Source organism: Loktanella sp. SALINAS62, from assembly GCF_018263905.1.
Taxonomy (GTDB): Bacteria; Pseudomonadota; Alphaproteobacteria; order Rhodobacterales; family Rhodobacteraceae; genus Loktanella.
Genome location: NZ_JAAFZU010000008.1, coordinates 130189 through 187167, shown reverse-complemented (window position 1 = coordinate 187167; position 56979 = coordinate 130189). Strand labels below are relative to the sequence as shown.

General features: G+C 61.1%; 56 protein-coding genes and 2 tRNA genes (1 of these 58 only partly in view). 25 read left to right on the top strand and 33 right to left on the bottom strand.

What is annotated here, in order from left to right:
- Positions 1–107: 107 nt before the first annotated feature.
- Complete coding sequence (locus tag GZH79_RS05000) at positions 108–491, top strand: hypothetical protein (RefSeq protein ID WP_211642505.1); 384 nt, start codon at positions 108–110, stop codon at positions 489–491.
- Positions 488–850, top strand: a complete 363-nt coding sequence (locus tag GZH79_RS04995; protein ID WP_211642503.1) for a hypothetical protein — start codon at positions 488–490, stop codon at positions 848–850. Before GZH79_RS05000 ends, GZH79_RS04995 begins: the two co-directional genes overlap by 4 nt.
- Positions 851–895: 45 nt before the next feature.
- Here GZH79_RS04995 and GZH79_RS04990 read toward each other — a convergent pair whose 3' ends face one another.
- The 3 genes from GZH79_RS04990 to GZH79_RS04980 are packed head-to-tail and all read right to left on the bottom strand — an operon-like array spanning position 896 to position 1643.
- Positions 896–1054, bottom strand: coding sequence for a hypothetical protein (locus GZH79_RS04990; protein WP_211642501.1), 159 nt, complete (start codon positions 1052–1054; stop codon positions 896–898).
- 44 nt (positions 1055–1098) lie between these two features.
- Entirely contained in the window at positions 1099–1350 is a 252-nt protein-coding gene (locus GZH79_RS04985) for a hypothetical protein (RefSeq protein WP_211642499.1), read from the bottom strand.
- Positions 1347–1643 (bottom strand): hypothetical protein, encoded by a 297-nt coding sequence (locus tag GZH79_RS04980; RefSeq protein WP_211642497.1) that lies wholly within the window; start codon positions 1641–1643, stop codon positions 1347–1349. Before GZH79_RS04980 ends, GZH79_RS04985 begins: the two co-directional genes overlap by 4 nt.
- A 213-nt stretch (positions 1644–1856) precedes the next feature.
- On the opposite strand from GZH79_RS04980, the gene GZH79_RS04975 reads away from it, so the two are divergent.
- Positions 1857–2003 carry a hypothetical protein gene (locus tag GZH79_RS04975; RefSeq protein ID WP_211642495.1) on the top strand — a complete coding sequence of 49 codons (147 nt, stop codon included), beginning with the start codon at positions 1857–1859 and terminating at the stop codon, positions 2001–2003.
- Between the two features lie 25 nt (positions 2004–2028).
- Positions 2029–2559, top strand: coding sequence for a hypothetical protein (locus GZH79_RS04970; protein ID WP_211642493.1), 531 nt, complete (start codon positions 2029–2031; stop codon positions 2557–2559).
- Positions 2560–2601: 42 nt separating this feature from the next.
- On the opposite strand, the gene GZH79_RS04965 is transcribed toward GZH79_RS04970, so the two are convergent.
- A complete protein-coding gene (locus GZH79_RS04965; protein ID WP_211642490.1) occupies positions 2602–3756 on the bottom strand; it encodes a DNA cytosine methyltransferase in 1155 nt (384 codons plus the stop codon).
- Here GZH79_RS04965 and GZH79_RS04960 point away from each other — a divergent pair.
- The gene (locus GZH79_RS04960; protein ID WP_349291161.1) at positions 3737–4855 is read left to right on the top strand and encodes a restriction endonuclease, SacI family; all 1119 of its coding nucleotides are present in this window, start codon (positions 3737–3739) and stop codon (positions 4853–4855) included. The two genes, GZH79_RS04965 and GZH79_RS04960, sit on opposite strands and share 20 nt — an antisense overlap.
- A gap of 139 nt (positions 4856–4994) precedes the next feature.
- Here GZH79_RS04960 and GZH79_RS04955 read toward each other — a convergent pair.
- Positions 4995–5070, bottom strand: a tRNA-Thr gene (locus GZH79_RS04955).
- A 98-nt stretch (positions 5071–5168) separates the two neighbouring features.
- Entirely contained in the window at positions 5169–6824 is a 1656-nt protein-coding gene (locus GZH79_RS04950; protein WP_211642486.1) for an iron ABC transporter permease, read from the bottom strand.
- 87 nt (positions 6825–6911) lie between these two features.
- Between GZH79_RS04950 and GZH79_RS04945 the strand changes: the two genes are divergently transcribed.
- On the top strand, positions 6912–7787 hold the full coding sequence (locus GZH79_RS04945; RefSeq protein ID WP_211642484.1) for a hypothetical protein: 876 nt from the start codon (positions 6912–6914) through the stop codon (positions 7785–7787).
- Positions 7788–7913: 126 nt separating this feature from the next.
- Positions 7914–9350 (top strand): alpha/beta fold hydrolase, encoded by a 1437-nt coding sequence (locus GZH79_RS04940; RefSeq protein WP_211642482.1) that lies wholly within the window; start codon positions 7914–7916, stop codon positions 9348–9350.
- Between the two features lie 85 nt (positions 9351–9435).
- Here the strand turns inward: GZH79_RS04940 and GZH79_RS04935 are convergent, their stop codons facing one another.
- The 9 genes from GZH79_RS04935 to GZH79_RS04895 form a co-directional block, all read right to left on the bottom strand.
- Positions 9436–11007, bottom strand: coding sequence for a flotillin domain-containing protein (locus GZH79_RS04935; RefSeq protein ID WP_211642480.1), 1572 nt, complete (start codon positions 11005–11007; stop codon positions 9436–9438).
- 13 nt (positions 11008–11020) lie between these two features.
- Complete coding sequence (locus GZH79_RS04930) at positions 11021–11827, bottom strand: coniferyl-alcohol dehydrogenase (protein ID WP_211642478.1); 807 nt, start codon at positions 11825–11827, stop codon at positions 11021–11023.
- A 1-nt stretch (position 11828) separates the two neighbouring features.
- On the bottom strand, positions 11829–13295 hold the full coding sequence (locus GZH79_RS04925; RefSeq protein WP_211642476.1) for an aldehyde dehydrogenase family protein: 1467 nt from the start codon (positions 13293–13295) through the stop codon (positions 11829–11831).
- Between the two features lies 1 nt (position 13296).
- The gene (locus GZH79_RS04920; protein WP_211642468.1) at positions 13297–14436 is read right to left on the bottom strand and encodes an ABC transporter ATP-binding protein; all 1140 of its coding nucleotides are present in this window, start codon (positions 14434–14436) and stop codon (positions 13297–13299) included.
- Complete coding sequence (locus GZH79_RS04915; protein WP_211642466.1) at positions 14429–15160, bottom strand: ABC transporter ATP-binding protein; 732 nt, start codon at positions 15158–15160, stop codon at positions 14429–14431. The genes GZH79_RS04920 and GZH79_RS04915 overlap by 8 nt, the downstream gene beginning before the upstream one ends.
- Before the next feature lies 1 nt (position 15161).
- Positions 15162–16097, bottom strand: a complete 936-nt coding sequence (locus GZH79_RS04910; protein ID WP_211642464.1) for a branched-chain amino acid ABC transporter permease — start codon at positions 16095–16097, stop codon at positions 15162–15164.
- Positions 16094–16960, bottom strand: a complete 867-nt coding sequence (locus GZH79_RS04905) for a branched-chain amino acid ABC transporter permease (protein ID WP_211642462.1) — start codon at positions 16958–16960, stop codon at positions 16094–16096. The genes GZH79_RS04910 and GZH79_RS04905 overlap by 4 nt, the downstream gene beginning before the upstream one ends.
- Before the next feature lie 64 nt (positions 16961–17024).
- Positions 17025–18224 (bottom strand): amino acid ABC transporter substrate-binding protein, encoded by a 1200-nt coding sequence (locus GZH79_RS04900; protein WP_211642460.1) that lies wholly within the window; start codon positions 18222–18224, stop codon positions 17025–17027.
- Positions 18221–19600: an aldehyde dehydrogenase family protein gene (locus GZH79_RS04895; RefSeq protein ID WP_349291160.1), complete on the bottom strand. Its 1380-nt coding sequence runs from the start codon at positions 19598–19600 to the stop codon at positions 18221–18223. Before GZH79_RS04895 ends, GZH79_RS04900 begins: the two co-directional genes overlap by 4 nt.
- Before the next feature lie 180 nt (positions 19601–19780).
- Here GZH79_RS04895 and GZH79_RS04890 point away from each other — a divergent pair, with 180 nt between their 5' ends.
- Complete coding sequence (locus tag GZH79_RS04890) at positions 19781–20701, top strand: AraC family transcriptional regulator (protein ID WP_211642458.1); 921 nt, start codon at positions 19781–19783, stop codon at positions 20699–20701.
- 145 nt (positions 20702–20846) lie between these two features.
- Here GZH79_RS04890 and GZH79_RS04885 read toward each other — a convergent pair whose 3' ends face one another.
- The 6 genes from GZH79_RS04885 to pdxH form a co-directional block, all read right to left on the bottom strand.
- A complete protein-coding gene (locus GZH79_RS04885) occupies positions 20847–22004 on the bottom strand; it encodes an acyltransferase family protein (RefSeq protein WP_211642456.1) in 1158 nt (385 codons plus the stop codon).
- Between the two features lie 495 nt (positions 22005–22499).
- A complete protein-coding gene (locus GZH79_RS04880) occupies positions 22500–26150 on the bottom strand; it encodes a vitamin B12-dependent ribonucleotide reductase (RefSeq protein WP_211642448.1) in 3651 nt (1216 codons plus the stop codon).
- A gap of 517 nt (positions 26151–26667) precedes the next feature.
- Positions 26668–26744 (bottom strand) — tRNA-Pro (locus GZH79_RS04875).
- A 49-nt stretch (positions 26745–26793) separates the two neighbouring features.
- Positions 26794–27267: a DUF192 domain-containing protein gene (locus GZH79_RS04870; protein ID WP_211642446.1), complete on the bottom strand. Its 474-nt coding sequence runs from the start codon at positions 27265–27267 to the stop codon at positions 26794–26796.
- A complete protein-coding gene (locus GZH79_RS04865; protein ID WP_211642444.1) occupies positions 27267–27791 on the bottom strand; it encodes a cold shock domain-containing protein in 525 nt (174 codons plus the stop codon). The genes GZH79_RS04870 and GZH79_RS04865 overlap by 1 nt, the downstream gene beginning before the upstream one ends.
- Before the next feature lie 32 nt (positions 27792–27823).
- Positions 27824–28429, bottom strand: a complete 606-nt coding sequence (pdxH, locus tag GZH79_RS04860; RefSeq protein WP_211642442.1) for a pyridoxamine 5'-phosphate oxidase — start codon at positions 28427–28429, stop codon at positions 27824–27826.
- A gap of 141 nt (positions 28430–28570) precedes the next feature.
- On the opposite strand from pdxH, the gene fabI reads away from it, so the two are divergent.
- From fabI to trpE, 6 genes are all read left to right on the top strand, one after another.
- Complete coding sequence (gene fabI / locus GZH79_RS04855; protein ID WP_211642440.1) at positions 28571–29377, top strand: enoyl-ACP reductase FabI; 807 nt, start codon at positions 28571–28573, stop codon at positions 29375–29377.
- The gene (locus tag GZH79_RS04850; RefSeq protein WP_211642437.1) at positions 29374–29988 is read left to right on the top strand and encodes a LysE family translocator; all 615 of its coding nucleotides are present in this window, start codon (positions 29374–29376) and stop codon (positions 29986–29988) included. Before fabI ends, GZH79_RS04850 begins: the two co-directional genes overlap by 4 nt.
- Positions 29989–29999: 11 nt before the next feature.
- Positions 30000–30521, top strand: coding sequence for a xanthine phosphoribosyltransferase (gene gpt / locus GZH79_RS04845; protein WP_211642435.1), 522 nt, complete (start codon positions 30000–30002; stop codon positions 30519–30521).
- A gap of 142 nt (positions 30522–30663) precedes the next feature.
- Positions 30664–31836, top strand: a complete 1173-nt coding sequence (locus GZH79_RS04840; RefSeq protein ID WP_211642433.1) for an aminotransferase — start codon at positions 30664–30666, stop codon at positions 31834–31836.
- 64 nt (positions 31837–31900) lie between these two features.
- On the top strand, positions 31901–33742 hold the full coding sequence (locus GZH79_RS04835; RefSeq protein WP_211642431.1) for a peptidyl-prolyl cis-trans isomerase: 1842 nt from the start codon (positions 31901–31903) through the stop codon (positions 33740–33742).
- Between the two features lie 2 nt (positions 33743–33744).
- On the top strand, positions 33745–35253 hold the full coding sequence (trpE, locus tag GZH79_RS04830) for an anthranilate synthase component I (RefSeq protein WP_211642429.1): 1509 nt from the start codon (positions 33745–33747) through the stop codon (positions 35251–35253).
- Here trpE and GZH79_RS04825 read toward each other — a convergent pair.
- Positions 35250–36992: a divergent polysaccharide deacetylase family protein gene (locus GZH79_RS04825; protein ID WP_211642427.1), complete on the bottom strand. Its 1743-nt coding sequence runs from the start codon at positions 36990–36992 to the stop codon at positions 35250–35252. The two genes, trpE and GZH79_RS04825, sit on opposite strands and share 4 nt — an antisense overlap.
- A 135-nt stretch (positions 36993–37127) precedes the next feature.
- Between GZH79_RS04825 and GZH79_RS04820 the strand changes: the two genes are divergently transcribed.
- From GZH79_RS04820 to lexA, 8 genes are all read left to right on the top strand, one after another.
- Entirely contained in the window at positions 37128–37721 is a 594-nt protein-coding gene (locus tag GZH79_RS04820; RefSeq protein WP_211642425.1) for an aminodeoxychorismate/anthranilate synthase component II, read from the top strand.
- Complete coding sequence (trpD, locus tag GZH79_RS04815) at positions 37718–38734, top strand: anthranilate phosphoribosyltransferase (protein ID WP_211642423.1); 1017 nt, start codon at positions 37718–37720, stop codon at positions 38732–38734. The genes GZH79_RS04820 and trpD overlap by 4 nt, the downstream gene beginning before the upstream one ends.
- A gap of 52 nt (positions 38735–38786) precedes the next feature.
- Positions 38787–39371, top strand: a complete 585-nt coding sequence (locus tag GZH79_RS04810; RefSeq protein ID WP_211642575.1) for a uracil-DNA glycosylase — start codon at positions 38787–38789, stop codon at positions 39369–39371.
- Entirely contained in the window at positions 39368–40180 is an 813-nt protein-coding gene (trpC, locus tag GZH79_RS04805) for an indole-3-glycerol phosphate synthase TrpC (RefSeq protein WP_211642421.1), read from the top strand. The genes GZH79_RS04810 and trpC overlap by 4 nt, the downstream gene beginning before the upstream one ends.
- A gap of 1 nt (position 40181) precedes the next feature.
- Positions 40182–40652, top strand: a complete 471-nt coding sequence (moaC, locus tag GZH79_RS04800) for a cyclic pyranopterin monophosphate synthase MoaC (RefSeq protein ID WP_211642419.1) — start codon at positions 40182–40184, stop codon at positions 40650–40652.
- Positions 40652–41548 carry a GIY-YIG nuclease family protein gene (locus tag GZH79_RS04795; RefSeq protein ID WP_211642417.1) on the top strand — a complete coding sequence of 299 codons (897 nt, stop codon included), beginning with the start codon at positions 40652–40654 and terminating at the stop codon, positions 41546–41548. The genes moaC and GZH79_RS04795 overlap by 1 nt, the downstream gene beginning before the upstream one ends.
- On the top strand, positions 41545–42717 hold the full coding sequence (gene glp / locus GZH79_RS04790; protein WP_211642415.1) for a gephyrin-like molybdotransferase Glp: 1173 nt from the start codon (positions 41545–41547) through the stop codon (positions 42715–42717). The genes GZH79_RS04795 and glp overlap by 4 nt, the downstream gene beginning before the upstream one ends.
- Positions 42718–42790: 73 nt before the next feature.
- Positions 42791–43477, top strand: coding sequence for a transcriptional repressor LexA (gene lexA, locus GZH79_RS04785; protein ID WP_211642413.1), 687 nt, complete (start codon positions 42791–42793; stop codon positions 43475–43477).
- On the opposite strand, the gene GZH79_RS04780 is transcribed toward lexA, so the two are convergent.
- Positions 43471–45501, bottom strand: a complete 2031-nt coding sequence (locus GZH79_RS04780; protein WP_249218982.1) for a ComEC/Rec2 family competence protein — start codon at positions 45499–45501, stop codon at positions 43471–43473. The two genes, lexA and GZH79_RS04780, sit on opposite strands and share 7 nt — an antisense overlap.
- Before the next feature lie 117 nt (positions 45502–45618).
- Between GZH79_RS04780 and gltX the strand changes: the two genes are divergently transcribed.
- The 3 genes from gltX (at position 45619) to GZH79_RS04765 (ending at position 48880) form a co-directional block, all read left to right on the top strand.
- On the top strand, positions 45619–47022 hold the full coding sequence (gene gltX, locus GZH79_RS04775; protein ID WP_211642403.1) for a glutamate--tRNA ligase: 1404 nt from the start codon (positions 45619–45621) through the stop codon (positions 47020–47022).
- Positions 47023–47088: 66 nt separating this feature from the next.
- Complete coding sequence (gene gltA, locus GZH79_RS04770) at positions 47089–48378, top strand: citrate synthase (protein ID WP_211642401.1); 1290 nt, start codon at positions 47089–47091, stop codon at positions 48376–48378.
- A complete protein-coding gene (locus tag GZH79_RS04765; RefSeq protein WP_249218981.1) occupies positions 48356–48880 on the top strand; it encodes a GNAT family N-acetyltransferase in 525 nt (174 codons plus the stop codon). Before gltA ends, GZH79_RS04765 begins: the two co-directional genes overlap by 23 nt.
- Positions 48881–48917: 37 nt before the next feature.
- Here GZH79_RS04765 and GZH79_RS04760 read toward each other — a convergent pair whose 3' ends face one another.
- From GZH79_RS04760 to murI, 10 genes are all read right to left on the bottom strand, one after another.
- The gene (locus GZH79_RS04760) at positions 48918–50021 is read right to left on the bottom strand and encodes an alkene reductase (RefSeq protein ID WP_211642399.1); all 1104 of its coding nucleotides are present in this window, start codon (positions 50019–50021) and stop codon (positions 48918–48920) included.
- A 62-nt stretch (positions 50022–50083) separates the two neighbouring features.
- On the bottom strand, positions 50084–50857 hold the full coding sequence (locus tag GZH79_RS04755; RefSeq protein ID WP_211642397.1) for an enoyl-CoA hydratase-related protein: 774 nt from the start codon (positions 50855–50857) through the stop codon (positions 50084–50086).
- A gap of 69 nt (positions 50858–50926) precedes the next feature.
- Positions 50927–51370, bottom strand: a complete 444-nt coding sequence (locus GZH79_RS04750) for a cytochrome c-type biogenesis protein (RefSeq protein WP_211642395.1) — start codon at positions 51368–51370, stop codon at positions 50927–50929.
- Positions 51367–53334 (bottom strand): heme lyase CcmF/NrfE family subunit, encoded by a 1968-nt coding sequence (locus GZH79_RS04745; protein WP_211642393.1) that lies wholly within the window; start codon positions 53332–53334, stop codon positions 51367–51369. The genes GZH79_RS04750 and GZH79_RS04745 overlap by 4 nt, the downstream gene beginning before the upstream one ends.
- Before the next feature lie 75 nt (positions 53335–53409).
- Positions 53410–53598: a hemolysin XhlA family protein gene (locus tag GZH79_RS04740; protein ID WP_211642390.1), complete on the bottom strand. Its 189-nt coding sequence runs from the start codon at positions 53596–53598 to the stop codon at positions 53410–53412.
- 4 nt (positions 53599–53602) lie between these two features.
- Positions 53603–54133: a holin family protein gene (locus tag GZH79_RS04735; protein WP_211642382.1), complete on the bottom strand. Its 531-nt coding sequence runs from the start codon at positions 54131–54133 to the stop codon at positions 53603–53605.
- Positions 54124–54735 (bottom strand): holin-associated N-acetylmuramidase, encoded by a 612-nt coding sequence (locus GZH79_RS04730; RefSeq protein WP_211642380.1) that lies wholly within the window; start codon positions 54733–54735, stop codon positions 54124–54126. Before GZH79_RS04730 ends, GZH79_RS04735 begins: the two co-directional genes overlap by 10 nt.
- Positions 54736–54779: 44 nt before the next feature.
- A complete protein-coding gene (ccmE, locus tag GZH79_RS04725; protein WP_211642378.1) occupies positions 54780–55238 on the bottom strand; it encodes a cytochrome c maturation protein CcmE in 459 nt (152 codons plus the stop codon).
- On the bottom strand, positions 55235–56263 hold the full coding sequence (argC, locus tag GZH79_RS04720; RefSeq protein ID WP_211642376.1) for an N-acetyl-gamma-glutamyl-phosphate reductase: 1029 nt from the start codon (positions 56261–56263) through the stop codon (positions 55235–55237). The genes ccmE and argC overlap by 4 nt, the downstream gene beginning before the upstream one ends.
- Before the next feature lie 51 nt (positions 56264–56314).
- A protein-coding gene (murI, locus tag GZH79_RS04715) for a glutamate racemase (RefSeq protein ID WP_211642374.1) crosses the window boundary here: on the bottom strand, positions 56315–56979 show its 3' portion. 148 nt of this gene lie beyond the right edge of the window; only the last 665 of its 813 coding nucleotides appear in the window; the start codon falls outside the window, past its right edge — the gene reads right to left on this strand; the stop codon is at positions 56315–56317.

The window sequence follows — 56979 nt, the reverse complement described above, 5'->3', positions numbered from 1 at the left end:
TTTGGACCCCTCGACCCTAATAGGAGCTCCCCGCACCATAGGCATTGTGAGACTTTCTCCCCTGTAGGAACCCCGTGCCGGGGAACCACACATAGTTGGAGAGACCAATGACCATTCAAGTAGAAAAACTCGTCGACCTGCCGGGCTTTGAGCGCGTCCACTTCACCCTCAGCCTGCTGCGGAATGACATGGACGAGGCTCTGATGGAGGAGCTGCGGGAAAGCGGCCTCGATGACAACAGCTCCGCCATCGCCGCGGCGCTGCCTGCCCTCATCAGCGCCATCGGATACACCCACCACTTTCATGGGAAATCACTGTTCCCCTCGCTTCTCGACAGCATCCTCGAAGAGGAAATGGCGTTCGGCGCAAAGGGCATCGACTGGGACAAGGCCGTTGAACTCCGGGCCACGTTCGAGCAGGAGCTCCTTGCCCGCTGCACGCCGAACCCGCGTCTCGAAGGTCAGAGCCAGCAGGCGGGAGCAGCGCGATGAGCATCGAAGTCACTGAGATGGCCGACCTCGAGGGCTTCAACAACGTCCGCTTCGCGTTCACCCTGCCGAAGGACGATCTGGACCTGGACCCCGACCACGTGGACGGGATCATGCTGCGAGAACAGGGCAAGGTCGAGGAGCTGTACCTCGTCGGCCTGCTACAGTACCTCGTGCGCCATTACGGCCACCGGATGGAGACGGCGATATTCGAGCCGCTGCTGGAGAGCGTGGTCGAACGGGCGGAGGAGTTCGGGAACCCTGTCATGGACTACGACATGGCAAAGCGCATCCGTGACGCGCTTGAGGAGGCCATCCTGAGCAGATACCTCAAGGCGAACGGTCTACGGCCCTACCAATAGGACCATGGCGGCCCGCCCGACGACCATCGGGCGGGCCCATCCGCACTAGACGTCCGTCAGCGTCCATGACGCATCAAGGCTGACGGGCGACTGATGGCCCGCGAACGGCGGCGGATTGGTCGTCAGCGTCTCGAGCCCGTCGCGGTCTGACGGCGACAGCGTGACGATGGCGAACGCGGAGCCGACGACGTACGCGAGACCCAAGGCCACGAGTGCCGAGCGACGTAGCGCCCGTCTCGTCCGCCGTCTCAACTGACCTTACCCCGCATGCGGATCATCACGGGACCGCCGCGAGCCTCGCCACCGACCCGCATCGACCGTACGGGACCAGTGAGCCCGTCCAGATGGTCGTCGAGGACCCTGCGAAGAAGATCCAGCTCGTGGGCGTCGAGGAGTGCCGCGACTGCCAGCGCGGTCGGCCCGTCGCACGCGACCTCGGCGGCCACGGCGCTCAGGTTGCCGTTCCTGATTTGGTCCGCGAGTTCCTGCGCGCTGCTCATGCCGCCACCCGCGTCTTGACTGGCATCGCCTTCTTTGCCGATGCAGGAACCCACGAGACGAAGGCCACCTTGTTCTCGATCCGCCCGACGGCGGAGCCGACCCAGAAGGCGGGCGTCACGTCGCGCCCGAGGTCGTCGCGGACGGAGTGACCCATCTTGTGGACGGTGACGCGGACGGGTTGGCCGACGGCCCTGGTCAATTCCCTCGCATGGTCCAGGGCGTCGCTCTGGGCGCCCGCCAGTTCGTCGTGGGTGTAGTAGATCGTGTCGGCGATGGTGATCCTGAAGTGCATGTCTGTCTCCTGTTCGGAGGCGTCCACCGTGGACGCCCCGTAGAGACAGGTTGTCGTGGAGGTGGGGCGGCGTACGCGGCTAACCCACCGCGATCCCACGACTAATCGCTTCGGTCCCGTAGCAATTCGTCAACGAAGAATTGCGCTTTACCCATTCGCGGGGACGCCCACCCGCGACATCCTATTCCTATCAACACTGACTGGAGACGAGACATGACCATACACCTCTACGCCCTTTCGAACGACCGTGCCCGCCTCTGCCACAAGCAGGCCACCGTGTCCTGCGCCGAGACTGCCGACATGATTGAGGCTGCGTGGAGGGCCGCTGGCTTCATCGTCAACCGCCGCAGTGAAGACTGAACCCACTAACCCAAGGAGAAGACCAATGACCAAGACAACCTACATCGTCACCGCGCCCGACGGGACCGAGCTGACCCGCAAGACCGACCGCACCTACAGCCACGCCGTCCTGTTGGAAGGAGAGCAAGGGTGGGAGGTCTCGGGCTTCTGTGGCCGCCTCGACCTAGCACACAAGAAGCAGACGGAGCATCCCGGCAGCATCGTGGTCGAGGTACAGGTCCTCGGTGCGACTATGGCTGATACGCACGAGCCTGAGGCCACCGAAGACGTCAAACCGCCCGAGCACGAAGCGGTTGAGGCACCCAAGAACGAGCCGAGCGTCGACGACAATATCAGGAACGCGAAGGTGACGGGTCCCGACCGTTTGGGCACCATCGGTGAACTGGTGCACGAGCTGCTGATGGACGTAGATCATACGTACGTCGAGATTGTCGCATTGGTGAAAAGGCGGTTCCCCGACGCCAAGACGTCTGCCCGTTCGGTCGCCTCGACCGCCGCCGTCCTGAGACGCAAGGGCGCAGACATTCCCACACGCCGTAAGGTTGCAGAAGGCTAAGTGGGAGACTTGGCGCGGCCCCCTTAGGGCCGCGTCCCCTCGCTATACGGCTATCTTGCGGGAGAAATCGAGGTTCATCTGCGGGCTGCTAATCTCGGGAAGTTCGGAGGCGTGCAGCACGTCGACCGCCGTCATTGCAACTGCCTCGGCAAGGCCGCACGGGACAGCATTGCCAATCTGTCTGTAGATCGCCGACTTCCCGCCTGCAAAGTCGTAGTCCAGCGGAAACGAGTGCAGAATGCGGGCCTCCTCCAGGGTCAGACGGCGGACGAAGTCCGGCGTGTCGTGCATCCCGTAGGGTTCGCCACCGTCCATCAGGTGCGCGTGGTAGTCCTCAACCCAGCTCTGGCCGTTTCCGAAGAACTGTCGTTCGTCGATGATCGGCGTCTTGTTCCCGCCCATTGATGCGGGGAGTGTCGCGCAGGGAGCCGCCGGGTTCAGTGGGCGCCCGAGGCCGTTGAACATCATTCCGGCGTAGGGGCTTCTCCGCAAGACGGGTCTTTCCGCAATCGTGACGACCGCGTTGCAGGTCTTTGGGTTCTTATCCGTTCCCTGTGGACCCAGATGCCTGATTGCCTCAAGTGACGATACCTCTGGACGGAAATACCGCTTCACGCGCACGTCAAAGTCAATTCGGTCGCTGGCCAAAAAGCCCACAAAGAACACGCGGTCCCTTGACTGCGGAACGCCGAAGTTTCTGGAATTGAACATTAGCAACTCGGTCTGATAGCCGAGCTGGTCCGCGTAGGATCGCAATTCGTCCCGAACCTGCTTGAACTTGGACAGTGTGCCGAGGGCCTTCACGTTCTCCATAACGAAGCAACGCGGGCAAACCACCTCGACAGCCTGCATGAACGACTTGACCAACTGACTGCGTGGGTCGTCCAGCGCCATCTTGCCTGCCACGGAAAAGCCTTGGCAGGGCGGGCCTCCGAATAGACAGTCAACTCCTTTGAACTTGGCCAGCCCTTCGATGTACTCGTTAACGTCGCCCAGGGTTATGTGGTCCCCGATGTTGCGGCGATAGGTTTCCACCGCAGCCTTGTCGAAGTCATTAGCCCACTCGATCCTGAAGCCAGCCTTTCGAAACCCGACGTCCATTCCACCAGCACCCGAAAACAGCGAGATTGCGGAAAGGCTCTCTTGTGAATGGCCCTTCCGACCCTTAGCGTCTTCGATGTTGGTAATTGTCTTCATTTCAGGGCTTTCGATGAACGTTAATGTGGATAGTGGGCGAGCGTCCCAGATATTGAAGGATGCGACCCTTGCGGCGCAAGATAGAGCATATCGCGTACCACGAGATATGGAAACAAAGATTGAACAGATTATCGGGCACACGCACCTCACCTATAAGTACGTGCTCCTGACTGGCATGTTAGCCAAGGCGACCAACCCTCGGGCCAATCCCCTCGTGCTCCAGGCGGGCGCGCCACTCCAAGGCGCTTTCGACGCCCGATCGCTGTGCCACGGCGTCGTCGTGCCTTTCGAGCAGACGGTGCTTGAGAAGCGGCTTGGCGGGTCTAACGAACCGTTTCTCAACAAGCCCGCCCGTTACACGCACCTCAGCATGGACAACGCCGTGCGCCGTGGGAAGGACCGCGCGACCCTCCAGAGGCTCATCGAGGTCTTCGAGATGGTCAACGAACAGGAGAACGGCGACCAGGCGCTCGTAGCGGTCCTCTCACACGTCCTGGCGATGAAAAGCCGCGTCGTGGTATTCGATACGGACCGTTTCGGGACCTTCGTCAGTAAGGCCAAGCTGCTGGCACTGGTCGAGGCGCTGCTGGCTAAATCCTGTGAGGGCGAGACGCTCGCCCTGAGCGTCGCCTTACTCTTCGAGCTGATGGCGAAGGGCCACGGCAACGACCTCATCGTGAGTTCGCACCCCGCCAACCAGAGCGGTGCGTCGTCCAACGAGGTGGCAGACATCGACGTGTTCGAGGCGGACGGGCAGACGTTGCGTCACTGCGTCGAGGCGAAGGACAAGCCCTTCACTCGGGCAGACGTGGACCACGCAGGTGGAAAGGTCGCAGAGGCCGGTCACTCTGCAATGATCTTCGTCTACGGTCCCAATGCCAAGACGGAGCTGGTCCTGCCGGCGGTCGTCGCTGAGTACGAGGCCAAGGGCTTTGACCTAACGTTTGTCGCGGTGTCGGCCTTCGCTGACGGCATCGTGTCACTCGCACCGAGCGTCACGTGGGCGGAAGTTGTCGACCTTATCAACAAGCACCTCGCACTGATGCGGGCGAAGGAGACGACAATCCAGCACTGTACGGCTGTGCTGGAATCGTTCTGACCGCTCGGGCATCTGCATGGAAGACGGTGCTTAAACCGTTCTCGGCACAAATTCGGTACTTATACTGTGTTTGACCGAAGCGAGAACTGCCAGTGCGACCCCGAAATTGCCGTAAGTAATTGTTTTTATTGTGTAATTTTGGTGCCCCCACACGGACTCGAACCGCGGACCTACTGATTACAAATCAGTTGCTCTACCAGCTGAGCTATAGGGGCCGGGCGGGCCTTGGGCCTGCCGTTGTGGGTGCTATAAAAACGACCACAGGAAAACGCAAGCCCGGCTGTGCGCCTGAAACGCGAAAACTTGCGATCGCTTAGCGGTTGGCGCGGGCCAGCAGCAGAACGGCGCACAGACCCACGCCGCAGATGATCAGGGCGGCAGGTGCAGCGCCGCCGATATCTTCGAGAGACGCCTTGGCATAGACCCGCGTGGACAGGGTGTCGTGCCGGTACAGCATCAACGTGGCGGGCAATTCCTTGACCGCATCGACAAAAGTCAGCAACAGGGCCGATCCGATGCTGGCGCGGATCATCGGCACATGCACGCGGGCCAGCGTCTGGCCCGCCGTCTTGCCCAGTGACCGCGCGGCCATCGGCAGGCTGACAGGAATGCGCCCCAATGCGGCATCGGCGCTGCCTTCGGAAATCGCAAAGAACCGCACCACATAGGCCAGCACCACAACCCCCGCGCTTCCCGTCAGCATCAGGCCGGGATCGGTGCCCGTCACCGCCAGCACCAGATCGGCAAGGCTGTTGTCAAAGGCCGCCAGCGGCACAAGAATCCCCAAGGCCAGCACGGCGCCCGGTGCGGCATAGCCAAGTGCCGTCACCGGCAGCAGAAGCTGCGGCAGGCGGCGGCCCGACAGGCGCGTGCCATAGACCATGAACACGCCGCCCAGCACCGCCACCACGGCAGCGATGCCACAGATGGCCAGCGTCCGGATCATCGCCTGTGCCAGACCCGGTGCCAGCCATTCCGATGCATTCAGTGCGTGGGACGCGATGACCGACACCGGCAGCACGAAACCCACCAGTACGGGCAACAGACAAATCAGCATGGCGACCCAGCCGCGCCATCCCGTCAGGCGCGTGGGCACCACCGGGCGCACGTTGCGCGCGCCTGCGGCAAACCGTGCCCGCCTGCGGCTTTTCTTTTCCAGTGTGACAAGCACCACGATCACGGTCAGGATCACGCAGGCGATCTGCGCGGCGCCGCCCAGATTGCCGCCCTGTCGCCAGACCGAAAAGATACCGGTCGTCAGCGTTTGCACCGCGAAATAATCCACCGTCCCGAAGTCGTTGACGGTTTCCATCATCACCACGGCGACACCTGCCGCGATGGCGGGCCGGGCCAGCGGCAGGCCGACACGGCCAAACCGCCCCCACGGCCCCACGCCAAGGGCGCGCGCGACTTCGTATCCCGCGCCCGATTGTTCGCGGAACGCGGCGCGGGTCAGCAGGTAGACATACGGATACAGCGATGCCGCGATGACCACGGTTGCGGCTTCGCGGGTGCGGATTTTCGGAAACCAGTAATCGCGCGACGTGGCCCAGCCGAACGTGTCGCGCAGCGCGGTTTGCACGGGTCCGGCATATTCCAGAAAATCGACCAGCGCATAGGCACCCACGTAGGCCGGCACCGCCAGCGGCATCAGCAGCGCCCATTGCAGCCAGCCGTGCCCCGGAAAGCGATACATCACGACCAGCCACGCGCAGCAGGTGCCGACCACTCCCGTCAACAGACCGGTGCCCGCCATCAGTATTGCGGTATTGGCCAGATAACGTGGCAAGGTCGTCGACAACAGGTGTGGCCAGATGTTCTGGGTCGGGTTGAACGCGAACCAGACCACGGCCACCAGCGGTGCCAGCACCACGATAGCGATCAGCAGCGCGCCAAGGGACCAGGGATCGACCGCCCATGCGCGGCGGCCTTTCGGGCGGTCCAATATCTGAGCAGTTTGGTCGGACATGAAACTGCGCTATCCGATACCGGTTTCGCTGTCCAGATTTCCCGTTATATTGCGACATATTGCCAAAGACAAAAAACAGGTCATTTGATGGAAATCGCTTTACACCTTGGTGCCAACTGCACTGACGAAGATCGGCTGGTCCGCACGATCCTCAAGAACGGGGCGATTTTGGGTGAACACGGGATCGCGGCCCCCGGTCCGGGCAAATACCGCCGGATCCTGCGCGAAACGATCCAGAACCTGAACGGCCAGCCCCCTGCCCCCGACACGCGTCAGATCATCCTTGATGCGATCGTGCCGGACGAATCCCCGGACCGGCTGGTGCTGAGCAATTCGAACTTTATCTGTATTCCCAACCGCATTTTCGAAAACGGCATCCTGTATGCCCAGGCTGAATTCAAGCTGCAGGGCATGTTGCAATTGTTCCCGCAGGACGATCTGGACCTGTTCCTTGCGATCCGCGATCCGGCGGCATTTCTGCCCGATGCCTTTGCCAGATCAAACATGGATACGTTTGACGCGTTCATGCAGGGCAAAGACCCGCACGAGGTACGCTGGTCGGATCTGGTCAGCCGCATTTTGCAGGTGGCACCGCACATCACCCTGACGGTCTGGTGCAACGAGGACACCCCGATGATATGGGATGAACTGGTGATCGCCCTGACGGGTCTGCCACAGGGCACAAAAATCAACGGCCCGCATGATCTGCTGGCCACGATCATGTCAAGCGAGGGCATGAACCGTTATATCAATTACCTGAACGCACATCCGCCCAAAACGATTTCGCAAAAGCGTCGGGTGATCGCGGCGTTTCTGGACAAATACGCCATCGCCGAAGAAATCGAAGAAGTCGTGGACCTGCCCGGTATGACCGCAGAGGACATTACGGAATTGTCCGACCTGTACGAAGAAGACGTGGCCCGCATCGCCCAGATGGAAGGCGTGCGTTTCATCGGCTTGTGATGGGCCGCGCACTGTGTCGCCCAAAAGCGCGCCAGTGGAGCGTCTAATATCGCGCTTACCCTCGGCTGATACGGCGCTATGTTTGGACAGATGCGGATAAAGCGGACGACAACCTGGGTCTTTGCGATGGCGGCAGTGCTTGTCGCCGTGCTGTCTGTTGTCATGCTGGAACGTCAGCGCATCGGCGTTTCGTCCGAGCGCCTGATCCTCGCCTCGACGCCGGTTACGATCTGGCGGTCCTATGAGATCGCAGATGGCCCGCTTGTGATTGTCGCGCATGGCTACGCCGGGTCGCGCCAGATGATGCAGCCGATCTCGATCACCTTGGCGCGCGCGGGTTTTGTCGTTGCGGCGTTTGATTTCCGCGGTCATGGGCGCAACACGGATCCGATGACGGGCGACGTGACATCGGTCGCGGGCGCGACCGCCCGACTGGTAGAGCAGACTGTCGCCGTCGCACAGGCGGCACGCGGCCTGCCGGGCGTCACGGGGCCAGTGTCGCTGGTCGGCCATTCGATGGCGACGGACGTGGTGATCCGTGCGGCAGACCGGATCGATGATGTCGCGGCGGTCGTTGCAATCTCGATGTATTCCGACGCTGTCACGCCGGACTCTCCCCCGCGGCTGCTGATCGTATCCGGTGCACAAGAGGACCGGCTGCGCGAGGTCGCAGTTGACCGCCTGCGACAGCTCGAACCCGACGCAAAAGAAGGGGTGACGGTCACGGACGGCCCGGTCGAACGCCGCGCGGTGGCGGCCCCTTGGGTTGGTCATGTCGGCGTGCTTTACAGTGCGTTCACGTTGACCGAAGTGCGTGAATGGATCGCGGCGGCAACGGATCACGCATCGGCCGGTCCGCTTCCGCGTATCGCACCCTGGCTTGTGGCGTTGTTGGTCGCACTGGTGGCAGTGATGTGGCCGCTGAGCAAAGTTGTGGGTCCACCCATGGCACAACCGGCGCCAATCGGGCGCAGGGTCATCCTGATCCTTGCAGCACCGGTCGCGCCCGCACTATTGGCCGCAGTCGTGATCCCGCCCGGCGCTGGCGGTCTATTCGCATTTGGTGCTTTGGCAGTCTTCTTTGGCGCGTGGGGCGCGATCCAGCTGGCACTTTTGTGGCGCATCGGTGTGCGCTCATCTCGCATTCACCTCTTGCCGCTTGCCATTTTCCTGTTCTGGGGTCTTTGCATCTTTGCCTTGGCGCTGGACCGCTACGGGGCGGCATTCGTCCCTGTCGGGACGCGGCTGTGGATCATGTTGGTGCTGATGATCGGAACCGTCCCCTATTGCGTGGCGGACGCATTGGTCATTGCGCGGTCTGGTTGGATCGCATCGACAGTCCAGCGGATATTGCCCCTGCTGACACTCCTTTGCGCGATGCTGATCGCACCGACACTGGGAATCGCATTCACAGTGCTTCCTGTGATGCTTTTGTTTTGGCTGGTTTACGGGGTCGCAGGTGGCTGGGTCCGCAGACGCAGTGACCCGGTTTCGGTGGGTCTGTGTCTTGGCATCATCCTTGCCTGGTCCATCGCTGCCAGCACGCCGCTGGTGGCGTCGTAAGGCTGAAGCCCCCCGGGCTTTCGCCTGCACCTTTGCCAAAAAAACGTGGTTAGGGCTGTGTGGATCACCGGGGCAACCTGCGGCGTCACTGATCGTCCGGGATCGGTTTTTGTTTTGGGCCCGGAACCACGACATCCATGTTGACACCGATTGAGTCACCGAGCTTTTTCATGGCGGGCAACGAAACCGCCATATCAAGGATCGCATCCACAGTTTGCGTCACCGGCGATGTCGCACTGCCGGCGTCTTGGCCGGTGCGGCCAAGTCCGGACACGTGGTTGATCGAGATGCCCTTGATCTTTTCCGCAGGCTTGACCATCTCGGCGATGATCTGCGGCATGGCCTTTAGCCGGGCAAGTTCCAGTTCCATCGCGACCTGTGCCGCGGACCGCGCATTTTCGGCGTTGATCTGGGCAAGGTTCGCCTCAGTCTCGGCCAGCCGCATGGCTTTGAGCGCTTCGGCTTCTTCGCGCTTTGCAGCCGCCTTGTCGGCAGCCGTCGCCTTGTCCGATGCTGCGGTGATCCGGGCGCGGGCGGCGGTGGCTTCGGCTTGTTCATGCGCCGCCAAAAGGGCCAGTGCCTTGCGCCGCTCTGCCTCTGCCATCTGGCGGGCGGTCTGCACAGCTTCGGCGGCTTGAACGGCGTCGATCCGTGCGACATCGGCCTCGGCGTGCGCTTTGCTTTCCTCTTGCGACTTTGCCGCGAATGCGATGGCGCGGTTCTGCTCGGCCATTTCAAGCGCCAGCGCCTGTGCGATTTCTGCTTCGCGCAGTGTCTGCTCTTTGGCGATATCGGCGGCGGCGATATCCTGCTCCATCTGGATGCGGGACTTTGCGGCGGATCGTTCGCTATCGGCCTTCCGCGCGGCGATTTCGGACAATTGCGCCGCGATCAGGGTTTCCACCTCTTGCGTTTGCGCAATTTCGGCGCGGCGCTGTTCCAGGTTGATCTCAAGCTTGCGGCGTTCGGATTCCATCGCCGTGCGTGCGACGCTGACCTGACTGTCGCCTTCGATCTCTGCCCGCTCCTTTTTGGATTTGGCGATGATTTCGGCCAGCTTGCGCATCCCGACCGCGTTGAACGCGTTGTTTTCGTCAAGCGAGGCAAAGGGCGTCTGGTCCAATGCGGTCAGCGACACGGAATCAAGCTGCAGACCATAGGTCGCAAGCGTATCGGTCAGACTCTCGCGCACCTCCTTGACGAAACTCGCGCGGTTTTCGTGCAATTCATCCATCGTCATCCGCGCCGCGACCGAACGCAGCGCGTCGATCATCATGCCGTCGATCAGGCTTTTCAACTGGTCCGGCTGGAACACGCGTTTACCAAGCGTCTGCGCTGCACGCGTGACCGCATCGTCGTTGGGTGTCACGCTGGCGTAGAATTCCGCACCCACATCGACCCGCAGCCGATCCTTGGTAATGAGTGACGATTCACCAGATCGCGCCACGTCCATGCGCAGGGTCTGCATGTTGACCCTGTTGATTTCGTGAAAATAGGGGACAGCGATGGTGCCCCCGTCGACCACGACGCGCCGCCCGCCAAGGCCGGTGCGGACCAAGGCAACTTCGTTGCTTGCCCTTTGATAGAATGACGCAGCCAATGCGATGATGATCGCCACGACGACCAGAAGAATGATGATCCAAGCAAGTGCAGCCATGATGTGGCCTCCCTTAAGATGACAGCCCGTGCATGTCGCACAGGATATTTGATGACATGCCGCCGTCGGCCGGAATGTTGGTGCCCCTGATCCAGCGCGTCATGTCAGACAGCAGGAAGGCCACGATCGGGGCCAGATCGGCGGGTGTTCCGGGCCGATCCATGGTGCGCATGTCCTCTTCGGCCCGCGCGCCAAGCGTTTCGATGAAATCACCAAGGATCGGCGTGTCCACCGGACCGGGGCTGACGCTGTTCATGCGGATGTCGCGGTCACGCCAGGTCCAGCGGTTCTGCATCGTCCAGGCAATCAGCGCCTCTTTGGAAAAGAAATAGCTGCGCCCGCCTTCGCTGGTGATCTGGTGATCGGCGGCAAACCGGGCCGCGTCGTCCACATGGACCCCTTCGCTGGCACGGATGGCGGCAATCGCATCCGGCCAGCCGAAACCAGCAAGCGACGCAAGGTTCACGATGCTGGCGCCATCGTTCAGCTTTGGGATCAGGCCAAGTGTCAGATGTTTGAGCCCGAACAGGTTCACGGCAAGTACCTTTTGCGCCGGTGCGGTGGGCGGCAGGCCCGCGATATTCGCGATACCGTCGATCCCATTGGGCAGCACGTCGATCAAGGCATCAATCGTGGCCCCGTCGGACAGATCGGCGCGATAGAATTCTTCGACATGGTCGAACTTTTTGGTCACGTCCACGCCAAGGACCTTTGCCCCCATGGCGGTGCAGACGCGTGCCGTTTCCTGACCGATGCCCGACGCAGAGCCGGTAACGACGATGGTTTTGCCCTTTAGCAACGGTGCCCTTTCCCAGCCCATCTTAAAACACCGGCGGGAAAGGACGCCCGCCACGATCCAGTGTGATCCAGCGGGTTTCGGTAAAGGTCTCCATCGACCATTTGCCGCCATGCTTGCCGACACCAGACGCCTTGCTGCCACCAAAAGGCACGTGCGGTTCATCGTTTACAGACGAGCAGTTGACGTGACACATGCCGGTTTGCAGCTTGCGCGACATGTCCAGCGCGCGATGTTCGTCAGCGCTGATGATCCCAGAGCTTAGTCCGTATTCCGTATCATTGTTCAATGCGATGGCTTCGGCATCGGTCTTGAACGGCACAACGACGGCCACAGGGCCGAACGTCTCGTCCTGCCAGACAGCCATGTCGGGGGTCACGTTCGTCAGGATCGTCGGTTCGACGAAACGGTCCCAGACACGCCCACCCAAGACGGCCTTCGCCCCCTTGGCCAGCGCATCCTCGATCTGGAATTTTACCCGCGCGACCTGCCGGTCGTTGATCAGCGGCCCGATGACGTTGTCCTTGTCAGCGGTATCACCGGTTTTCAGCTTGGCCGCCCGCGCCACGAACTGACGCAGGAAATCAGGATAGATGCTTTCTTGCACAAGCACCTTTTCCACTGACATGCAGATTTGCCCCTGATGCATAAAGGCGCCGAAACTGGCCGCTGACGTGGCACGTTCCATGTCGGCATCTTCCAGAACGATCAGGCTGTCCTTGCCGCCCAATTCCACACAAGCCTTTTTCAGGTGGGCACCCGCCTTGGCCGCGATCTGTCGTCCGACGGGCGTCGATCCGGTAAAGGAAATCCCCTTGACCAGCGGGTTTTCGACCAATTCGTCGCCCATTTCGCTGACCCGTTCGCGTGAACAGGTGATGACGTTGAAAACACCCTTTGGCACGCCCGCCTCTTCCAGCACTTCGGCAAAGAACAGGCCACCTGCATAGGGTGTGTCTTCGGAAGGTTTCAGGACGATCGTGTTGCCCGCCGCAAGCGGAAAGGCAAAGCCGCGCGATGTCAGAATTCCCGGCATGTTCCACGGGCTGATGACACCGACGACACCCATCGGCACCCGTTCCACCATCGACACCTTGCCGTGCTGAGAGGGGAGCATTTCGCCGACCGCATTATAACACATGGCGGCTGCCGCGCGGAAAACTTCGGGCACATAGCCTGCTTCGAACATGCCTTTTCCGAACCATCCGCCGCCTTCCGCCTGCGCTGCGGCCACGAATTCCATCTTGCGCCGTTCCCACACGTCGGCGGCTTTCAGCAGGAACCGCGCACGGTCCTGAAAATGCAGTGCAGCCCAAGCCGGAAAGGCAGCCTGAGCCGCTGCGATGGCGTCGCGGGTTTCGCTGCGTCCACCGTCGGGCACCTGCGCCCAGACGGCGCCGGTCGAGGGGTTCATGTCATCGAAGGTGCGCGGGCTTTGGACCCATTCACCGCCGATATACATACCTTTGATCTGCGAACGATTGTCGAGCATTTCAGGACCTTTCAAATTCACTGCCACCGGGTTGGCGGCGATACACTTCGACCCGCGGCGCGCGGTAGACTTCGATGACGGGGGGCGGTTTGGCAGCAGCGGTCGGCTGATCGGCCACGGGCCCCGGCGCGCCGCGCTTGGGGGCGGTCATTCTGGGGCGATTGCGGGCAGCCTGCGCGGCGCGTTCGATTTCACCCATCACCGCGGCCAGCCGGTCAGTCGGAACCCGCGCAGTGGTTGCAGCACCCGGACGCTGGCGTGCGGTGACGTCGATGCTTTGCTGGCTGGCCGCTGACACCAGATCGGCCACGGACCGGCCAAGGACCGCATCGGCCGAAAGCGTCTGTTGGCTACGCGGCTTGATCGCAAAGGACGCAGGTTCGGGCGTGGGCAGGACGGCAGGTGCTGTCTGCGTCGCCGGTGGCGCGCTGCTGCCTGCCCCCAGATAGGCCGCCTGCACCGCAGGGTCCTGCATCATGTTTGCGGCGGTATCTTCGTGCACCACGCTGGCATTTTCGATCAGGTAGCAACGGTCCGCGATGGCCAGCGATTGTTTGGCGTTCTGTTCGACCATCAGCACACCGATCCCCAGATCGCGCACCTTTGCGAGGTTCTGAAACAACTCTTTTGACAAAAGCGGTGACAGGCCAAGTGACGGCTCGTCCAGTGTCAAAATGGTCGGGTTCGACATCATGGCGCGACCGATCGCAACCATCTGCTGCTCACCCCCGGACATGGTCCGCACTGTCTGTTTTTCACGCTCGCGCAGCTTTGGGAAAAGCGTATAGACGCGGTCCAGCGTCAGGGCCTCGTCATCGCGCGCGCGCCGGGAATAGGCCCCAAGCGTCAGGTTCTCGCGCACCGTCAGGTCTGGAAACACACCCCGTCCTTCTGGCACAAGGGCCAGACCGGCATCGACAATCCTGTTGGGCGACAACGTTGTCAGATCCGTGCCATCAAGCTGGATACGTCCCTGAACAATACCCTCACAGATCCCGCTCGCGGCTTTCAAAAGCGTGGATTTACCCGCACCATTCGCACCAAGGATGACCACGATTTCGCCCTTGTCCACCCGGACCGACGCATGATCCAGCGCCCTGTGCTGGCCGTAGCGGACGCTGACATCGGATAGTTCAAGCATCGTCGTCTCCCAGATAGGCGCGGATGACCTCTTTGTCGGACAGGACTTCGGTGGGTGAGCCTTCGGCAATCTTGGCCCCAGCAGCCATGACAACGCAGCGGTCGCACAGGGACCGGATTGCATCCATGACGTGTTCGACCAGAATGACGGTGCGGCCCTCGTCGCGCAGCGACCGGATCAGCCCGATTCCGATCTGCAGCTCTGTCGGGTTCAGGCCCGCCAGCCATTCATCAAGCAAAAGCACCTTGGGATCGCTGGCAAGCGTGCGGGCCAGTTCAACCCGCTTGGTGTCGATATAGGTCAGTTGCCCGACGGCCATATCGCCCTTGCCGCCCAGTCCGACCTGTTCAAGTAGGCGATCGGCATGGTCCCGCGCCTCTGCCCCCCAGCGCCTGCGATGCCCGAAAACGGCACCCGCCACGACGTTTTCACGGACGTTCATGGACGGCAGCAAACGCACCAGTTGAAACGTCCGGCTGACCCCTTTGCGGGTGATGGTCTGTGCGGGCAAGCCCGAAATCCGGTCGCCCCAAAGCGACACCTGCCCCGCAGTCAGTGGCAACGCACCGGAAATCAGGTTCAGTGTCGTGGACTTGCCCGACCCGTTCGGCCCAAGAAGCCCCACCACCTCATGCTCTGCCACATCGAAATTCATTGCGTTGACGGCCGTCAGCCCGCCGAAACGCTTCGTCACACCGTTCAGGGAAAGAACCGGTCTTGCCATGTTATGCGTCCCCCCTGCGGCCCGCGCGGGACGTCAGCCTGTCCAGAAGACCGACAAAACCCTTGGGCAGGAAATAGACGATGATCAGGAACGCGATACCGATCACCAGCGTCGATTGATTTGGAAAATTGGCCGATACCGCTTCCAGCAGGAACGTGAACGGGATCACCCCCACAAGCGGCCCCCACAGGCGCGATGCCCCGCCCAGAAGCGCCATGATCACCACCTGGAACGACAGGATCGGTGCGAAGGCCAGCGAGGGTTCGATATAGACATAGCGCGGTGCAAGAATGGCGCCCGTCATGGCCGCGACAGCGCCCGGCACCATGAACAGCAACACTTTTGCCAACGCGGTGTTGATGCCGGAATGGGCCGCGACCGTTTCGTCATCACCGATGATCCGCAGCGCAAAACCAAGCCGCGACCGCCCGATCAGCCATCCTGTCAGGAACACAGCCGCCACCAGCCCCAGAAGCCACCAGTAGATGCCCGCCTCGTCCAGATCAGTCAGGACATAAAGCCCCTTTTGACCGCTGTTGTTCTGGACCCATGTGATGACCTGCCGGACCAGTTCTGCCAGTCCCAACGTGAAGATCACAAAATACACGCCCGACAACCGCAGCGTGGCCAGCCCGACAAGGGCCGCCAGAACAGAACCGATCACACCGGCAACGCCGATCAGCGCCCAGAACGGCAGGCTGTCGATCCCCAGCCCGGTGACATAGCTGCCCACACCAAAGAATGCCGCCGTCGCAAGGCTGATGTAGTGGGTCGGCCCGGAAAACAGCGCCCAGGATGTCGCCAGTGCGGTGAACATGGCAATTGTCACGCCCAGACCCAGCCAATAGCCGCTGTCTGACAACGGAAGCAGCGCGCAAATGCCCAACGCAAGCGCGGCCAGAAACAAGGTCCGCAGATCAGCTCCGGTCAGGCTCATGTGGTGGACTTTCCGAACAGGCCCTGTGGGCGGAACAGAAGTATTCCAAGAAACAGGATATAGGCTGCAGCAAGGGTCAGGCCGGGGTCGATCAGGCTGGCGACCGCTGTTTCAACGACACCCAGCAAGAGCGCCGCAACGATGGTGCCGCGCACGTCACCGACGCCGCCCATGATGACGATGATCAGCGCCTTCAGTGTAAAGACCACGCCGGTGGATGCATCCAGCGTCAGATAGGTAGAAATCAACGCGCCCCCGACGGCCGTGACCGCCCCGCCAAGGGCAAATGCCAATGCCGACAGGCGTTTCACGTCGATACCCACCAGCCGGGCCGACGCAGGTGCCGTTGCGATGGCACGGATCGACAGCCCCGCGCGGGACTGGTTCAACCAAAGATAAAGCGCACCGCAGATCACGACGGCCATGCAGAATGCGATGACGCGGTTGGCGCCATAGGTGCTGCCCAGCAGCTCTACCGGGACGGCCATGAAGCTGTAGGAAAAATAGTCGCCCCCGAAAAAGCTGAGCATCAGCCCCACACCGATGAACGATAGTCCAAAGGTCGCAAGGATACTGTCCGTTTCCAGTTGGCCACGCGTTCTGGCGCGGTTCACGAGCGGTTGCAGCATGATGCGGTAGATCAACCAATTCAGCGCAAAGGCCAACGGCGCCACGAGGAACATCGTCACCAGCGGCGAGAGCTGTAGCGAGGCATAGGCGATAAAGGCGAAATAGCCCCCCGCCACCAGAATCTCGCCATTGGCCAGATTCATGATCCGCGCGACACCGTATTGCAGGTTCAGGCCCATCGCGATCAACGCGTAGGTGCCGCCCAGCAGTATGCCTGTGATCAGAATATCCAAGGGTGCAGGTCCTTTGCGGAAATGGGTGCGGGGCGACGCCGAACGTGCCACCCCGCATTGGGGTTTAGTCCCAGCCGTCTTTCAGGATGACCGGTGCGGTGCCGTCGCGCCCGCGCGACGCCACGCCGACGAACACGCCGTCCTGCCACTGGCCCACGGTCCAGAAGTCCGGGTTGGAATTGTTTTCATCAAAGGCAATCGGCCCAAGGATCGTCTCAAAGCTCGCCTCGCGCAGGTGGTCGGACACTGCCTCGCGATCCAGTCCGACGGCCTCGATCGATTGCGCCAGAATTTCGAGCGAAGCATAGGTCGTGGCCGACGCCCAATAATCTGGCGCGGCCCCTGTCACCGCCATGTGCGCTTCGGCGTATTCTTGGAATGCGGGGCTGTTGGGATTGACCCCGCCCGCGCCCAGAACGCCTTCGGCTGCGGCACCGAACCGTGCGCCATAGCCCGGAAAGGGTGTGGCGACCGCTGTATAGAACGCCTGCACGTCAAGGATTTCGATCATCGCCTGTTCGGTCAGACCGAATGTGTCGGGCGGATAGGACCATGCGACGAACGCGTCAGGCTCTGCCGCTGCGGCACCCTTGATCACCGGAGAAAGATCCTGTGTGCCCAAGGGGTAAGAGGTCTCGTAGACCAGCTCGAACCCGGCTTCGAGGAACAGGGGCTTGGCTGCCGTCGCAAGTTCGATTCCAAACGCATCGGCCACGTTGACCATCGCCACGCGGTTGCCCAGCTGGCCGGCTTCACGCATGTCCGTCAACACGCCGACAAGATCAGCCGCCAGCGCTGTCGTGGTTCCCAAAGTGAAAAACATATTCGGAAACTGGTCGGACAGTTCGGGCTGCTGGTCAGTGATCGCAGACACTGCAATTTGCGGATATCCGTAGCGGTCGAACAGCGGTGCTGCCGCAAGGTTCAGACCAGTGCCATAAGGTGCGATGATAAAGTGCGCTTCGTCCTGCGTAGCCAGACGCTGCACGGCCTTGATCGTCTCACCGGGGTTGGTCTGATCGTCGTATTCGATCAGTTCGATCATCATCTGTTCACCGTCGACGTTCAGACCGCCCGCGGCATTGACCTGATCGACCCACAGATAAATGGTCGGCCACTGGGTAACGGTCGCACCGCCGGCCAGCCCGCCGGTTTTCGGTGCCACGGCACCGATGCGGATGGTTTCGGCGCTGGCGGCGGTGGCCGAAATGGCGCTTGCGATTGCCAAGGCACTGACAAGTTTCAGGAAAGGTCTGCGGTTCATTGATGTTCCTCCGGTTGCAATGGTCGTTTCTTCAGCGCCTGCGGGGCCACGCCTTGATGCGTGGCGATCCAGCGGGTTTCGGTAAATTCATCGATCACGCTCTTGCCGCCAAAACGGCCATGCCCGCTTTGCTTCATGCCACCGAACGGCATGCCGGGATCGTCATGCACAGAGGGACCATTGATCTGCACGACACCATATTCCAGCACATCCGCGACCGCCTGCCCTGCCGCGATATCGCGGCTGAAGACAGCGGCGTTGAGACCAAATTCCGATGCGTTCGCGATCGAAATCGCCTCTTCCGCGTCATAGACACGGATGATGCTTGCCAGCGGGCCAAATGCTTCTTCGTGAAACACCCGCATGTTCGACGAAATGCCGTCCAGCAAGGTCGGCTGAAGCACCCCGTCATCTAGACGTCCACCTACGACAAGACGCGCCCCCTTTGACACGGCGTCTTCGATCAATCCGTGCACTCGTTCGGCGGCATCGGGTGAAACCATGGGGCCGAAAAATTCAGGGTTCGTATCTGCATCCATTCGTGCAAGGCGCGCCATGAACTTGGCCACGAACGCATCTGCGACGGACTGGACCACGATGATCCATTCGGTCGACATGCAGATCTGGCCCTGATTGAAGAACGCCCCGAAACAGGCCGCGTCAACCGCAGCATCCAGATCGGCATCGCCCAGAACGATCAGCGGCGCCTTGCCCGACAGTTCCAAAAGAACAGGTTTCAAATGACGGGCAGCTTCCATCGCCACGTCACGCCCGACGCGGGTCGATCCGGTAAAGTTTATCCGGCGAATACAGGGATGTGCGATCAGGCGGACCATTGTGTCGTGGGCATCGGCGGGTGTGTTGATGACACAGTTCAGGACGCCATCGGGCAGCCCGGCTGCATTCAGGGCCGTGACCAGGCGCTGGTGCGTCCGGGGACAAAGCTCTGACCCTTTCATCACCACAGTATTGCCGCAGATCAGCGGCCCCGCGACAGCCCGGACCCCCAAAGTGATCGGGGCATTCCAAGGCACCATGCCCAGACAAACCCCTGCAGCCTGCCGGCGCACGATCGAAACCTTGCCCGTCTTGTGGTTCTTGATGTGCTGGTCAGCAAGTTCGACCGCCAAACCCGCCGCGAAATCCAACATCTGCTTTGCAAGATCGACATTGAAGTCGATCCAAGACCGTGACGCGCCAACTTCGTCTGCGGCGAGGTCCACCAGATCATCACGCGCAAGATCCAGTTCGTGAGACATCTGCCTGATCACCCGCGCCCGGTCCGCAGGCGTCCAGCGCGACCACGATGCAAAGGCTGACGCCGCCGTGTTCGCGGCGGTATCGGCATCCAGCAAAGGCGCCTGCCGCGCTTGCACGCACACAGCCTTTGCGTGGCCCACAGGTGGCCTCGCTGCGTTCACGTTATTCCTCCCCTTCGCTGTGCGGCAGTCTTGCTTGCCATCACAGCGGCTATCTCCCGTAGCCGCCGATCACCCTATGCCCAGAATATACGAAAGAAATATGGATATCTGGGTATTTCATGTATTCTTCTGGTTATGTCTGCCGAATCTTTGACGTTTCAGTTTGGGTCCCCGACGCACGCAAGCGTTCATGCAGAGGTGTTTCAAAGTGCGCTTTATGACCGGATCCTGAGCCGCACAGTCGAATTCAACAGCCGCACCTGGACCTGCATCTTTCTTTCATCAGGAAGGCTGACACGGATCACGCCCACCGACGAACGCATCATCGTTGCACCCGCTTTCCTGTGGGAACCAAAGAACGATGGCGTGCGTATCCGCGCCCACGCAGGCAGCAATGGCACCATCATGACACTGGGTGAAACGACGCTTGCCAACGCGATCGGCCACAGACCGGAAGCCGCCGCATTGCGGATGATGACGACCCGCGATTTCGTTCTGAGCTTTGAGACCAAAGAGGATATCCGCGACAGTGCAAGGGACTGCTTTGCCGCCATTCTACAGGAATTAGAGGCAAACCAGACCGGCAAGGAAACCATCATCGAGGCGCAAATCAGGATCTTGCTTGTGCTGTTGTGGCGGGCCGGGATCAGTGACGTCATCCAGACGGGCGGCTACTCTAATTCGACCCTGACGCTGGAACGCTTTCGACTGCTGGTAGAGGCCCATTTGCGCGACCGCTGGACCGTCGCCCGTTTTGCGCAGGAACTGGGTATCTCTTCTGACAGGCTGCACGACATCTGCACGCGGACGCTGGCTAAGCCACCACAACGGCTGATACAGGACCGCACAGTGTTCGAGGCGCAGGCTTTGCTGGAAAGATCACATCAGACCATCGACCAGATCGCCGACTATTTGGGGTTTCGCAACACGTCCCACTTCAGCGCATTTTTCAAAACGCAAACCGGTTTTCCGCCCGGCGCCTTTCGCAAAGCCATCGGTCGCAAGGATCAGGCGGCGAAACTCGCCCAGTCGCGCAGCCACTCGGACTGGCCCTGACGCACCGAGACGAATCCATTCCTTAACAAATTGCGAATGACGTCCACGTTGGTGTGAAAACGCGCTGGCCAGACATCAGCCAAGTTTCCACTTCGTGCAAAGCGCCGATCTGGGCCTGTAGCCTACCGGGTCGTCAAAATAATCGTCAAGGAAATTTGGGGCCTGCTACCGCCGGCTTTCCACCGACAAGGTAGGATGCGGACCCGAGCCTGTCAGCGATACGCCACAAAATCCACGTCATTCCATATACAAAGATCAGCAGGCCAAAAAACTCAATCGCCCAAGGCAAAGATACTTGCGCCACAAGTGCAAGTCCCACAAGCGTCACGGGGAAATGCAAGACATAGACCGGAAATACGGCCCGGTTAAGCTCGGACAGCAGACTGCTCGGTTTATTTAAAAAACGGACGGCCAGACCCAACGCAGTCAAACACCAGGCCCATGCTGTTGCGGCTTCGATGACTGAAAATAGCGTGGCGTTTTCTGGGTTAAGACCCAACGGGACCCAGCCACCTGCGGCCAGTGCTTCACCGGTGGCAACGTCCGCTTCAAGCGCTATTGCAAGCAGTAACACCTTTGCGCCGAAAAGCACGCACGCGGTCGATAGGAGTATCCAGACCCGACGTCCAACCCACCCGAGGATCATCGCGCAATTGCTTCCAATCAGAAAGCCGCCGAGGAAAAACACGAGGTAATATGGAAACTGATAGTTGTCTCCGGCAATGGCAGCAGCATAGGGCTTAAAGAGCACAACCGCTAACACCGAAACGACGAGCAGAAACAGCATAAGACGCGCGGGCAGTAATGCCCCCAGCGCGATCCGGTCGCGATACGCGAACACTGGCCAGCACAGCACCGAGTAGATTGCCAGATTAAACAAGAACCAGAGGTGCTGAACCTGTCGTGGTTCGAAATCACTGAGCCATTGCCACCAAAAGGGAAAAAATCCATGTTGCGCACCGGTCATGTATGCAATCGCATAACCGCCGAAAACATTGATAAATGCGGCGGCGAATAACGCTGGAACAAGCAGACGTAAAAGTCTGCCACCCATAAAACGGATACCAGTGCCGCGACCAGTCAGAAACCAGGTGCCAACCCCAGCGATCATGAACAATGACGGCAACCGCCAGCTATGGCTCCAATAGATGAACAGATTCATCATGTCCCCCGCCAAATCATTGTTCACGAAACCGTAAATGTCTGCGCCCCAGTCAACAAATCCAACTGCGACGTGATGCGGCACCAAAAGCGCAAAAAGAAGAACACGAAGCCAGTCAAGTTCATAGTGACGCTGCAACATGAACGTTCTCCCGCATGTATCTGTAAAAACACCTACCCCGATCTGTAGGACATCGGCGCAGAAATAAAATTTCCGGTATGCTAAATCACACGTTTGAAACCGAACACTGTTTTGCTTGCAACACCCGGCGTCGGGACGAAATGACGCGACCCGATCCCCCAAACTGATGCGCGCGCCTTTTGAAACGCTCTTCGTGACGAAAAAAGGGGCCCCCGAAGGGACCCCGTGAGTTTCGCTTATCGGGCTCGTGATTTTACCGCTCGAAGTTTTTTGCCTGTGGCCCGATCCGCGCCGGAAGCAAGCGCACTCACTCCGGATTCAAACTCCGTCATCGCTCTGGTGGCACCCCAATCGTAAAACGCGTGCCAATCACTCAACTCGTAACGCAGAACCGCTGGGTCCTGCTGGGCAAACCGACCATTTCTGGCCGCTTTGCCCGTTTTAACCGGTGGCTGGGAGGAACTATGCCCGCCGCACCAACGGTTCCTTTTCGACTTAGCTACACCCGCTTGTTCCGCCGCAGGTGTTGCATTTCATGCAAGTGCCGTTGCGCACCAGCGTGTAGTTGCCGCATTCGCCGCAGGGATCGCCTTCGTAGCCCTGCATCTTGGCCTTGTCGCGCATCGTCAGGCTGCCGCTGGATTGCATCGTGCCCGATGACATCGCGGTGGCGACCTGACGGCTGACTTCGGGCACCAGTGTCTGCAGTGCGGCGACTGTGTCCGCGACCATGGACTGACCGCCCTGCAACACGACCAGTTCCTGCGGCATCCGCTTGCGCAGATATCCGGTCGAGCTGATCTGCTTGAGCACTTCAAGGCTACGGCTGGCCGCGTCCTCTGTCGGGGTCTTGACGTTGCTGACGCCTTCTTCTTCGCCACGGCCAATGTCGTCAAAGGACGCGCCTTCGGGTTTGACATGGGCCAGATCGGTGCGGTCCAGATAGCTGACCGCCAGTTCGCGGAAGATATAATCCAGGATCGACGTCGCGTTCTTGATGCTGTCGTTGCCCTGCACCATGCCCGCCGGTTCGAATTTAGTGAACGTAAAGGCGTCCACGAATTCTTCGAGTGGCACACCGTATTGCAGGCCCACGGATACGGCGATGGCAAAGTTGTTCATCATCGCGCGGAAACCGGCACCTTCCTTGTGCATGTCGATGAAGATTTCGCCCAGCTTGCCGTTCTGGTATTCCCCTGTCCGCAGGTAAACCTTGTGACCGCCGACGATGGCCTTTTGGGTGTAGCCCTTGCGCCTTTCCGGCAACTTGTCGCGCTGCGATTTCACGACCTCGCGGATGATGATCTTTTCCACGATCTTTTCAGCCAGCACGGCGGCCTTTTCGTGGTGCGATCCGCTTTCCAGAATCTCGGCGGCTTCCTCGTCATCCTCGACCAGCGAGGCCGCAAGCGGCTGCGACAGTTTCGATCCGTCACGATACAGCGCGTTGGCCTTGATCCCCAGTGACCACGACAGTTCGTATGCCTTTTGGCAGTCCTCGATCGTGGCATCGTTGGGCATGTTGATCGTCTTGGAAATCGCGCCAGAGATGAACGACTGCGCCGCGGCCATCATGTAGATGTGGCTGTCGACGGACAGATAGCGTTTGCCGATCTTGCCGCAGGGGTTGGCGCAGTCGAAGACGCTGTAGTGTTCTTCTTTCAGGTGCGGCGCACCTTCTAGCGTCATGGTGCCGCAGACATGGGCGTTGGCCGCGTCGATATCGGCTTTTGTGAACCCAAGGTGACGCAGCAGATCAAAGGTCGGATCGTTCAGCTTGGCCGCAGGAATGCCCAGCGTGCCGGTGCAGAAATCTTCGCCCAGCGTCCACTGGTTGAACACGAAACGGATATCGAACGCGGCTTTCAGCGCGCCTTCGACCTTGTCGATCTCTGCCTGACCGAAGCCATGACCGACCAGTGAGGTGTGGTTGATCCCCGGTGCCTGACCGATGGACCCGTGACCGACCGCGTAGGCAATGATTTCTTCGATCTGGGACGTGCGATATCCCAGTTTTTCAAGCGCTGCGGGCACTGACTGGTTGATGATCTTGAAATAACCGCCACCGGCCAGTTTCTTGAATTTCACCAGTGCAAAATCAGGCTCGATCCCGGTGGTGTCGCAATCCATGACCAGACCGATGGTGCCGGTCGGTGCGATGACGCTGACCTGCGCGTTGCGGTAGCCGTGCGCCTCGCCCAGTTTCAGGGCGTTGTCCCATGCATCGACTGCCATTTGCGGCAGGCGTTGGTCGGGGCAGGATTTGCGGTCCAGCGGAACCGGCGTGATGTCCAACCCTTCGTAACCGACCAGTTTGCCCTTGGCCGCGTTGCGGTGGTTGCGGATCACGCGCAGCATGTGCTGTTCGTTCTTGGCATAACCGGGGAACGCGCCCAGCTCACCCGCCATTTCGGCGGATGTCGCATAGGACACGCCAGTCAGGATCGCGGTCAGGGCACCGGCCATCGCGCGGCCTTCGGCACTGTCATAGCCCAGACCCATGTTCATCAGCAGACCGCCGATGTTGGCATAGCCCAGTCCCAGCGTGCGGAAGTCATAGGACCGCTGCGCGATTTCCTTGGACGGGAATTGTGCCATCAGCACGCTGATTTCCAGCGTCACGGTCCACAGGCGCGTGGCGTGGATGTAATCGTCGGCCTGAAATTCGCCGTTTTCGTAGAATGTCAGCAGGTTCATCGACGCCAGATTGCAGGCAGTATCGTCAAGGAACATGTATTCCGAACAGGGGTTCGATCCGCGGATCGCGCCGTCTTCGGGGCAGGTGTGCCATGCGTTGACCGTGTCGTGATACTGAATGCCCGGATCGGCGCAGGCCCATGCGGCGTGGCCGACCTGTTCCCACAGGTCGCGGGCCTTGATGATCTTGGCGACTTCGCCGTTGCGGCGGTTGATCAGTTTCCAATCGCCGTCGTTCTGCACGGCCTTCAGGAAATCATCCGTCACCCGGATCGAGTTGTTCGAATTCTGGCCAGAGACAGAGCTGTAGGCTTCGGAATCCCAGTCGGTGTCGTAGGTCGGGAATTCGATGCTGGTGTGGCCCTGCTTTGCGTAATCCAGCACACGCTTTACATATGTCTCGGGGATCGCCACTTTTTTCGCAGCTTTCACAGCGGCTTGCAGGGCGGGATTGACCTTGGGGTCATAGGCGTCTTCGGCAGTGCCGTCCCATGCCTTGATCGCGGCAAAGATCGCGTTCAGCTTTTCTTCGTGCATCTTGGACCCGGCCACGATGCTGGCGACCTTTTGTTCTTCCAGCACCTTCCAGTTGATGAACTGTTCGATATCGGGGTGGTCGGCGTCGACGATGACCATTTTGGCCGCGCGGCGCGTGGTGCCGCCGGATTTGATCGCGCCCGCTGCGCGGTCACCGATTTTCAAAAAACCCATCAGGCCCGATGATTTACCGCCGCCGGACAGCGCCTCGCCCTCGCCGCGCAGGCTGGAAAAGTTGGTGCCGGTGCCAGAGCCGTATTTGAACAGGCGCGCTTCACGCACCCACAGGTCCATGATGCCGCCCTCGTTGACCAGATCGTCACCGACGGACTGGATGAAACAGGCGTGCGGCTGCGGATGTTCGTAGCTGGACGTGGATTTGGTCAGCTCTTTCGTTTCGAAATCGACATAGTAATGGCCCTGTGCCGGTCCGTCGATGCCGTACGCCCAATGCAGGCCGGTGTTGAACCACTGCGGGCTGTTGGGGGCCGCGCGCTGGGTCGCCAGCATGTGGCGCATTTCGTCGAAATACGCGCGGGCGTCGGATTCGGTGGTGAAATAACCACCCTTCCAACCCCAATAGGCCCAAGCCCCGGCCAGACGGTCAAACACTTGCTTTGCACTGGTTTCGCCGCCGAATTCTGCATCGTCAGCGGGAACAGAGCGCCACAGGAAGGCGGGGACGCCCTTTTCCTTGACCTTGTTCACCTTGCTGGGGACGCCTGCCTTGCGGAAATATTTCTGGGCGATGACATCGGATGCCACCTGCGACCAGCTTTTGGGGATCTCGCAGCCTTCAAGCTTGAACACCACCGTCCCGTCGGGATTGCGGATTTCCGACGTCGCGCTTTTGAAAGCCACGTCGTTATAGGCGTCCTGCCCTTCGGTCGTGAAGCTGCGTGCGATTTTCATGTTCGATCCCTTTACCCTGCCGCCGTGCGGCCCTGTTTTATGGTATGCCTCGGTTCAGGCACTGCTCTGATGTGTGACGATGAAATGCCGGGGTCGCCTGGCGCCACGCCCGGTGTTTCAGCTTACCCAATGCACTAGGTCCCACACACGTCGACCACTACATGTGGTGCAGCTTTTGCCGACCTGCACAACCTGACGTATCAGTGGCGGGGGGGTCAACGGCTTTATTGTCGGAAAATCGGTTTTATCAGGTTGACGATCCGCGCCAGATCAGACCGCCCAATTGCCCACCGATTCATCCGCCTGTTGTCCACAATTTCATCCACCGACGCGCCGGAAAGTCCGCCAAGGATTCAAGCGACTTACAATCAATTGTTAAGATTTGGCTGCAATCGGGTTGGCAAAATTCGGTCGCGGCACCACCACGACGGGGGTGTGCAACCAAGCCACACACAACATGATGTGGTTCGCCCAAGGATTAGGCGAATCGTGTCATATGCATGTGAAGTGGATGTGCTGGTCGGGGCGATAGGATTCGAACCTACGACCCTCTGTTCCCAAAACAGATGCGCTACCAGGCTGCGCTACGCCCCGAACCGTCGCCACCCATAAGGTGTGAAATCGGAATTGAAAAGCACGAAAATCAGCTTTCGCAAGGTGCAGCCGCTTCCGGGCCGATTGCCGGGTGCTGCAGGACATCGCCGGGGGCGATCCCCAGACGTGCCGCAAGACCGCCGTTGATTTCCAGAACATATTGAATGTCGTCCCCGCCAAAAATCGGGGTTTCATCCAGCGGCACGGCTTGCGGATGGATGCGGGCAATGGTGCCGTCCGCCCCGGCAAATAGCATATCAAGTGGGATCAGCGTGTTGCGCATCCAGAAACTGGCGACACGGGGTTCGTCGTAGATAAAGATCATGCCGGTCATGGTTGGCATGTCCGGCACGTTCATCAGACCCTGGGCACGTTCGGTATCGTCATCGGCCACATCAACCGCAAATCGCGCGCGGCCAAAATCACCCAGCACCGTCACCACATCGGGATCACAGCCAGCGGCCTGCACGTCTGTCGCCAGCATAGCCGTGACCGCGACGGCCAAGATCGTCAGTCGTTTCATTAGTGTCCCTCGCCCAGATCCCAGGATTTGATTTCGACCGCCATGCGTCCGCGCTCGCCCTGTATCACCCGCATGGCAATCGCTTCTCCGGCGGTCAATTCGGCCAGACCGCAACGGCGAACCACTTCAACATGTACAAAGATGTCATCAGATGCGCCAAACACGTTTGCGAAACCAAAGCCTTTGGACTTGTCGAACCATTTGACCCGCGCGGGCAGCAATGGCATTTGCGCCCTGTCGGCATCTGTCAGGTGTTCCAGATCATCCAGCGGCACTGCATCGCTGGTTCCCGGCGGCGTGATCGCCAGAATGCGTTCGGCCTGCACCCCACGCGGGGTGCTGATGACTGTCATGCTGACAGCACTGCCTTCGGAAATCGATCCCTGACCGAAATTGCGCAGCACGTTCGAATGCAGCAAAACATCGGGGCCGCCGTTGTCGCGGACGACAAACCCGAAACCCTTTGTCGAATCAAACCACTTTACCGTGCCATTCACCGCCTCTTCGGTGGGGTCAGCGTCCATTGTCCAGCCTCCTTCATGTTCCAATCCCGGTCCTACGGGGACAGGCGTGTGATATCCCATGCTGCTGCAGGATCAGCCCTGCGCCAGCGGAAACGGTCGTGTAAGCGATGTTCGCCATCGGCCCAGAATTCGATTTCCAGCGGACGCATGCGGTAGCCCCCCCAGAACGGCGGGCGATCCGGATCATCGCCTTGCGCCAGGCGCGCCGCCGCGACACGGTCCATCAAGACGTCCCGCGATCCAATCGGCGTCGATTGCGCAGAGGCCCAAGCCCCGATCCGGCTATCCAGACCGCGGCTGCGGTAATAGGCGTCGGCCTGCGGTCCGTCTTCGCGGGTGATCAGCCCCCGCGCCCGCACCTGCCGCCGCAGGCTTTTCCAATGCATGACAAATGCCGCACGCCCGCTGGACTCCAGCTCTTGCCCTTTGGCGCTGTCATAATTCGTATAGAAAACGAAAGCGTCTGCTTCGACCTGTTTGAGCAGCACGATGCGGACATTGGGCATGCCATCGGGATCGACCGTCGACAGCGCAATGGCGTTGGCATCGTTCGGTTCCGTCACTTCGGCCTCTGACAGCCAGCGGCGCGTCAGTTCAAACGGATCGTCCCCGGCAAAGATACCGCCCCGGTCGTTCATGGCCTGTCTCCAGTATTGATAGATCAGGTTTAGAGGACGGAACCTTTTGTCACAAGAGCGGGCGGACGCACGATACCTTGTCCCTCGCGGGGGGATCGCCTAAACGTGACGATAGTGAATATTTACGCAAGGGTGCCCAAAATGACCTCTACTTTGATGGCCGGAAAACGCGGTCTGATCATGGGCCTGGCCAATGACAAATCCATTGCCTGGGGCATCGCAAAAACATTGGCGGACGCGGGCGCGGAACTGGCGTTTTCCTATCAGGGCGACGCGGTGAAGAAACGCGTGCAGCCACTGGCCGCGCAAGTGGGGTCGGACATCGTCCTGCCGTGCGACGTGGGCGACATGGACAGCGTTGATGCGATGTTCGGCCAGCTGCAGGAAAAATGGGACAAGATGGATTTCATCGTCCACGCCATCGGCTTTTCCGACAAGAACGAATTGCGCGGGCGTTATGTGGACACCAGCCGCCAGAACTTTCTGACGTCAATGGATATTTCGGTCTATTCCTTTACCGCTGTCGTGCAGCGTGCGGAAAAGATGATGACCGACGGCGGGTCCGCCCTGACGCTGACCTACTACGGCGCGGAAAAGGTGATGCCCCATTACAACGTCATGGGCGTGGCCAAGGCCGCACTGGAAGCATCGGTGCGTTATCTGGCCGAGGATCTGGGCAAGGACAACATCCGCGTCAACGCCATCAGTGCCGGCACGATCAAGACGCTGGCGGCATCCGGCATCGGTGATTTCCGCCTGATCATGAAATGGAACGAATACAACTCTCCGCTGCGGCGCACCGTCACGCAGGAAGAAGTGGGCAAATCCGCACTTTACCTGCTGTCCGACCTTGGCAGCGCGGTCACGGGCGAAGTGCTGCACGTCGATGCGGGCTATCACGTGGTCGGCATGAAAGCCGTCGACGCGCCCGACATTACCAAGGAATGACACTGGCTGCCTTTCTGACGGTGGTGCTGATCCATCTGGCGGCGGCGATCTCTCCGGGGCCGTCGTTCGTGGTGGCGCTGCGCGTGGCCGCTGCAGATGGTTTTCGCGTTGCCGCCGCGCTGGCGCTTGGCTTTGGTCTGGGTGCGCTGCTGTGGGCCGGGGCCGCGATGGCAGGGCTTGCCCTGCTGTTCGAGGTGATGCCGATGCTGTTCACGACGTTGAAACTGGCGGGTGCTGCGTTCCTGCTGTTCATCGCGGCCATGATGTGGCGCCATGCCCGCGATCCGCTGCCTGTGGTTGACGCATCCGCCCGGCCACGCAGCGCCATTTCGGCCATTCGGTTCGGATTTCTGACCTTTGCCAGCAACCCCAAACCAGCGGTCTTCTTCGGCGCGGTCTTTGTCGGTCTGGTGCCCGGCGACACCCCCCTGATCTGGAAAGCAGCCATATTGGCGGCTGTCTTTGTGAACGAAACGCTGTGGTATATCGCGGTGGCGCGGGTCTTTTCACTGCCGGCGCCGCGCGCGGCCTATGCACGCGCGAAAACGTGGATCGACCGCGCATTCGGCGGTTTTCTGGCAGCCCTTGGCCTCAAAATCGCATTGACCTGAAAGGAAACGACATGGCCGACCGCCTGCCCCACGAAAAAGGCTTTCACATCAGCTGGGACCAGATCCACCGCGACAGCCGCGCGCTGGCATGGCGGCTGGACGGACTGGGCCCCGACGGCCAGGCAGGCGAAAAAGGCGGCGGCTGGAAAGCGATCGTGGCCATCACCCGCGGCGGCATGGCCCCTGCGATGATCGTCGCGCGCGAACTGGACATCCGGACTGTTGATACCATCAGCGTGAAATCCTATGACCACCAGAACCAGTCGGATGCCTCCGTGCTGAAAACGCCGGATGCCGACATGATGGGCGACGGGACAGGCATTCTGATTGTCGACGACCTGGTGGATTCGGGCCGCACACTGGAACTGGTCCGCGAGATGTTTCCAAAGGCGCATTTCGCCACCGTCTATGCCAAACCCAAGGGTCGCCCGCAGGTCGACACCTTTATTACCGAAGTCAGTCAGGACACATGGATCTTTTTCCCGTGGGACATGGCTCTGCAATACGTCGAACCCTACCGCGGGCGGGATTGAGACCGCAGATGCCTCCGGCGGGAGTATTTTCAGCAAGATGATAGCAGCCGCATCATCTTGCCCCAAATACTCAAAAACCGCCGTGGCCGAAGGCCAAAGGCAAATATCGTATGCGGCGCAGCCGCCCCGTTTGGAATAGCCTATGTCACAACCGCGCACCTCGCAGACGTTTTCGCCCCCGGTCATGGAAGCGCGGCGCTGGCTGGACGGTGTGACGCACCCAGATGACCGCCCGCTTTTGAACGTCAGCCAAGCCGCACCGGTCGCGGCACCGCCGCTTGTGCTGCGCGCCGAAATGGCCCGCATCGTGATGGAAGAGGCAGAGGCGCATCTGTACGGCCCCGTGCTGGGTTTGCCCGCCCTACGCGCAGAGGTCGCGGCGCAATGGACCAAGGCCTATGGTGGCGACGTCAGTCCTGATCAGGTCGCGATCACGTCGGGCTGCAATCAGGCCTTTGCCGCCGCCATCGCCACGCTTTGCGCCGACGGGGACGAGGTGATCCTGCCCGTACCCTATTATTTCAATCACGCCATGTGGCTTGATATGTCGGGCGTGGTCACGGTGCCGTTGCAGACCGGGCCGGACCTGATCCCCGATCCTGAACACGCAGCGGCACTGATCACTCCGCGCACGCGCGCCATTGTCCTGGTCAGCCCCAACAATCCCGGCGGGGTCGAATATTCCGCCCAGACCTTGGCTGCCTTTCGGGATTTATGCCGCACGCGCGGGCTGACGCTGATCGTCGACGAAACCTACCGCGATTTCGATGCCCGCAGCGGCGCGCCGCACGATCTGTTTGCGGGGGCATGGGACGATACGCTGATCCAGCTTTATTCGTTTTCAAAGGCATATCGCCTGACCGGACACCGGGTCGGGGCCATCGTTGCGTCACCCGCGCGGCTGGCAGAGGTGGAAAAGTTTCTTGATACCGTCACGATCTGTCCCAATCAATTGGGCCAGCGGGCGGCATTGTGGGGGATGCGGCATCTGGGCGACTGGCTGGCGGACGAACGGCTGGAAATCCTGGATCGGCGGGCTGCGATCCGCGACCATTTTCCTGTGCTGGCCGCCAAGGGTTGGGATCTGATGGGATGCGGCGCCTATTTTGCCTATTTGCGGCATCCCTATGCCATGTCCTCTGCCGATCTGGCGCCTTGGCTGGTGGAAAACGCGGGCATCCTGTGCCTGCCGGGGACCATGTTCCGCCCATCGGATGATCCAGCCGGGGCGGGCGAATTGCGCATCGCCTTTGCCAATGTCGAACGTGCCGCCATCGCGGAATTGTTCGACCGGCTGGCCCGGATCGCACCCTGAGGCTTGCACGCACCGGCACAGGCCCATATTGAAGCGCGGAGCACGTATCGGGGGATCAGACCAGATGGCAAAGCAGAAAAAATCGCGGTTCGGCGTATGGGTCATCATGATATTGCTGTTCGTGGGCTTGCTGGGCTTTGGCACCGGCGGGTTTACCGGGTCGATCCAGCGACTGGGCATGGCCGGTGACACCGAAATTCCGGTTTCCAACTATACCACCGCGCTGAACAACCAGCTGCGCAGTCTCGAGGCGCAGGTGGGCAATCGCGTTACATTCGCACAGGCGCAGGCCAGCGGTCTGGATAGACAAGTGCTGAATCAGGTCGTCACGACCGCCACGCTGGACAACGAAACAAGCCGTCTGGGCCTGTCCATCGGTGACGAACGGGTCCGCGACGAGGTGCTGGGCACGCAGGCGTTCCAATCGCTGTCGGGCGCTTTTGACCGTGAAGTCTATCGCCGTGCTTTGACCAATGCGGGCCTGTCGGAAACCGAATACGAGGCATCGCTGCGCGCCGATGTGGCCCGCACCTTGTTGCAGGGTGCGGTGGTCAGCGGTGTGGACATGCCGCCGGTCTATGCCGACACGTTGCTGACTTTCATGGGTGAAACCCGCGATGTCGTTTATGCACCGGTCACACTTGACGATCTGCAAGAACCCGTGTCCGGCCCGACCGCGCGCGAACTGCAAACCTTTTACGACGAAAACCCCGATATGTTCACAGCGCCCGAGCGGCGCGAAATTACCTATGCGCTGCTGACGCCGGACATGCTGGCCGATCAGATCACCGTCGCGGACGATCAGGTGCGCGCGCTTTATGACGACCGGATCGCGCAGTTTCAGCAACCGGAACGGCGGCTTGTCGAACGACTGGCCTTTGCCACGCCCGAAGCTGCGGCCGAAGCGCAGGCCAGCGTTGCCGCAGGTGATACCGATTTCGACGCATTGGTCGACGCGCGTGGATTGTCCCTGTCCGATGTCGATCTGGGCGATGTCAGCCGCGACGATCTGGGTGCCGCTGCCGATGCGGTATTTTCCGCCGCCGCAGGCGATGTGGTTGGACCTGTCGAGACCCGGCTTGGGTCCGCGTTGTTCCGCGTCAATGCCGTATTGGCAGCAGAAGAAGTCAGTTTTGACGAAGCCGCACCCGATCTGCGGCAGGAACTGGCGACCGATCAGGCCCGCCGCGTCATCAATCAAAGCGCCGAACAGATCAACGACCTGATTGCAGGCGGTGCCGCATTGGAGGATCTGGCCGAACGGACCGATCTGGAACTGGGCACGATCAGCATGGCGCCGGACACGACCGAAGGGCCCGCCGCCTATGACGGATTCCGCACGGCGGCCGCCGCGGCAGAACAAGGCGCTTTTCCAGAGCTGCTGGAATTGCAGGACGGCGGTATTTTTGCACTGCGTCTGGACAGCATCACGCCCCCCACCCTGCGCCCCATTGCAGAGGTCAGCGACACGCTGGATACCGCCTGGCGCGCGGCAGCGGAACGTCTGGCCATCATCGCACGGGCCGAAGAACTGGCCGCAGAAGTGACAGCTGACAGCGATCTTGCCAGCCTTGGCCTGGATCCTGTGACCCAGCAGGGTCTGACCCGTGGCAGTTTCGTCGAAGACACGCCTGACACGTTCATGCAGACCGTGTTCGAGATGGACACGGCAGAAGTTCGCGCGCTGCCCACGGCGGATGGGGCGCTGATCGTGCGGCTGAACGCGATCACACCGGCCGATCTGGGCAGTGACCGTCTGACTGCTCAGGCGGAAATGCTGGCCGAACAGGTCAGCGCCGGTCTGGCGCAGGATCTGTACGACGCCTTTGCCAATGATGTCCGCCAGCGCACCGATATCGTGATCGATCAGACCGTCGTGAACGCCGTCAACGCGCAGATGCAATAACCATGCGACAATCGCCCGATTTCAAAACCTTTGCCGCAGGATATGACGCAGGCGCAAATCAGGTCGTCTGGACCCGGCTGTCCGCCGATCTGGATACGCCCGTATCGTTGATGCTGAAACTGGGGGACGCCGGGCTGAACAGCTTTATGCTGGAAAGCGTCACGGGCGGCGAAATCCGGGGCCGCTATTCGATCATCGGGCTGAACCCCGACCTGATCTGGGAATGCCGTGGCACAGCCAGCAAGACAAATCGGTCCGCGCGGTTCGACCCGGATGGATTTGTGGCAGACGATACCGATCCGCTGGCCGCATTGCGCGGGTTGATCGCGGAATCGCGCATCGATCTGCCCGGTGATCTGCCCGCCGCCAGTGCAGGTCTGTTTGGCTATCTGGGCTATGACATGATCCGGTTGGTCGAACACCTGCCCGACGTGAACCCCGATCCGCTGGGGCTGCCCGACGCGGTGATGATGCGGCCATCCGTGATCGCCGTGCTGGACGGGGTAAAGGGTGACGTCATTCTGGTTTCCCCTGCGTGGATCAGTCCCGACCGCAGTGCCAAAGCAGCCTATGCCCAAGCGGCAGAACGCGTGATGGAAGCCGAACGCGCGCTGACCCGCGCGGTGCCTGATCTGCGCGCATTGGCCGACCCCGCACCGGTGGCAGAGCCGCAATCAAACATCGGCCATGACGCATATATCGCGCTGGTCGAACGGGCCAAGGATTACATCCGCGCGGGCGATATCTTTCAGGTGGTGCCAAGCCAGCGCTGGGCGCAGGATTTCCCCGAACCGCCCTTTGCGCTGTATCGCAGCCTGCGGCGCACGAACCCTTCGCCTTATATGTTCTATTTCAACTTTGGCGGCTATCAGGTGATCGGCGCGTCGCCCGAAATTCTGGTGCAGGTGTCGGGCAGCCGGGTGACGATCCGTCCCATCGCAGGCACACGGCCACGTGGTGCCACTGCCGAAGAAGACGCCGCCAACGAAGCCGACCTGATGGCCGACGAAAAAGAACTGGCCGAACATCTGATGTTGCTGGATCTGGGCCGCAACGATACCGGCAAGGTCAGCAAGGTCGGCACGGTGCGCCCGACAGAAGAATTCAAGGTCGAATACTACAGCCACGTCATGCACATCGTATCGAACGTGGTGGGCGAACTGGCGGACGATCAGGACGCATTGTCCGCGTTCTTTGCGGGCATGCCCGCAGGCACCGTATCAGGCGCGCCCAAGGTCCGCGCCATGCAGATCATCGACGAACTGGAACCGGAAAAACGCGGCGTCTATGGCGGCGGTGTCGGTTATTTCAGCGCCAATGGCGACATGGATATGTGCATCGCCCTGCGGACCGCCGTGTTGCAGGATCAGACGCTTTATATTCAGGCCGGGGGCGGCGTCGTTTATGACAGCGATCCGGAAGCCGAATATCAGGAAACCGTCCACAAATCGAACGCGATCCGCAAGGCTGCCGCAGATGCGGCCATGTTCAGCACCCGCGGCAACCGCTAATCGGCTGAATTGCTGTTCGCCAACAGGGTCGCGGACAGTGGTGCCATCGCAACCTGACGTGACCGGTTCGCAGCGCCCCACAGGATCAGCGCGGACAGGGTTTCAGGCGTCAGTTGCGCCAGCAACACCACGCCATCCTGTTGTCCGGCACGGAACGCGGCCTGATCCATGAACCGTCGAATCACGCGGGCGTCCTGATCCACGTCGCTCAGGTCACGAAAGATCGTGGCGTTGGGCAGCGATTGGGCATCCGCCACATCCTGCGCGCCGCTGAACCCGCCGTCCGGCAGCAACAACCCGCGCCCGTCCGCGGCAAGTGCCCCTACCACCCGCGCGGTGGCGGGATCGGATCGGCCAAAGCCTGCGGGATCGGTCTGCACCAGTGCAATGGTTTCCGGCAAAACGTCAAAGGTTGCTTCCAGTGCCACGGAAATATCGGCAGCAGTGCCGCCTTGCGGCAGGCTTGCACGGGACGCGACCTCGATCCCGGCGGCGCGGTAGGCATCCATCAGGTCGGACACGTCGGGGCGAGACGGGTCAAGCACGATGGTCACCGGAAACGGCACCTCTGCCAGTGCGCGGGGGCCGTTCGGCACGACACCGTTGTCAATAATCACGACGCTCATCAGTGGCAGATCGGCGGGGTTGTCAAAAAAGGCCGCGTAACGTTCCAGCGGCGGGCGGTCGTCCACCGTTTGGTCCGCAGCATCGGCGGGCGCCGGCGCCGGTGTCGTCCCCGGCCTACGCACCGTCACGCCTGTGGTGTTGTCGGTCGTCGCACCGGGCGGCGTGTCGATAATTGTGACAACGGTCGGGGTGGCGGGTTCGTCGGCCCCAGAGGTGTCGGGCGCGACAGGATCGGCTGGCAGTGGGTCCGCCGCAGGTTCGTCACGGGTGGTCGGATCGACGACGGCAAGTTCCGCCGACGATGTGTCATCCGTAGCCGTATCAAGGCCGGGTTGATCGGGCGTGTCCGGATCACCAAGCGACATGTCGGGGCTGGACGCATCGGGCGTCACCCGATCCGCCGGTGTATTAAGCGTGACTGTGTCAGCGCTGTCGGTGGTCAATCCGCGCGACGCGCTGGGGGACTCTGTCGTGTCATCGTCCGGATCTGCGACAACAGGCTCTGGCGCGTCCGGCGCGTCTGCCATGTCCGGCGCGGTCATCGGCACTGCATCGGGTTGCGATGTCGTGGCGTCCGGTTCCAAGGGCGCGGGCGTATCGATGATGACGGTGACCGGGTCGTCCGTTTCCGCGTTGGCTGGCGGTGTCGCATCTTCGATCACGATGACAGGCGGCGGGGGTGCGGTCGATACCTGCACGTTTGATTCCGAATCCGGCACCGATGGGGTGATGCTTTGCGGATTGGGCAACACAGGTTCTTCGGGTGCGGTGGCGATATCGACGGAACGGCCAGACATGGGGGCTGTCGGCATGTTGTCCACGACCGTCAGATCGGGGGCAGTAGCGGGGCTGGTATCGGGCGCCGGCGCATCGGTGGGGTCCGCCGGTTCGGCCATCGCGGGTTCGTCGGCCAGACGCGGTGCGGGTTCATCCACTGACGCGGGCGGCGTTGCCGGTGTGACCGGCTGCACCGTCGAGTCGGTCTGCGTGACATCGACCTGCGGCAGCGCGGGCGGCAGGTTGCTGGCAGGCTGCGGCGCGATCAGCGACCCGGTCGCCACGGCCACACCACCGACGACGAGGCCCAAGACTGCGCCTTTGACGAATGCCATGCTGTCGTTCCTTCTTTCCTGCTTATCGGGCCTGCCCTTGACGCCTGCCTGCATCACAGCCCATATCCATGTGGACTATACCGTGCGGGTCCGCCCGGACGGTAGCCCCTAATTGACCAAAACCCCGGTGGCCACATGATCCTGCTGATCGATAATTACGACAGTTTCACCTATAACCTTGTGCATTATCTGGGTGATCTGGGTGCGCAGGTGCAGGTGCATCGCAACGACAAGATCGACACACAGGCCGCGATGGCGCTGAACCCGCAGGCGATCGTGTTGTCGCCCGGCCCGTGCGATCCCGATCAGGCGGGCATCTGCCTGTCCCTGACGCAAGCCGCGGCAGAGGCACGGATTCCCCTTCTGGGCGTCTGTCTGGGCCATCAGACCATCGGTCAAGCTTTTGGCGGCAAGGTCGTACGGGCCAAGGACATCGTTCACGGCAAGATGGGCACGATGCACCATCGCGGTCAGGGCATTTTTGCCGGCTTGCCTGATCCGTTTCTGGCGACACGCTATCACAGCCTCGTCGTCGATCCCGCCACCCTGCCCGCCAGTCTTGACGTGACAGCCCAATTGGACGACGGCACCATCATGGGGCTTCAACACCGCGATCTGCCGATCCACGGCGTGCAGTTCCACCCCGAAAGCATCCGGTCCGAACATGGTCACCGGATGTTGCAGAATTTTCTGGACCTCGCCGGGGTTGCCCCGCAGATCGCTGCATGAGCGCTGCACTGAAACCGTTGATCCACGCCGCTGCCGAAGGCCCGCTATCGCGCGCACAGGCAGAGGACGCGTTCAACATTCTGTTTAACGGCGATGCGACGCCTGCGCAGGTGGGCGGTTTCCTGATGGCGCTGCGCACACGCGGCGAAACGGTTGACGAATACGCCGCCGCCGCCGCCGTGATGCGGGCCAAATGCCTGCCCGTCGCGGCCCCTGCCGGGGCGATGGACATTGTCGGCACAGGTGGCGATGGCAAGCATACGTTGAACATTTCGACCGCGACCGCCTTTGTCGTGGCGGGTGCGGGCGTGCCGGTGGCGAAACACGGAAACCGCAACCTGTCATCGCAATCAGGCACGGCCGATGTGCAGGGGGCCATGGGCATCAATGTGATGGTCGGCCCCAAGGTGGTGGAACGCGCCCTGCGCGAGGCCGGAATCGGGTTCATGATGGCCCCGATGCATCACCCTGCGATGGCGCACGTCGGCCCCGTGCGCGCCGAATTGGGCACGCGGACGATCTTTAACATCCTTGGCCCGCTGACCAACCCTGCGGGCGTCAAACGGCAGTTGACCGGCGCCTATCGCCGCGACCTGATCCAGCCGATGGCAGAAGTACTGATGACGCTGGGGTCCGATGCCGCATGGCTGGTGCATGGATCGGACGGCACGGACGAGCTGACGATCACGGGTGTCAGCTGGGTTGCGGCACTCAAGGATGGCAGCATCACCAATCACGAAATCCGTCCAGAGGATGCGGGCCTGCCGGTGCATCCGTTTGCCGATATCGTCGGTGGCGCACCCGAACAGAACGCGGCGGCCTTTCGCGCGCTACTGGATGGCAAGCCATCGGCATACCGTGACGCGGTGCTGCTGAATGCCGCTGCAGCCCTGCTGATCGCGGACAAGGCAACCGACCTGCGCGACGGCGTTGCCCAAGCGGCGCACAGCATCGACAGCGGTGCGGCCCGCCACGCGGTCGAGACACTGGCCCGTGTCACAGCAGACGCCTGAAGGTCTGGGCCGTTGGGCCGACCTGCCGTTTTGGCGGCAGGACTGGCCCGCCATGGCCCGCGCCCTGCGGGCCGAAACGCGCCCCGTGTTTCCACCGCCCGATGCGATGTTCGCGGCCCTGCGCCGGACCCAGCCCCACGACACCCGTGTCGTCATTCTGGGGCAAGACCCCTACCACACCCCCGGCAAGGCCGACGGGCTGGCATTTTCCATTCCCGACGGGTTTGGCGGGCGGCTTGATTCGCTGGGCAATATCTTTCGTGAAATCGAAACCGATCTGGGCGGCCTCCGCACCAAGACATCACTGGACGACTGGGCCGATCAGGGCGTTCTGCTGCTGAACACCGCCCTGTCGGTGCCGCAGGGTGCGGCCAAGGCGCATGCGCGGCTGGGCTGGGACACATTGGTGCGACAGGTCATCGCACGGCTGGAGGATCGCCCCCGCGCGTTTGTCCTGTGGGGTGGTCCCGCGCAACGTTTTGCCCCAACGTCCCCGCATCATCTGGTTCTGACCGCGCCGCATCCGTCACCGCTGTCGGCACACCGGGGGTTTTTCGGGTCACGGCCATTTTCAACCGTCAACACGTGGCTTACAACCCTCGGAAATTCACCGATCGACTGGACGGATCCTTTATGACGCAGACCATTCTCGACCGCATCAAAGCCTATAAGCTGGACGAGATCGCAGCGGCCAAGGCAAAGGTGACTTTGGCCGACGTCGAGGCGCGCGCCCGCGACGCCGGACCAGTGCGCGATTTCGCGAATGCCCTGCACCGCGCGGCAAAGGATGGCTACGGTCTGATTGCCGAAGTCAAGAAAGCCAGCCCGTCAAAAGGTCTGATCCGCGCCGATTTCGATCCTGCCGCCATCGCGCAGGCCTATGCCGACGGCGGCGCTGCCTGCCTGTCGGTGCTGACGGACGGGCCGTCCTTTCAAGGTGCGCCCGACTATCTGGTGCAAGCCAGAGAAGCCTGCGACCTGCCGGTGCTGCGCAAGGATTTCATGTACGACACCTATCAGGTGGCAGAAGCCCGCGCGCTGGGGGCCGACTGCATCCTGATCATCATGGCCAGCGTCAGTGACGCACAGGCCCACGAACTGGAAGACGCCGCCGTATCCTACGGCATGGATGTGCTGGTAGAGGTCCACAACCGGGCCGAAATGGACCGGGCCGCCGATCTGGACGCCCGGCTGCTGGGCATCAACAACCGCGACCTACACACGTTCGAGACGTCGCTGGATACCACGCGCAGCCTGTGCAAACACGTGCCGGTCGGACGCACCATCGTATCCGAAAGCGGGCTGTCGCACCCGGACGAACTGGCCGATCTGGCCCGTTACGGGGCACGCACCTTTTTGATCGGGGAAACGCTGATGCGGCAGGACGACATCGAACAGGCGACCCGCGATCTGCTGGCGAACCCCTTAAAACCCGCAGGGCTGTAGCATGGCGCTGTCCCATTTCGACGGCGCCGGTCACGCCCATATGGTCGATGTGTCCGATAAACCCGAAACCGCGCGGATCGCCGTGGCCGAAGGGCATATCACCATGAACGCCGACACGCTGGCGCTGGTGACCGAAGGCCGCGCCGACAAGGGTGACGTGCTGGGCACCGCACGTCTGGCCGGGATCATGGGCGCGAAACGCTGCGCCGACCTGATCCCGTTGTGCCACCCGCTGCCGATCACCAAGGTCAGTGTCGACCTGACCCCCGACCCCGCCCTGCCCGGCGTGCGGATCAGCGCCACGGTCAAGACCACCGGCAAGACCGGCGTCGAAATGGAGGCGCTGACCGCCGTATCCGTCGCGGCCCTGACCGTTCACGACATGGTCAAGGCCGTGCAAAAGGACATGGTGATTTCGGGCATCCGTGTGACCCTGAAGGACGGCGGCAAATCCGGCCGTTTCGAGCCCTGATGGCAGAGCCCGGCCGGTCGCTGGAGATGTTCTTTATCGACGGGCGTCCCGACGGAATGCTGACGGCAGAGGTGTTCAACTGGACCGGCCACGTCCTGCGCACGCCGCGCACCCAGATCGCCAAGGCACTGGCCCGCCAGGAGTCAGGCTATACCGGCGTCTATATCCTGATCGGGGATCGTGACGGTGAACCGCTCGCCTATATCGGCGAGGCAGAGGACATGCGCCACCGGATCAAGAAACACGTCGCTGAAAAAGACTGGTGGAACGAGGCTATCCTGATCACCACCTCTGCCAACAACCTGCACAAAGCGCACGTCAAATATCTGGAATCCCGGCTGGTGGAACTGGCCAGACAGGTCGGCAATACCGCATTGGACAATGGCAATCAGCCAACCCGCAGCAGCCTGTCCGAAGCTGCAACCACCAATATGGAAGCCTTTCTTGATACGCTGGGCATGGTCCTGCCTGCGATCCGCGTCGATCTGTTCCTGACCAAAGCGCGACCTAAAACGGCAGATACGGCAATAGGGGTGATGGTGGACGATCCGCTGTTTTCGTGTGTGTTGCCAAAGCATGGCATCCACGCCACTGCACAGCTTGTAAACGGCGAAATGATCGTAAAGGCCGGTTCACAAGCACGGAAAACCTGGGTTGGAAGCGCCGGACAAAACCCCGGCTATTCAGCCCTGCATGAAAAGCTGCTGTCGCAGGGCGTTCTTTCCCTGCAAGGGGATCATGCTGTTTTTACAAGAGATTATGCATTCAACAGCCCCTCTGCCGCAGCCGCCGTTGTCACAGGCCGCTCGACGAACGGTCGCACCTTTTGGGTTCTGCCCGACGGGCGCACTTTTGCAGAATGGGAAGCCGCAACAGTCGAGGAGACAGCACCGTGATCAGCGTCAATGATGCCCTGTCTGCCCTCTTTGCGCTGGTCGAACCGCTGGATGTGGAAGAGGTACCGCTGGACGAGGCCGCAGGGCGGGTGCTGGCGCGGGATGTCGTGGCAAAGCGCACCCAGCCGCCTTTTGCCGCGTCCGCCATGGACGGCTATGCGGTGGCATCGGGACAGGCCGCACCCGGTGCAACGTTTCGCGTGATCGGGGAATCGGCAGCCGGTCATCGCTTTGCCGGCATGGTGGCCAAGGGCGATGCCGTGCGGATCTTTACCGGCGCACCCCTGCCCGACGGCACCGACCGCGTGATCATTCAAGAAGACGTCGACCGTGATGGCGATTCCATCACCCTGAGACACGATCTGGACGCTGGCTGCCACGTGCGCCCCGCCGGGGGGGATTTCGCTGCGGGCGACCCGTTGACGGCACCGCGACGGCTGGGCCCGAATGACATCGCACTACTGGCGGCGATGAACATTGCCCGTGTGCCAGTGACACGCAGGCCGATCGTGGCGATCATCGCCACTGGTGACGAGTTGGTGCAGCCGGGTGAAACCCCCGGCCTCGACCAGATCATCGCATCGAACAACCACGGACTGGCGGCGCTTTTGCGCGCCCATGGCGCGGAACCGCGTCTGTTGCCCATCGCCCGCGACACCCACGCCAGCCTTGCGCTGGCGTTTGATCTGGCGCGCGGCGCTGACCTGATCGTGACGATCGGTGGCGCCTCGGTCGGTGACCATGATCTTGTCGCGGCGGCGGCGGGCGCGCGCGGCATGGATCGCGCATTTTACAAAGTCGCGATGCGCCCCGGAAAACCGCTGATGGCCGGACGCGTTGACGGTGCCGCGATGATCGGGTTGCCCGGCAACCCGGTGTCCGCGATGGTCTGCGGCCACGTGTTCCTGTTGCCGGTGATCGCACGCATGACCGGCCTGCCCGCCGCGCCCGCACCCCGGCGCAGCGTCCGGTTAAGCCATCCGATGCCTGCCAACGGGCCGCGCGAACACTATATGCGGGCCCGCGTGGACGGGGAACAGGTGACGGTATTCGACCGGCAGGATTCGTCATTGCTGACCGTGCTGGCGCAGGCGAACGCCCTTGCCATACGCCCTGCCGACGATCCGGCACGCGCCACAGGCGACCAGATCGAGATTTTGCCGCTATGATAGCGTTGACACAAAACAAGAACAGAGGTAGAACGAAAGGGAACATCATCGTCCCTTGATCGTGAGGCCTGCCATGTTGACCAAAAAACAGCTTGATCTGTTGGAATTCATCCATAAGCGGGTGCAGCGCGATGGGGTGCCGCCCTCTTTTGACGAAATGAAAGAAGCGCTGGATCTGCGGTCGAAATCGGGCATCCACCGTCTGATTACTGCGCTGGAAGAACGCGGTTTCATCCGGCGTCTGGCGCATCGCGCGCGGGCGCTGGAAATCGTGAAACTGCCTGACGCAATGACCGCCAAAACAGGTTTCAGCCCGCGCGTGATCGACGGCGACCGCCCCGACAGCATCCCTGCTGCCGCGCAATCGGTTTCCGTGGCTGCGGTTGAACTGAACGTGATGGGCCGGATTGCCGCCGGTGTGCCGATTGCCGCCATTTCCGAAGTATCGCATTCCGTCGCCGTGCCGCAGTCGATGCTGGGCAAAGGCGAACATTACGCACTCGAGGTCAAGGGCGATTCAATGATCGACGCCGGAATCAATGACGGCGATGTGGTGGTGATCCGCGAAACTTCGACCGCGAATAACGGTGATATCGTCGTGGCGCTGGTCGAAGACCAGGAAGCAACGTTGAAACGTTTCCGCCGCAATGGATCGACTATCGCACTGGAGGCGGCAAACCCCGCCTATGAAACGCGGATGTTCCGTGACGATCAGGTCAAGGTTCAGGGGCGTCTGGTCGGATTGATCCGCACCTACTGATCCGGGCCGCTTATGACAGTCGGCATTCGCCTGTCGTCATCTTGGGCGCCCTGCGTCCACGGCCTGACACCGGATACGGACAGGGCGGTTGTGATGATCAGGCGATCGTCCGCATCCAGATCCAGCGCGACGGCACCGGTTGACCGCAGACGCAACGGATCAATGACCAGACAGGGTCGCGCGGTGGTGTCGGGAATGTTCAGAACAATGACATCGGCGCCTGCACAATCCTGCAAGGCGGCCAGACCCGTCTTGCCCCTGACCTGCAACACCTGCCACGGACCAAGATCGACCGACACGAATGCGCCATCCGTGGTGAACCCCGAACGCAAGGCCGCCACGTCCTGCGGCACCGGTGCACCGTCGTTTTCCAGCCAGATGCTTGCGACGAACCCGTCGCCAGTGGCGCGCGACATGGCCCGGCCGGACGGCGTCATTTGCCCGATCAATCCGCCTGAATCCGCAATCAGCAAGGCGGGCCGGGTCGTCTGCGTCCACAGCCCGAACGCCGCCAGCGCCACCACGGCGCCACACCAACGGGCCCGCCCGCGCCACAGGATCAGCCACAGCAAACCCAGCGTCAGCAACGGCAGAATCAGCGGTCCGGGGCTTGGGACGTAACTCAGCGCGCCATCCCAGCCGGATACGCGATCGGCCACCAGCAAGACCCAACGCAGCCCCAGCCCCATGATCCACAACCCCACCCCTTCCAGCCCCAGCGGTATCAGGCAGGCGGACAGCACTGCGGCAGGCATGATAACCGCGCCCATCAGCGGCACGCTGACCAGATTGGCAATCAAGCCATAGTGTGAAACCTGATTGAAATGCGCCGCCGCAAAAGGTGCCGTTGCAAGCCCCGCGACACCGGACGACACGATCACCCCGACCACGGGCCGCAGCCAGCGTGGTCCGATATCGCGCCCCCGCATCAGGCCAAACACCACAACCAACGCAGTCGTCGCGGCAAACGACATCTGGAATCCCGGGCCGGTCATGGCATCCGGTCGCAGAACAAGAATGGCGGTGGCCGCGAGTGCCACCGCCCGTAGCGTCAGCGCGCGACGGTCCACCAGCACCGCCAGCAGCATGACCGCCACCATGATATAGGCGCGCTGTGTGGCCACCGCCCCGCCCGACAGCGCCAGATAAAATGCACCCGCCAACAGTGCCGCCACCGCCGCCAGCTTTTTCACCGGAACGCGCAGCGCAACGGCAGGCCATAACGATAGCCCCACGCGCACCACGGCAAAGATAAACGCGGTCAACAGCCCCATGTGCAGACCCGAAATGGCCAGCAGATGCGCAAGGTTGGAGGCCCGCAGATCGTCAAGCGCGTCCTGACTGATCCCCGACCTGTCGCCGGTCATGATCGCAGCCGCAAAGGCCCCCGCGTCCCCCGGCACGCGGGATTGGACCGCTTTGGATATCGCCATCCGCAGGCGGAATATCCCCTGCGTGGCGCTTGGCTGTGGCAGGGCTGCGCGCAGTACGGGCGTGCGCGTGTAACCGACGGCCCCGATAGATTGAAACCACGCATGACGACGAAAGTCGAAACCGCCCGGTTCGGCCGGGCCACTGGGCGGCGACAGATGGCCTGTCATCATGATCCGCGCGCCGGGTTGCCAATCCGTCAATGGCTGATCACCGTGCAAAGACAGGCGCACGCGCAATGGGGTGCGATCCGGGGACAAGCGATCCATCCGGACCTGATCCAGCGTCAGCCGGACCGCATCGGATGCTGACCGGTCGATGTTCACGATCCGCCCCGCGATGGGTCCGTAATAGCGAAACCCCAGCACGGGCGCGTCGTGACGCATGGTTTCGATACGTGCCAGCCCTGCCCCGAACCCGATGCAGGCCACGGCAACGGCCAAAGGCGCCAGACCCTGCGGCAGACACCGCGCGGCCAGCAGGCACAAAAGACACAAAATGGCGACCCCGCCCCAGTGGGCAGCGGTCGGTTCAAAGCGCAGCGCAAAATATCCGCCGATCCCGATCCCAAGACAGACCGGCAGCCAAAGCATCAGACCGCCCCGTTGGGCCGACAGCGCCGCTTGCACTTGTTCTTCACCTCTTGCCACCATATCCCAAGCGGGACGCGGGCAGATTGGCCTGCACTGGTAAATGACAGGTTAATTCTCATGGCTCCGACCCCACCCGTCACCCGCTTTGCCCCTTCGCCTACGGGCGCGCTTCATATCGGCGGGGCGCGCACGGCGTTGTTCAATTGGCTGTATGCGCGCGGCCACGGCGGCACGTTCCTGTTGCGGATCGAAGACACCGACAAGGCGCGGTCCGATCCGCAGAACACCCAGATCATTCTGGACGGGCTGACATGGTTGGGTCTGGACTGGGATGGAGAGCCGACATCCCAAGCGGCCAATGCCGACCGTCATGCCGCCGTGGCGCGGCAGATGCTGGACGACGGCACGGCGTATAAATGCTTTTCCACCACCGAAGAGATCGAGGCATTTCGCGCCGCAGCCCGCGAAAACAAAACCACGACCCTGTTTCAGTCGCCGTGGCGCGACGTGCCTGACGACCAGCACCCCGATGCAGCCTATGTCGTGCGGGTCAAGGCACCGCGCGATGGCAACACGACGCTGCACGATACGGTGCAGGGCGATGTCACGTGGTCGAACGACCAGATCGACGACATGATTTTGCTGCGTAGCGACGGCAGCCCCGTCTATATGCTGGCCGTGGTGGTGGATGATCATGATATGGGCGTCACCCATGTGATCCGTGGCGATGACCATCTGGCGAACAGCTTTCGCCAGAACCTGATCTATGACGCGATGGGCTGGGACAAACCGACCCTTGCGCATATTCCGCTGATTTTCGGCCATGACGGCAAAAAGCTGTCAAAGCGGCATGGTGCGACCGCCGCTGCGGATTACCAAAAGATGGGGTTCCCGGCGGCTGGCATGCGGAACTATTTGGCCCGTCTGGGATGGAGCCATGGGGACGACGAGTTTTTCACCGATGAACAGGCAAAAGACTGGTTTGATCTGGATGGAATCGGCAAAAGCCCGGCCCGGTTTGATCTCAAAAAGCTGGAACATATCAGTGGCCAGCATATCGCGGTCATGGACGACGCAGAACTGGTTGCGGAAATTCAGGCCTATCTGGATGCAACCGGCGCGCTGCCCTTGACCGAAGGTCAGGCAGATGGGCTGCTGCGGGCCATGCCGCATCTGAAAGAACGGTCCAAAACTTTCCCCGAACTGCTTGATAAAGCATACTTTGTCCTGACCGAAGGCCCCATTTCGCCGGATGAGAAATCAGCCAAGGCGCTTGATGCTACGGCGCAGCAATATCTCTCAGAATTGACGCCGCACCTGCAAAATGTTAGGTGGGACCGCAACACGTTAGAGGAGGCGATTGCCGACTTTGCGACCGCCCGCGACACAAAGCTGGGCAAGCTTGCGGGACCGCTGCGTGCGGCTTTGGCAGGCCGGTCGGTTTCTCCCAGTGTTTTCGATATGATGATGGTTCTGGGACGCGAGACATCACTCGCACGGATCAGGGCCGCTTCGGTGTGACGGAATGTTCACCGCCATTGCCTACCCAACGTGTCACCCGGTGACGATATAAAGCAAGGAACAGCCATGACAGAGAAAAGCGCGAAGCTGACGATTGACGGCAAGGAATACGAACTTCCGATTATGACGCCGACGACCGGCCCCGATGTCATCGATATCCGCAAGCTTTACGCGCAGGCTGGTGTCTTTACCTACGATCCCGGCTTTACCTCGACCGCGTCGACCGACAGCACCATCACCTTTATCGACGGCGACAAGGGCGAATTGCTGCACCGCGGCTATCCGATCGACCAACTGGCCGCGAAATCGCACTATCTTGAAGTCTGCTACCTGCTTTTGAACGGCGAACTGCCGAACGCCGAGCAATTGGAAGAATTTGAATTCATCGTCACACATCACACGATGCTGCACGAGCAAATGATGAACTTTTTCAGGGGCTTCCGACGCGATGCGCATCCGATGGCGATCATGGTCGGCGTTGTGGGTGCGATGTCTGCATTCTATCACGACAGCACCAACATCAACGACGCCCGCCAGCGCGAAATCGCTGCGTTCCGCCTGATTGCCAAGATGCCGACGATCGCCGCGATGGCGTTCAAATACCACGTCGGCCAGCCTTTTGTGTATCCGCGCAACGATCTGGATTACGCGTCGAACTTTTTGCACATGTGCTTTAGCGTGCCGGCCGAAAACTATCAGGTCGATCCGGTGCTGGCGCGGGCGATGGACCGTATCTTTACGCTGCATGCGGACCACGAACAGAACGCATCGACATCGACCGTGCGTCTGGCGTCGTCATCGGGGGCAAACCCGTTTGCCTGCATTGCGGCTGGCATCGCCTGCCTTTGGGGCCCGGCACACGGCGGCGCCAATCAGGCCTGTCTGGAAATGCTGCGCGAAATCGGCACCGTGGACCGGATTCCCGAATACATCGCCAAGGCCAAGGACAAGGACGATCCGTTCCGCCTGATGGGTTTCGGCCACCGGGTCTATAAAAACTTTGACCCACGCGCGACCGTGATGAAAGAATCCGCGGACGAGGTGCTTGATCTGTTGGGGATAGAAAACAACGAAACATTGAAAGTCGCCAAGGCGCTGGAAAAAGCAGCACTAGAAGACCCGTATTTCGCTGAAAAGAAACTGTTCCCGAACGTCGATTTCTATTCCGGCATCATTCTGGAAGCGATGGGTTTCCCCACGTCGATGTTTACGCCGATCTTTGCGGTCAGCCGCACGATTGGCTGGGTGTCGCAGTGGCAGGAACAGCTGTCCGATCCGCAATTGAAGATCGGGCGCCCGCGCCAGCTGTATATGGGCGAAGCACCCCGCGATTATGTCGATATCGAAAACCGCTGATATGGTTCTGGTGACGGCGCGGCTTCGGCTGCGCCGCGCCACCCAAGGCGATCTGAACGATCTGTTCGCCATCTATGCTGACCCGCGCGAGATGCGCTATTGGTCCACCCTGCCCCATACCGACCGATCCGTGACGCAACAGAACCTGAACGGGATGCTGGCGCAGGATCCGCTGACCTATTTCGTGATCGAATACGGGGGCCGGGTGATCGGCTGCGCAGGCCTGTATCGTGCCGACGAAATCGGATTTCTGCTTAACCCCGATCACTGGCGACAGGGCTATGTGTCCGAAGCGATGGGCGCGATTATTCCCTATCTGTTCGATGTCACGGATGCAGCCGCGCTGACCGCGGATATCGACCCGCGCAACGTGGCTTCGGCCGCTACGCTGCGCAAACTGGGTTTTGTGGAAACGCACCGCGCCGAACGGACCTATTGCATCGGGGGCGTCTGGTCGGACAGCGCGTATTATGCCTTGCCCCGTCCGGTGCCATCCCCCTGAAAAGGGTGCCCCGCAGGGCACCCTTTGGCAGATTCGGTTATTCGGCTGCGACGTCGCTGTTCTGCAGAAACGGATAATCGATATATCCTTTGTCATCGCCGCCATAGAACGTGGCCTGATCTGGCGTGTTCATCGGCGCATCCAGATTGATGCGGCGTGGCAGGTCTGGGTTGGCGATAAACGGACGGCCAAAGGCCACAGCATCAGCGTGCCCCTGTGCAATGCTGTCCCGCGCCCGTGCGCCGTCATAGCCACCGTTGGCGATGTAAAAACCACCGAAATGACCCCGCAAAGAATCGATCTTATCCCGGCCATCTGCGTTGTCGTTACCCGGAAAGCTTTCCAGTACGTGAAGATAGGCCAGATTGCGGTCGTTCAGCATTTTGTAGATGGCACTGAAATGCGCAACCGGGTCGCTGTCGCTGATATCGTTGGCCTGCCCCAAGGGTGACAGGCGCACGCCGACCCGGCCCGGGTTCCAATGTTCGCCCACGGCGTCCAGCACCTCTTGCAGCAGGCGCATCCGGTTTTCGATGGACCCGCCGTAGTCGTCGGTCCGGTCGTTCACGCCGTCTTGCAGGAACTGATCAATCAGGTAGCCATTGGCGGCGTGCACCTCGATCCCGTCGAAACCCGCGACCTTGGCCAGACGCGCAGCTTCGCGGTAATCTTGCACGGTCTGCTTGATGCCTTCAGCGTCCAGTGCCACCGGGGCGGAACAATCCTCAAACCCGTTGGCGGTAAATGTCTGTGATTTCGCCGGTTTGTCAGTGGATGACACCGGTTGGCGGCCGCCCGGCAGGACCGATGTGTGGCTGATGCGGCCAACGTGCCACAGCTGTATCAGGATACGCCCGCCGTCGGCGTGGACGGCATCGGTAATCTCGCGCCATTTTGCGGCCTGTGCTTCGGTGTAGATACCGGGCGTATCAATGTAGCCCTTGCCCATCTCGGAAATCTGGGTCGCTTCTGTCAGGATCATGCCCGCGCTGGCGCGTTGCCGGTAGTAGGTGATGGCCATATCGGCGGGCATGCCATCGCTGTGCGCGCGGTTGCGGGTCAGCGGGGCCATCAAAATGCGGTTGGGCAGCGTTATGCTGCCCATTTCGATCGGTGTGAACAGAATGTCTTGGTCGGCCATGTCGGCGCTCCTTGTCCTTGGCTCGATACGAACACGGGACAGGGCAGTCTGTTCCGCTTGCCCTAGCGGCCTTCGAACTTTGGCGGACGTTTTTCGGCAAAGGCCACCACACCTTCGCGGAAATCGCGGGTCTGGCCGCATTTCCCCTGCAGCTTGGCTTCCAGGTTCAGCTGCGCGTCGATCCCGTTGTCGAAACTGGCGCGCATGGCATGTTTGATGTGGCGATAGGTTTCTGTCGGGCCTTGGGCCAATTGCGCGGCCCTGTCGCGCCAATGCGCATCAAAACCGTCCGCAGGAATGGCCGCATAGATCATGCCCCAGTCTGCCGCCTGCGTGGCCATGATCTTGTCCGTAAACAAGGCGGCCCCCATCGCACGGGCCAGACCGATCTGGCGCGGCAAAAACCATGTGCCGCCCGCGTCGGGGATCAGCCCGATCCGCGCAAAAGCCTGCACAAAATACGCGTCATGGCTGGCCAGCACCACGTCACAGACCAGCGCAAGGTTGGCCCCCGCGCCAGCCGCCGGACCATTCACAGCCGCAATCGTCGGCAGCGGGCAGTCGATGATCGCGCGCAGCATCGGCACGTATTCGTCGCGTAACACCCGTTCCAGATCCAGCTTGGTTGCTTCGCCCATGCCCAGATCCTGACCCGAACAAAACGCACGGCCTGTCCCAGTCAACACAACGACGCGGCCATGGTTGGGTGCGTCCTTGAATGCGTGGGTCAGTTCCGCCCGCATCAACGCGTTCAGCGCGTTCATCTTGTCCGGGCGGTTCATCGCCACGACGACGATATCGTCACTGACGGTCACGGTGATGGCGGAATAATCCATGGACGCGCTCCTGCTTGTATTCACGCGCAGAATAGCGACACCCGCGTCATACAAAAGCGAAACCGCACGTCAGGAATCAAGGATCCTGTTCAGTTCGGCCCGTTCTTCTTCGGTCAGGCTGGGGTCCCGGTCCGTAGGTTTGCGGCGGATCACGGCCCAGCCAATGGCCAGCGCCAGCAGCAACAGCGTCGGGGCAGCCCACCACAGAATGACATTCACGCCGGAGCGGTCGGGTTCCAGCAGGACAAATTCACCGAACCGCGCGACCAGATAATCCCGCACTTCTGCATCTGTGTCGCCCGCCAGCAGCCGTTCGCGCAGCAGAACGCGTAATTCACGGCTGATCGGTGCATTCGATTCGTCGATGCTTTCGTTCTGGCAGACGGGGCAGCGCAATCCTTGGCTGATGTCGCGCGCGCGCTCTTCGAGGACGGGGTCGTCAAGCACCTCTGACGGGTCGACGGCAAAGGCGGGCACGGCCCACAGGCACAGGATAACCGCAAGCCATTTCATTCCGCAGGCACCGTCGATTGTTTGCGCGCGCCGACCGCGATCCGCAAGCGCCGATCCGTCAGCGAAATCAAACCACCCAGCGACATCAGGATCGCACCACCCCAGATCCAGTTGGCAAAGGGCTTGATATAGACCCGCACCGCATAACCGCCGTTCGCCTGCGGATCACCGATCACGACATAAACATCGCGCAATATGCCATTTTGAATAGCCGCTTCCGTCGTTGGCATCTGGGCAACCGGATAGAACCGTTTTTCCGGTGTCAGGATGAACGGCGTCCCCCCGTTGTGGCTGATCGTCAGGACGGCCATGGTGGAATCGTAGTTCGGACCCTTCACTGCATCGACGCTGGTCAGCGTTACGTTGTAATTGTCCACATCGTAGCTTTCGCCGATGTTCACGGCGCGGATGTCCTCGACGTTCCATGCCGTCATGGCCGCGATTCCGAAAATCGTAACGCCCATGCCAAGATGTGCGACGGTCTTTCCCCAGTCGCCACGCGGCAAACGCACGAGCCGGCGCAGGCGGTCGCCAACAGGGCCGCGCCCTGCCCGCATCCACAGGTCCAAAACAGCCCCGCCGACAACCCACACGCCAAGCGCGACGCCCGCAGGCCCGACCATCGACCGCCCCGCATAGACGGCATAGGCCAACAAGGCCAATGCGACGGATAAGACGACCAGACCCACTAGCGGCCCCTTTGCCCGGCCCAGCTTGCCGCGTTTCCACGCCAGCAACGAACCCAATGGCAGCGCAATCGCCAAAAGAACCATGAACGGGGTAAAGGCCGCATCAAAAAACGGCGGCCCAACCGACAGCGTGCGGCCAAAGACCATTTCAGCGACCAGTGGCCAGATCGTACCGATGAACACGACAAAGGCGCTGACCGCCAGCAGGATGTTGTTCAGCACCAGCGCGGATTCGCGGCTGACGGTGCCAAAAGCACCATGCGATTGCATCACACCGGCACGCGCCGCAAACAGCGTCAACGCACCACCCAGATAGACCCCCAGAATAAGCAGGATCAGCATGCCCCGTTCAGGATCATTGGCAAAGGCATGTACAGACGTCAGCACGCCGGATCGCACGATGAACGCACCCAGCAATGAAAAGCCGAATGCAAGAATCGCAAGCAGGATCGTCCAGCTTTTCAGCGTTTCGCGCTTTTCGACGACGATGGCGCTGTGCAGCAGGGCGGCTGCAATCAGCCACGGCATGAAACTGGCGTTTTCAACCGGATCCCAGAACCAGAAACCGCCCCAGCCCAATTCGTAATAGGCCCACCAAGACCCCAGTGCGATCCCCACGGTCAGGAACATCCACGCGGCCAGTGTCCAGGGCCGGACCCAGCGCCCCCAAGCGGCGTCGACACGACCTTCGATCAGGGCGGCGACGGCAAAGCTGAACGTCATGCTTAACCCGACGTAACCCAGATACAAAAACGGCGGATGAAACGCGAGCCCGGGGTCCTGTAACAGTGGGTTCAGATCGCGCCCGTTCAATGGCGGGACGGCGATCCGTACAAATGGATTTGACGTAAACAGGATAAACACCAGAAACGCGACCGAAATACTGCCCTGCACCGCAAGCACCCGCGCCCGAAGCGTGGCAGGCAGATTGCTGCCAAACCACGCGGCAAAGGCACCGAAAAGTGCGAGGATCAGCACCCAAAGCAGCATCGACCCTTCGTGGTTGCCCCAAACGCCGCTGATTTTATACAGCATCGGCTTTGCCGTGTGGCTGTTGGCGTACACCAGTTCGACGGAAAAATCGGACACCACAAAGGCCCACGTCAGCACTGCAAAAGAAAAACTGATCAGGATCAACTGCGATGTCGCTGCGGGTTCGGCAAAGGTCATCCAGCCCCGCCAGCCGCGCGCGGCACCCACCATCGGCACGACAGTCTGCGCAAGCGCGACAACAAGGGCAAGGATCAGGGCGAAGTGGGCAAGCTCAATAAACATGATCCGTACTTAACGTATTCAGCGCTGGCCGCACACCAAATTCGAACACATCGGCGTGCGGCACAACGCCGTCAATCAGGACGTGAACCCGCCTTGAACGACAAAGGTGATGCCAGCCACGACAAGCCCCCCGATAATCAGGCGCACCAGCCATTTCAGGGTATCTTCGATCGCGCCTAGTCTGTCAGACACGTTCAGACGATGCACCGCGTTGACGGCATTATGGGTTTCCAGCGCGATCAAACGCTTTTCAATGGTCGTCATCCAATCAGCCTGCACGTTGTGTCCTCCACCAATCGGCCAGGGCGGCATTGTCGGCAAAAGCGTCCGGCAGGGTATCGTCGGATGGGGGCACAGGTGCCGGGTCCAGCACCCCCCCCATGCGCAAGGTTTGCGCGACAGAGCGTTGAAATTCCTGACCTTTGATCTGATACCGCGCACCGAAATAAAAGCTGACGATTGCCCCCATCAACCACCAAAGCGGTTCTGGGATCAGCGCAACACCGACCATCCTGCTGGCAAACCAGTCGGGGCTGGTCATGGCAGATACAAACAACCCAATCGTGCCAAGGGCCAGCAATGGACGCGGCAAACGGTTCAGCCCATCAACGGCGCGGTCGAACACACCCTTGCGGGGCTGTACGAATTCCGCTGCAAATTGTGCCAGCGCTGCGGCGCGGTCATCACTGCCACGCTGCGCCGCGGCTTCGGTATTTTCACGAAACACCGATGCGGTTTCGGCGATGACGTTGCGCCCGTCACCAAACACGAATCCCATGATCCTGCCGATCAATCCCATGCCCGTGTCCTTTCGCGGTGCTGCGCGTCACTGAAATGGTAGCGTGGCGCGATGAAAGTTTCGGCGCGGATGATCCAGCCACCTTTGCCACCATCGCGGCGGCGGGCATATTTGCGGCTTGGCGGTCGCCCGTCGGCCAGCGCGTAATAATAGTTCCGCCGGGCAATGCCGTATGCATCGACCAGATGATCGGGGGCTGCGTCTTGGGCCCGTTGTGCGGCCGCGCGCGTCTGCGGCCCGATCACGCCGTCCGCGTCAACGTCGATCCGCATCTGTCTGAAAAGGCGCTGTAAAATCTTGACGGCTTGATTGCCTGCATTGACGTACATATCAAACACCGTTGCCTGCAGCGGCGTCGGTAACCCGCCTATGCGGGGCGCGTCGAAATAATGCTGCATGAAAATGTCGACGGCCCGATCACGGCTGATGCGCTGCACATCGGCTGCATCAATGTCCCCGTCGCCATCCAGATCCAGCCCCAGCCGCCGCATCGTATGGGTCGTGACGCCGTGTTTCGTCGCCCCACCGGGGTCGGCGGGGTCATTCACAAAACCGCCCTCGCGGCCCACGATGTCGGCCGCGATCTGTCTGATGGTCTGCATCGCCACTCTCCTGCTTGCGTGCAGGAAAGATCGACGCGGTATCGTTAATTGGTCATGATATCAGCGGACGGTGCCTGATAGGTGCCTTGTGCCTTCATTGCGTCGACCACTTCTTTGGGCATGTATTCTTCGTCATGTCGCGCAAGGATTTCAACGGCTTCGAACCTGCCGTTGATGTAGCGTCCTTGCCCGACCATGCCCTGACCTTCTTCAAAAAGGTCGGGCAGAATGCCGGTGTAGACGACTGGAATGGACGCCCCGCCATCGGTCACTGTGAACGCGACCTGCGTGCCGTCCCCTCGTTTCAAAGAGCCGGCTTCCACCAAACCGCCGATCCGGAACAATTCGGTTTCCGCCGGTGGATTCGCCATGATTTCAGACGGCGCGCGGAAAAACTGGAATGAATCATCCGGCAGGACAGCCAGAATTCCCAACACAGCAACAATGCAAACCCCGGACAGGCCGATAACCTGAATGCGGCGCTTTTTCTTCAACCCCCTCACGGGAACACCGGTGCCAGCATCAGGCCCTCTGTTTCGGGTAAACCCAACATCAGGTTTGCGTTTTGCAGTGCCTGACCGGACGATCCCTTTGTCAGGTTGTCGAGCGTCGCAATCACCTGACAGCGGCCTGCGATACGGTCCGCGACCACGCCGATATGACAGAAATTACTGGCCCGGATGTGTTTGATCGACGGATGCTGCCCCTGTGGCAGCACGATGATGAACGGTTCATCCGCATAGGCCTGTGCCAGCGTGGCGTGGACCGTGTCGGCATCCCCTTTGACATAGACCGTCGCAAGGATTCCCCGGTTTGCCGGGATCAGATGCGGGGTGAATTGCACATGCACATCGCGTCCGGCCAGCGCGGAAAATTCCTGATCGAATTCACCCAAATGGCGGTGCGTGCCGCCTGCGGCATAGGCGTGCGCGCCTTCGGACAGTTCCGCGTGCAGCAGGTTTTCCTTTAGCGCGCGGCCTGCGCCCGACACGGCGGCCAGCAGGTCGATGATGATGTCGTCCAGATCAATCACCCCCGCTGCAATTAGCGGACGCAGCGCATATTGGCCCGTCGCTGCGTTACAGCCCGTGCCTGCTACCAGACGCGCGCGCCTGATATCATCGCGGTAGAATTCGGTCAGGCCGTATACCGCCTCTTTTTGCAGATCGGGGGCGGCGTGTGGTTTGCCATACCATTTTTCGTAGGCGTCTAGGTCGCGCAGCCGGAAATCGGCGGACAGGTCCACAATTTTCAAATGCTGCGGCAAGTCTTTGATCACCGCTTGCGATGTTGCATGCGGCAAGGCGCAAAACACCAGATCGACGCCCGACAAATCCATATCTTCGATGGTGGTCAGGCGTGGCAGGTCCAGATGGCGCAGGTGCGGGAATACGTCCGCCATGGCCATCCCGGCCTTTGAATTGCCGGACAGGCCCGCGATGGACAGCGACGGATGCGTCGCAATCAGCCGCACCATTTCAGCGCCAGTGTAGCCAGATGCACCCAGAATGGCGACGTTGAAGGTCATGCATAATTCTCCCGTACCTGTAAAATAGGGTGTGACTGCGCTGACTGCAAATCAGGCTTTCGTAAAGGTGATCGGATGACGCAGGAATTGCATCGCGCGATCAGACACCTTTTTCGGATCACCGGTCGTCAAAAACCGCGTGTCGGTGCCAGAGCCGATCATTTCGGGACGACGGTCCAGATAATGGGCCAGGCTTTCGGCCACCAGATTGGCCTGACTGAAAACCTGCACATCCTGACCCAACGCGTCCTGAAACACCTCTGCCATCAGCGGATAATGCGTGCAGCCCAGCATGGCCGCGTCCGGGTCCGGCATCTTGCGCTTAAGCGCATCCACATGGGACCGCACCAGTGCTTCGGCCAGAATGAAATCGCCATCCTCGATCGCGTCCACCACGCCACCACAGGCCTGCGCTTCGACGTCGACGCCGATGGCGCGGAACGCCAGTTCGCGCTGGAACGCACGGCTGCGCACGGTGGCGGGGGTCGCAAACAACGCCACATGCTTGACCGCAACTTCGCGCGGGGGGGAATTGTCGCCCCACTGGCGTTCGGTCAGTGCCTCGATCAGCGGGACGAACACGCCCAGCACGCGCTTGTTCTTGGGCACCCAGCTCTCTTGCATCCGGCGCAGGGCGGCGGCGCTGGCCGTGTTGCAGGCCAGAATCACCAGATCGCAGCCTTCGTCGAACAGGCGCTGCGTCGCGGCGGTCGTCA

Coding starts and splice junctions, on each gene's coding strand:
- GZH79_RS05000 (WP_211642505.1), top strand. CDS start 108: ATGACCATTCAAGTAGAAAAACTCGTCGACCTGCCGGGCTTTGAGCGC.
- GZH79_RS04995 (WP_211642503.1), top strand. CDS start 488: ATGAGCATCGAAGTCACTGAGATGGCCGACCTCGAGGGCTTCAACAAC.
- GZH79_RS04985 (WP_211642499.1), bottom strand. CDS start 1,350: ATGAGCAGCGCGCAGGAACTCGCGGACCAAATCAGGAACGGCAACCTG.
- GZH79_RS04980 (WP_211642497.1), bottom strand. CDS start 1,643: ATGCACTTCAGGATCACCATCGCCGACACGATCTACTACACCCACGAC.
- GZH79_RS04975 (WP_211642495.1), top strand. CDS start 1,857: ATGACCATACACCTCTACGCCCTTTCGAACGACCGTGCCCGCCTCTGC.
- GZH79_RS04970 (WP_211642493.1), top strand. CDS start 2,029: ATGACCAAGACAACCTACATCGTCACCGCGCCCGACGGGACCGAGCTG.
- GZH79_RS04960 (WP_349291161.1), top strand. CDS start 3,737: ATGTTGGTAATTGTCTTCATTTCAGGGCTTTCGATGAACGTTAATGTG.
- GZH79_RS04965 (WP_211642490.1), bottom strand. CDS start 3,756: ATGAAGACAATTACCAACATCGAAGACGCTAAGGGTCGGAAGGGCCAT.
- GZH79_RS04950 (WP_211642486.1), bottom strand. CDS start 6,824: ATGTCCGACCAAACTGCTCAGATATTGGACCGCCCGAAAGGCCGCCGC.
- GZH79_RS04945 (WP_211642484.1), top strand. CDS start 6,912: ATGGAAATCGCTTTACACCTTGGTGCCAACTGCACTGACGAAGATCGG.
- GZH79_RS04940 (WP_211642482.1), top strand. CDS start 7,914: ATGGCGGCAGTGCTTGTCGCCGTGCTGTCTGTTGTCATGCTGGAACGT.
- GZH79_RS04935 (WP_211642480.1), bottom strand. CDS start 11,007: ATGGCTGCACTTGCTTGGATCATCATTCTTCTGGTCGTCGTGGCGATC.
- GZH79_RS04930 (WP_211642478.1), bottom strand. CDS start 11,827: ATGGGCTGGGAAAGGGCACCGTTGCTAAAGGGCAAAACCATCGTCGTT.
- GZH79_RS04925 (WP_211642476.1), bottom strand. CDS start 13,295: ATGCTCGACAATCGTTCGCAGATCAAAGGTATGTATATCGGCGGTGAA.
- GZH79_RS04920 (WP_211642468.1), bottom strand. CDS start 14,436: ATGCTTGAACTATCCGATGTCAGCGTCCGCTACGGCCAGCACAGGGCG.
- GZH79_RS04915 (WP_211642466.1), bottom strand. CDS start 15,160: ATGGCAAGACCGGTTCTTTCCCTGAACGGTGTGACGAAGCGTTTCGGC.
- GZH79_RS04910 (WP_211642464.1), bottom strand. CDS start 16,097: ATGAGCCTGACCGGAGCTGATCTGCGGACCTTGTTTCTGGCCGCGCTT.
- GZH79_RS04900 (WP_211642460.1), bottom strand. CDS start 18,224: ATGAACCGCAGACCTTTCCTGAAACTTGTCAGTGCCTTGGCAATCGCA.
- GZH79_RS04890 (WP_211642458.1), top strand. CDS start 19,781: ATGTCTGCCGAATCTTTGACGTTTCAGTTTGGGTCCCCGACGCACGCA.
- GZH79_RS04885 (WP_211642456.1), bottom strand. CDS start 22,004: ATGTTGCAGCGTCACTATGAACTTGACTGGCTTCGTGTTCTTCTTTTT.
- GZH79_RS04880 (WP_211642448.1), bottom strand. CDS start 26,150: ATGAAAATCGCACGCAGCTTCACGACCGAAGGGCAGGACGCCTATAAC.
- GZH79_RS04870 (WP_211642446.1), bottom strand. CDS start 27,267: ATGAAACGACTGACGATCTTGGCCGTCGCGGTCACGGCTATGCTGGCG.
- GZH79_RS04865 (WP_211642444.1), bottom strand. CDS start 27,791: ATGGACGCTGACCCCACCGAAGAGGCGGTGAATGGCACGGTAAAGTGG.
- pdxH (WP_211642442.1), bottom strand. CDS start 28,429: ATGAACGACCGGGGCGGTATCTTTGCCGGGGACGATCCGTTTGAACTG.
- fabI (WP_211642440.1), top strand. CDS start 28,571: ATGACCTCTACTTTGATGGCCGGAAAACGCGGTCTGATCATGGGCCTG.
- GZH79_RS04850 (WP_211642437.1), top strand. CDS start 29,374: ATGACACTGGCTGCCTTTCTGACGGTGGTGCTGATCCATCTGGCGGCG.
- gpt (WP_211642435.1), top strand. CDS start 30,000: ATGGCCGACCGCCTGCCCCACGAAAAAGGCTTTCACATCAGCTGGGAC.
- GZH79_RS04840 (WP_211642433.1), top strand. CDS start 30,664: ATGTCACAACCGCGCACCTCGCAGACGTTTTCGCCCCCGGTCATGGAA.
- GZH79_RS04835 (WP_211642431.1), top strand. CDS start 31,901: ATGGCAAAGCAGAAAAAATCGCGGTTCGGCGTATGGGTCATCATGATA.
- trpE (WP_211642429.1), top strand. CDS start 33,745: ATGCGACAATCGCCCGATTTCAAAACCTTTGCCGCAGGATATGACGCA.
- GZH79_RS04825 (WP_211642427.1), bottom strand. CDS start 36,992: ATGGCATTCGTCAAAGGCGCAGTCTTGGGCCTCGTCGTCGGTGGTGTG.
- GZH79_RS04820 (WP_211642425.1), top strand. CDS start 37,128: ATGATCCTGCTGATCGATAATTACGACAGTTTCACCTATAACCTTGTG.
- trpD (WP_211642423.1), top strand. CDS start 37,718: ATGAGCGCTGCACTGAAACCGTTGATCCACGCCGCTGCCGAAGGCCCG.
- GZH79_RS04810 (WP_211642575.1), top strand. CDS start 38,787: ATGGCCCGCGCCCTGCGGGCCGAAACGCGCCCCGTGTTTCCACCGCCC.
- trpC (WP_211642421.1), top strand. CDS start 39,368: ATGACGCAGACCATTCTCGACCGCATCAAAGCCTATAAGCTGGACGAG.
- moaC (WP_211642419.1), top strand. CDS start 40,182: ATGGCGCTGTCCCATTTCGACGGCGCCGGTCACGCCCATATGGTCGAT.
- GZH79_RS04795 (WP_211642417.1), top strand. CDS start 40,652: ATGGCAGAGCCCGGCCGGTCGCTGGAGATGTTCTTTATCGACGGGCGT.
- lexA (WP_211642413.1), top strand. CDS start 42,791: ATGTTGACCAAAAAACAGCTTGATCTGTTGGAATTCATCCATAAGCGG.
- GZH79_RS04780 (WP_249218982.1), bottom strand. CDS start 45,501: ATGCTTTGGCTGCCGGTCTGTCTTGGGATCGGGATCGGCGGATATTTT.
- gltX (WP_211642403.1), top strand. CDS start 45,619: ATGGCTCCGACCCCACCCGTCACCCGCTTTGCCCCTTCGCCTACGGGC.
- gltA (WP_211642401.1), top strand. CDS start 47,089: ATGACAGAGAAAAGCGCGAAGCTGACGATTGACGGCAAGGAATACGAA.
- GZH79_RS04765 (WP_249218981.1), top strand. CDS start 48,356: ATGTCGATATCGAAAACCGCTGATATGGTTCTGGTGACGGCGCGGCTT.
- GZH79_RS04760 (WP_211642399.1), bottom strand. CDS start 50,021: ATGGCCGACCAAGACATTCTGTTCACACCGATCGAAATGGGCAGCATA.
- GZH79_RS04755 (WP_211642397.1), bottom strand. CDS start 50,857: ATGGATTATTCCGCCATCACCGTGACCGTCAGTGACGATATCGTCGTC.
- GZH79_RS04750 (WP_211642395.1), bottom strand. CDS start 51,370: ATGAAATGGCTTGCGGTTATCCTGTGCCTGTGGGCCGTGCCCGCCTTT.
- GZH79_RS04745 (WP_211642393.1), bottom strand. CDS start 53,334: ATGTTTATTGAGCTTGCCCACTTCGCCCTGATCCTTGCCCTTGTTGTC.
- GZH79_RS04740 (WP_211642390.1), bottom strand. CDS start 53,598: ATGACGACCATTGAAAAGCGTTTGATCGCGCTGGAAACCCATAATGCC.
- GZH79_RS04735 (WP_211642382.1), bottom strand. CDS start 54,133: ATGGGATTGATCGGCAGGATCATGGGATTCGTGTTTGGTGACGGGCGC.
- GZH79_RS04730 (WP_211642380.1), bottom strand. CDS start 54,735: ATGCAGACCATCAGACAGATCGCGGCCGACATCGTGGGCCGCGAGGGC.
- argC (WP_211642376.1), bottom strand. CDS start 56,263: ATGACCTTCAACGTCGCCATTCTGGGTGCATCTGGCTACACTGGCGCT.